Raw genomic sequence first — 56519 nt, 5'->3', positions numbered from 1 at the left:
CGTGAATCGATAATTCAGGAGAAAGTATTATGACCTTAACCAGCAAAAATTTAGCCGCCGCTGTTCTGGCAATCACTGTAGCAATGTCCCTGAGCGCGTGCTCTAACTGGTCTAAACGTGACCGTAACACCGCTATTGGTGCCGGTGCCGGTGCTCTCGGTGGTGCAGTATTAACGGATGGTAGTACGCTGGGTACATTAGGTGGCGCTGCTGTCGGTGGTATTATCGGTCACCAGGTTGGCAAATAATTATTATCTAAGCCTTCCCCGATATTGCGATATTTGAACGCATTTCAGGTCTGACATACGCACGTATATAACACGAGCCACGGCATTTGCCGTGGCTCATTTATTTTAACCGCCCGCCAGTTTGACTTTCATACCTTTGGCTTCCAGCAGAGATTTTATTAAATCGCGCTTATCTCCCTGGATTTCAATAATACCGTCTTTCACGGCGCCGCCGCAGCCACATTTCTTTTTCAACTCGGCCGCCAGCTTTGCCAGTTCAGCATCATCCAGGTCAATGCCGGAGATAAGGCAAACCCCTTTCCCTTTTCGTCCACTGGTCTGGCGCTGGATCCGAACGATGCCGTCCCCCTTTGGACGTTCAACTTTCGCTTTCGGCTCGTCTATACGCCCGCTATCAGTTGAATAGACCAGACGGCTGTTGGAATCGGTCATTACGCCCCCTTTTTCAGCGATGCGTTGATAGCCTTAAGCGTCTCAGCCGGGTTGGCAGACTGCGTTACCGGACGCCCGATGACCATGTAGTCAACGCCAGCAGCCAGCGCCTGCTCAGGCGTCATAATGCGGCGCTGATCGCCCACGTCGCTACCTGCAGGGCGAATCCCCGGAGTGACCAGTTTAAAATCCTGGCCCAGCGCTGATTTGAAACGTACCGCTTCCTGCGCGGAGCAGACGACGCCATCCAGGCCGCAATGCTGCGTCAGACGCGCGAGACGTTCGGCATGCTCGGCGGGTGACAACGTCACGCCCAGGTCTCGAAGATCGTTTTCGTCCATACTGGTCAGAACGGTGACCGCAATCAGCAACGGTGCATCTTGACCGAACGGCAGAAGCGCCTCACGGGCGGCCGTCATCATTCTTGCCCCACCCGATGCGTGGACGTTGACCATCCATACGCCCAGCTCTGCGGCTGCGGCAACCGCGTGCGCCGTGGTATTCGGGATATCGTGGAATTTCAGGTCGAGGAAAACGTCAAAGCCGCGCTGCTGCAGATCGCGAACGATTTGCGGTCCAAACAGCGTGAACATCTCTTTGCCAACTTTCAGACGGCAGTTGCGAGGGTCGATGCCGTCGACAAACGCCAGTGCAGCGTCACGCTTATTGTAATCAAGCGCAACAACAACAGGAGAATCCGTAATTACGCGGGAAGTGGAGGATGTAACAGACGTCATGACCAGCCCTTTTCGTCTATGGGCGCGCAGCGGCGCGGAACAGATAAACGGCCAGCATTCTACCTGCCGACGTCGCAAATTGACAGGATCCATTTACGCGCCTGCCAGGCCGACAAACCGCACGGAGTTCAGGATATGGGAAAAAAGATCAGTATGTTGTAACTAAAGTGGAGTGTTTTAAAAAAATTACTGCCCGTCCAGACCACGGATTGGCTTGATGGTGGACCAGGCGCGGCAGGAAGGACAGTGCCAGTAGAGCGTATACGCGGTAAAACCACACTTCTGGCAACGATAGCGCGGCTTGCTGCGCACCTGTTCGCCAACCATGTCGCGCAGCACCATCAGGCTCTCTTTGGCGCGCCCTTCTTCAGCGTCGTTCAGGTGGTAATCCATCAGCTTATGGAACACCCGCATGGTCGGATGGCGCTGCAGCTGACGCGTAATATAAACCTGCGCGGTGTCGCTTCCCTCATACTGCTCAACGACGTCTGAGAGCATCAGTTCAGCGGTGGCACCGGTATTTTCTTCCACGCAGCGACGCAGGAAAGCTACCCACTCTTCCTGCTTGTCCAGCTGTTGATAGCAGGTTTGCAGCATTTCCAGCGTTTCACTGACCAGCTCTTTGTCCTGGTCGATAACCCGCAGCAGGCTTTCAACGGCTTTGGCGTAGTCGCCACTCGCCATAAAGACGCGCCCCATCATGATGGAGATTCGCGCGCTGTTGCGGTCCGCGGCGGCGCCTTTCTTCAGCAGCGCCATGGCTTTATCCATGTCGTCGTTGCCCATCTGCTGAAGAGCAAGCTCACAGTAGAAATGGGCGATCTCAACGCGCTGCTTATCTTTACCCATCTTCACCAGACGTTCCGCGGTATCAATGGCTTTCTGCCAGTCGCTGGTGGCCTGATAAATCTGCAGGAGCTGCTGCAGCGCGCCGATGCGGAAATCTGTTTCGTCCACCAGCTGCGCGAACATATCTTCTGCGCGATCGTACAACCCTGCGGCCATGTAATCCCGCCCCAGCTGTTGCACCGCAAGGAGACGTTGATCGTAGGTCAGCGAGGCGCTTTCCATCAGGGTCTGGTGAATACGAATGGCGCGATCGACCTCACCGCGCGAGCGGAACAGGTTGCCCAGGGTGAGATGCGCTTCAACCGTCCCCGTATCCTCTTTAAGCATATCGAGGAACAGGTCTACCGCTTTGTCCTGCTGATTGCTCAGAAGGAAGTTCACCCCCGCAACGTAGTCGCGGGAGAGCCGGTTGGCCTCATCCTGTTTTGTTTGTTGCGCACTTCTGCGGCCCATATACCAGCCATAGGCTGCGGCTACAGGCAAAAGCAGAAACAACAACTCCAGCATAGTCGATTATTCCTTCACGACCGGCACACCAGAGCTTTCCGGGATGTCAGACGCAGGGGCAATGTTATTTTCGAGTCGCTTAATTTTACGTTCAGCGCGCGCAAGAGAAACACGGACTTTCAGCCAGAACAGACCGCAAACCAGCCAGCCAATGGCAAATCCGGCAGCAAATAAGACCGCCAGCAGGCTCGAGACGCGATACTCACCCTGAGCCAGCAGATAGTTAAACGTCACCTGCTGATCGTTTTGTGCACCCAACGTGACTGAAATGACAAAAATCGCCAATACCAGTAAGAAAATGAGTAAATATTTCACATTACTTCCCGTTATGTGGTTCAAGCGAATAAAGTGTGTTCAATTCACCGCAATCAGCCTTATAAACTACCATTTTAGCGACGAGCGCGAAACGGAAAAAGTGACGCGCAGGTCATGGATCTATGGGCAAAATGCGGAATATCAACCGTCAGGCGTCTGTCTGGTCCCTTTCGGCAATTTCTTCTTTCTCTTCTGGCGGTGGCGTTAGCGGGCCACAGAATCGTTCAGTGAGCCAGGTCGCCAGCACGATCAGCAGCCATGAGATGAGCGTGGCGACGACCAGGTCGCGCGGCCAGTGCATCCCCAGCAGCAGGCGGCTGCCCATGACTCCCGTCGCCCAGACCAGTAAAATCACGATAGTGATCGTTCGGCGCCTTGGCCAAAGCAGCCCAACCCCCAGCAACGCCCAGCTGGCCGCAAACATGGTGTGACCGGAAGGAAACGCGAACCCGGTCTCTTTCTGCCAGTGTTTACGCAAGAATTTCGGGATATCCTGCTGTTCCGCAAGCTGTTCTTTCACCAGCGCGCCACGATCTTTACGCTTTAAATTGTAGAACTCATCCACCGGAATATGATGCGTTTTTTCCAGCCAGACGACAAAAGGACGCGGTTCCTGAACGCGATCTTTAACCCAGGACTTCACGCCCTGGCCGACAAGGATAGCGCCCCCAAGGATCGCAAAGAGCATCAGCGCCGCGCGCAAACGAAAGCGCAGGCACCACAGAAACCAGGCGCAGAGGAGTACGTGGGTAATAATCCCCCACGGCTGGGTGACCGTTTCCGTTATCCAGTATAACGTTTTCAGCCACGTGGCATTATGCCCGGGCTGCCACATCCAGCCTGAAAGCCATACGGCCAGAGGCATAATCAGTAAAATGGCCGCACCTGCTGCCGTACGTCTGGCGATTGAAAGCATGTCTTCTCCTTTTACGCTAAGCGTCACAATCATAACTGAAATTAATCATCCTGGTGGATATGTCGGATCGTGCGTTTAACGTTCATATAGCATGGTGCCCATTAGGCGAACCTGCTGAGCTTGTGGCAAAATGAACTGATACAGAAAGCAAAACAGGGCAAAGGCACGAAACGTGTCAGCCTACTCTGGAGAATCACATGCAGCTTAAACGTGTGGCAGAAGCCAAACTGCCAACCCCATGGGGCGATTTCCTGATGGTGGGTTTTGAAGAACTGGCAACCGGACAGGATCATGTCGCGCTGGTTTATGGTGACATTTCAGGGCAGACGCCGGTTCTGTCCCGCGTCCATTCAGAGTGTCTTACCGGCGATGCGCTGTTCAGCCTGCGCTGTGATTGTGGTTTCCAGCTGGAAGCCGCCCTGTCTCATATTGCAGAAGAAGGCCGCGGTGTGCTGCTTTATCACCGTCAGGAAGGTCGTAATATTGGTCTGCTGAATAAAATCCGCGCCTACGCGCTTCAGGACCAGGGCTACGATACGGTTGAAGCAAACCATCAGCTTGGCTTTGCCGCTGACGAACGCGACTTCACCTTGTGCGCCGATATGTTCAAGCTGCTGGGCGTGGACGAAGTTCGACTGCTGACCAATAACCCGAAAAAAGTGGAGATCCTGACCGAAGCGGGGATCAACATCGTCGAGCGCGTACCGCTGATTGTCGGCCGTAACCCGAAAAACGCCCACTACCTTGATACCAAAGCCGCCAAAATGGGCCATCTGCTGAAAGAGTGATGCTAAAAAGCCCGGCACGCGTGCCGGGCTCGTTTCATCAGTCCAGCATCTTACGAATCACATAATGTAAAATGCCGTCGTTCTCGTAATAGGTCAGCTCGGTTGCCGTATCAATACGGCACCGGCAATCCAGCACCTCGGTTTTCCCGTCTGCCCGCGTTAACTTCACCGGCACCGTTTTCCCCGGCTGCAGGTTTTGCAGACCGCTAATCTCAATCTGCTCTTCCCCGGTCAGTCCCAGCGTTTTACGGGTCACGCCCTGCGGGAACTCAAGCGGCAGGATCCCCATGCCGATCAGGTTCGAGCGGTGAATACGTTCGAACGATTCGGCGATGACCACGCGAACGCCAAGCAGACGCGGACCTTTCGCCGCCCAGTCGCGGCTGGAGCCGGAACCGTACTCTTTCCCGGCGATCACCGCCAGCGGCGTACCTTCCTGTTGATATTTGACCGCCGCATCATAAATCGAAACCACTTCCGTCCCCGGCAGATGGCGCGTCATGCCCCCTTCCACGCCCGGTACCATTTCGTTACGAATGCGTATGTTGGCAAAGGTCCCGCGCATCATGACTTCATGATTACCGCGACGCGAGCCGTAGGAGTTAAAATCGCGGCGTTCGACGCCCCGGCTCTGCAGATAACGGCCTGCCGGGCTATCGGCTTTGATACTCCCCGCCGGAGAGATATGGTCGGTCGTGACGGAGTCGCCCAGCATCGCCAGTATGCGCGCGCCGTGGATATCCTTAAGCGGTGCCGGCTCGGCCAGCATCTCATCAAAGAACGGCGACAGACGAATATAGGTCGAGTCATCCTGCCAGTCGTAGGTATCTGAGCCCACGACGTTGATGGTTTTCCACTCCGGCGTGCCTTCAAAGACCTCCGCATACTCTTTGCGGAACATCTCGGTTGAGACCTTTTCAACGGCCAGCGCGATTTCACGTGAAGATGGCCAGATATCTTTCAGGTAGACAGGATCGTTCTTGCGATCGTGACCAATCGGATCGGTCGCCAGATTGATATTCATGTTCCCTGCAAGGGCATACGCCACAACCAGCGGCGGCGAGGCAAGCCAGTTGGTTTTCACCAGCGGGTGAATACGCCCTTCAAAGTTACGGTTGCCGGACAGGACCGCGCCTACCGTCAGGTCACCCTGCTTAATCGCCGTTTCAATCGGTTCAGGCAGCGGGCCGGAGTTACCAATACAGGTTGTACAGCCGTAGCCCACGAGGTTAAAGCCCAGTTCGTCAAGGTACGGCGTCAGTTTGGCCTGCGCCAGGTAATCCGATACCACTTTGGAACCCGGTGCCAGCGAGGCCTTGACCCATGGCTGAGGTTTTAGCCCAAGCTCTACCGCCTTTTTAGCCAGCAGACCGGCCGCCATTAATACGCTGGGGTTCGAGGTGTTGGTGCAGGAGGTAATGGCCGCAATAACAACCGCGCCATCCGGGAGCTGATACTGATGTCCGTTCAGAACATAGTCAACTGGACGATGGTCTTTCTGCGCCACGTTCACTTCAAGGGCATTGCTGGCGGCAAAGGCTTTTGGCACATCACTCAGCGCAACCCGATCTTGCGGACGTTTCGGTCCGGCGAGGCTCGCCTCGACGCTTCCCATATCGAGTTCAAGGGTGCTGGTGAAGACCGGTTCATCGCCCGGGTTTCGCCACATGCCCTGCGCTTTGGTATAGGCCTCCACCAGCGCGACCTGCTCTTCGCTGCGCCCGCTAAGGCGCATGTATTCCAGCGTGACGTCATCGATGGGGAAAAAGCCGCAGGTTGCACCGTATTCCGGCGCCATATTGGCAATGGTGGCACGGTCGGCCAGCGGCAGCGAATCCAGTCCGTCACCGTAGAATTCTACAAACTTGCCCACCACACCATGCTTACGCAGCATCTGGGTGACGGTGAGCACCAGATCGGTGGCGGTAATGCCTTCAGACAGCTTGCCGGTGAGCTTGAAGCCCACCACGTCAGGGATAAGCATCGACACCGGCTGGCCGAGCATGGCCGCTTCCGCTTCGATACCCCCGACGCCCCAGCCCAGCACGCCCAGACCGTTGATCATGGTGGTATGGGAGTCCGTGCCCACCAGCGTGTCCGGATAGGCGACCCACTCTTTATCCTGCAATTCACTCCAGACGGCTTTACCCAGATATTCAAGGTTGACCTGGTGACAAATACCGGTACCCGGCGGGACCACGCTAAACCGGCTGAACGCCTGCTGCCCCCACTTCAGGAACACGTAGCGCTCGTGGTTGCGTTCCATCTCCAGACGCACGTTCTCGCCAAAGGCGTCGTCATCACCAAAGCGGTCAACGGTTACGGAGTGGTCAATGACGAGGTCAACGGGGGAAAGCGGATTCACTTTTGCCGTATCTCCGCCGAGACGCTTAACGGCCTCGCGCATCGCGGCTAAATCAACGACGGCAGGAACACCGGTAAAGTCCTGCATCAGCACCCTGGCCGGGCGGTAGGCGATTTCTCTGTCGGCATGGGCATTTTCGAGCCACCCTGCCAGCGCCTGGATATCATCGAGGGTGACAGAGTCACCGTCCTGCCAGCGCAATAGGTTTTCCAGTAATACTTTCAATGACTTGGGTAAACGCGAAATGTCCCCAAGCGTTCTGGCAGCCAGCGGCAGACTGTAGTAATGCCAGGTTTTGTTTTCTGCCTGTAATGTGTCCTTACTGGCTTCGCGTAGGGTTAACGACATAAGCTCCTCCTTAATCACAGAGATGCCCCGACAATCATCAGGGCCGTAATTAAAGATAACACAAAGATGTCGTAACGTTTTGATAACAACCCAAATTGATAAATTTAGGATTGGTCCAGAAAGGAGAAACAAAAAACCCCGCCGTAGCGAGGTTTTACAATTTAGTGGAGGGCCAACCAGATGAGCTGACTCCAGAACAGAATCGACACGGTAAAAACGCCGATCCATGACCAGTATTTTTGAGACGTCATGTTATTCATCATAGGGACACCAGGCATTATTTATTAAAAGTTCCGAGGTAAGTCCTCAGTGCTATATTGCTGATGTGTATTTATTAAAGAGTACAAAAGTGCAGAGTCGATATTCAGACTATTTGCATCATTACGCAATTAACTAAATTATTGTTTTTTGGGTTCGTCTTCTGCGAACACATCAATAAACGCTTGCTGCTGCGGCGTCAGTTTCCAGGACGCGGGTACAACGGTCGCAGGTGCTTTACGCCCTCTGTGGCCATTGTCACGATGCTGACACATCTGTTTTACCGAAGCTGTACGTACCGTCACTGCCATATTTAACCCCAATATTTCCAGGCCAGGAGAGCAACCACCACCCAAAACAGGGTAGAGACGAGAAAGACCGCCAGCCAGGCTTTACGCTTGAGCGCAGGATCCCTTTGCGGTTCTTCACTTCCTGAAGGCATTGCTAACCTCATACAATCGACATCGCTTATCATTTAGGACCAAACAATTGGTACAATTAATCATCTGTTGAGATAAATCCTAAAGAAACTTTAGTCGAAAAGCCAGTGAATTTACGCACCGGAAGGTATGAAATATTCAATCTTTTGACCAGAAATAAATAATTGAAAAGAAAAATTTGCGAAGGCGTAAATTAGTTTCTACTTTTGTCGCCAATTCACGACATTATAACCTTACAGGTTAAATGGATAATGACATTATATGACAGGGAACGCGTAGATGATGATAATTCTAATTTAGCTTTGAGGCGTTATTTCGGTATCTTTCCGTAAGGGAAAGATACCGGGTGTGATTATTTTTCGGGGAGTTTGATGTCTTTAAACATCTCTTCAATATCTTCATTTGAGCGTAATGCCACGGCGGTATCCACCACGTCACGCGTTAAATGTGGGGCAAAGCGCTGAATAAAATCATACATATAGCTGCGCAGGAAGGTGCTACGACGGAAGCCAATCTTTGTGGTGCTATGACTGAAAACATCATGCGCATCAAGACGCACCAGGTCAGGGTCTGACACCGGATCCACCGCCATGCTGGCAATAACGCCCACTCCCAGACCAAGCCGCACATAGGTCTTAATCACGTCGGCATCCGTCGCGGTAAAGACAATGCGCGGCGTTAACCCTGCCCGGTTAAAGGCCGTATCAAGCTCTGACCGTCCGGTAAAGCCAAACGTATACGTTACCAGCGGATATTGCGCCAGCTCTTCGATAGTGACCGACCCTTTACCCGCCAGGGGGTGATCGGGGGTCACCACAATAGAGCGGTTCCAGTGATAGCATGGAAGCATCACCAGATCGTCATACAGATGAAGCGCTTCGGTGGCGATGGCAAAATCTGCATTCCCCTTGGAAACGGCTTCAGCAATTTGCGTTGGCGAGCCCTGGTGCATATGCAAAGAGACGCGAGGATAACGCTCGATAAAGCCTTTGATCACACCGGGTAGCGCATAGCGCGCCTGGGTATGCGTCGTGGCAATATACAGCGAACCTTTATCCGGCCAGGTGTGTTCCCCTGCCACCGACTTAATCGCATCGACTTTAGAGAGGACTTCCCGCGCAATGCGGATGATTTCCTGCCCTGCGGGCGTCACCTGAGTGAGATGCTTACCGCTGCGGGCAAATATCTGGATACCTAACTCGTCCTCCAGCATACGAACTTGTTTGCTGATGCCCGGTTGCGAGGTATATAACCCCTCGGCGGTAGAAGAGACGTTAAGGTTATGATTCACCACCTCAACGATATAACGAAGCTGCTGTAATTTCATGCCAGACCATCCGATTTAGCGCATGCGGTCAATCGCTTAAGACGATTTAATAATAAGAAACAGGTTAACTATAACCACTATATCATTTATAGCCTGACTGTATAGTACGGAACAAAAAATAATAACAAGGTAATAAAAAAGGGCCGGAAATCCGGCCCTTTTACAGGTAAGTTACGGTAAGGGAAGATTATTTCTTGCCTTCAACCCATTTGCCATCGACAAAGAAGGCTGACCATCCGGTCGCTTTACCCTCTTTCTCGGCCGCAACATACTGCTGCTTAGTTTTACGGCTAAACCGTACCACGGTTTTGTTGCCTTCCGGATCCTGCTGTGGCGCATCGGCCAGATAACGCAATTTCTCAGGCAGACGATCGCGGAAGCGATGCAGCTCTTCCACCAGCGGCGCGCGCGTTTCACGCGATTTCGGGAAGGTGTTGGCGGCCAGGAAGACACCTGCGGCACCATCACGCAGCACGAAGTACGCGTCGGATTTCTCGCACGGCAGTTCTGGCAGCGGAACCGGATCTTCCTTAGGAGGAGCCACTTCGCCGTTACGCAGAATTTTGCGCGTGTTTTTACACTCGTCGTTGGTACAGGCCATGTACTTACCGAAACGCCCCATTTTCAGGTGCATTTCAGAGCCACACTTCTCGCACTCCACAATCGGGCCGTCATAGCCTTTAATGCGGAACTCACCCTCTTCGATCTCATACCCGTCACACGTTGGATTATTACCACAGACGTGCAGCTTACGTTTTGGATCGATCAGATAGCTGTCCATTGCCGTGCCGCATTTTTTGCAGCGGCGTTTGGCACGCAGAGCGTTTGTTTCCGCATCATCACCTTCCAGCACGTTGAGCACTTCGTTCTCAGGCACCAGGTTGATAGTGGTTTTGCAGCGCTCTTTTGGTGACAGCGCATAGCCGGAGCAGCCAAGGAACACGCCCGTGGTTGCGGTGCGGATCCCCATCTTGCGGCCGCAGGTTGGACAGTCGATGCTGGTCAGAACCATCTGGTTAGGCAGCATACCGCCCTCTTCAGGGTCTTTTTCCGCTTTTTCAAGCTGGTCGGTAAAGTCACTGAAGAAGCTGTCGAGGACCTTTTTCCATTCCGCCTGATGGCTGGCAACCTGGTCGAGGCTGTCTTCCATTTGCGCGGTGAAATCGTAGTTCATCAACTCGCGGAAGTTTGCTTCCAGACGGTCAGTGACGATCTCACCCATTTTTTCCGCATAGAAACGGCGGTTTTCAACGCGCACGTAGCCACGGTCCTGAATGGTCGAGATGATGGACGCGTAGGTCGATGGACGACCAATACCGCGTTTTTCCAGCTCTTTCACCAGGGACGCTTCGCTAAAGCGCGCAGGCGGCTTGGTGAAGTGCTGTGCCGGAACCAGATCGACAAGCGACAACTCGTCACCTTTGTTCACCGCCGGCAGCGTCCGGTCTTCATCACCTTTACGCAGCGCAGGCATCACCTTCGTCCAGCCGTCGAAACGCAGGATACGACCGCGCGCTTTGAGACGGAACTCGCCCGCGCCAACGGTCAGCGTGGTGGAGTCGTACTGCGCTGGCGTCATCTGGCACGCCACGAACTGGCGCCAGATCAGCTGATACAGTTTCTGCGCGTCGGCTTCCATGTCTTTCAGCGATTCCGCTAACACCGAGACGTCAGAAGGACGAATCGCTTCGTGCGCTTCCTGAGAGTTCTCTTTGCTGGCGAACTGGTTAGCGCTTTCCGGCAGGTATTTCTTACCGAAGTTGTCGCTGATGTAGCCGCGGACCATGTTGACCGCGTCCTGGCTCAGGTTGGTTGAGTCGGTACGCATGTAGGTGATGTAGCCCGCTTCATACAGGCGCTGAGCCATCATCATCGTTTTCTTCACGCCATAACCCAGACGCGTGCTTGCAGCCTGTTGCAGCGTGGAGGTAATAAACGGCGCACCCGGCTTGCTGCTGGTCGGTTTGTCTTCACGTTCCAGCACCTGATAGCGTGCTTTTTCCAGCAGCGCTACGGCGGCCATGGTCTGGTCGCGGTTTTCTGGACGGAAAGGCTTGTCGTTGTGATGGCTCACCTGCAGCGGCAGAGCGTCACCGCCCGGCGTGGTCACATTGGCATCGACTTCCCAGAACTCTTCCGGCACGAAGGCTTTAATTTCGCGCTCACGCTCAACGACCAGACGTACGGCGACGGATTGCACACGCCCTGCGGACAGGCCACGGGCAATCTTCTTCCACAGCAGTGGAGAGACCATGTAGCCCACAACTCGGTCCATAAAGCGACGTGCCTGCTGTGCGTTTACGCGGTCAATATTCAGTTCGCCCGGCTTCTCAAACGCCTGACGAATCGCATTCTTCGTAATTTCGTTAAACACTACACGGCTGTAGCGTTTGTCATCACCACCGATCACTTCCCGCAGGTGCCACGCAATGGCTTCCCCTTCGCGGTCAAGGTCGGTTGCGAGATAGATGTGGTCTGCTTTTTCAGCAAGCTGCTTCAGCTCGTTAACGACTTTTTCTTTCCCGGGCAGCACTTCATATTGTGCATCCCAGTTATGCCATGGGTTTACACCCATGCGGTTGACAAGCGCGCTACGTTCATCCTTTTTAGGCTTTTTAGCCCCTTTGGTGGAGGTAGAGTCTGCGCTCTTTTTGCTGGCTGAGCCACTGGTCGGCAAATCGCGGATATGACCCACGCTGGACTTAACCACGTAGTCATTACCCAGATACTTATTGATCGTTTTGGCTTTTGCCGGGGACTCAACGATGACGAGAGCTTTACCCATATTCACCTTTACCTAATTTAATTCTTCCAGGAATACGCCGCACGTTGATTTCCCTTCCGCTGACGACGAGCCAATGATATTGCGACTGCGTCAGGAGATATCAACCCCTTTGTCTTACCGGACGTTAATGAGAAGACGCCCAGGTGATTGAGTTTTCGGGTATTTTTCTCACATTTCGTGTAATTCGTGACGAATTCCCGGTTGAATGTCAAGCAATTCTGTTGCCAGAATGACGAAAGCGCACACTCTACCTGATAAAATTCGTTACGCAACTTTATTAGCATGCAAAAGCAGATCCTGCCAGCCAGGGCCCTGCACCTTATCCCCTCACATTACAGGGAAAATTTGCCCCCAAAGCGCCCTCGGCGTAGACTATTGTCACTGTTTAAGGAGTGGATTATGCAGAATACGACCCAACCTATTGACCGAGCCTCTCTGCTTATCGAAGCAAATAAGCTTATCCGTGACCATGAAGATACGCTGGCAGGCATTGAAGCCACCGGCGTAGAGCAGCGTAATGGCGTGCTGATTTTCAGCGGCGAATACTTCCTTGACGAACAGGGTTTACCGACCCCGAAAAGCACCGCCGTGTTTAACATGTTCAAATACCTGGCGCATACGCTTTCAGAGAAATATCACCTGGTCGATTAACGCAAAACGCGAGGCATATGCCTCGCGTTTTTGTTTACAGCAGCGGTTTTTGCCCGCGCTGTAGCCAGCGCAGCAGCAGACGATCCGCGCTTTCTGCGGCACTGTTGGTAAAGCGATCAAGGAGTCGCTTACGCTGGGTAAAACGCACGCCCACCAGTTCCCGGCCTTCCATCAGATTGAGCAGCAGATCGTCGCTGGTTCCGACTTCATCCACCAGCCCTTTCTCCTGCGCCTGGACGCCGTACCAGTGCTCGCCCGTCGCGACCTGTTCAATGTCGAGCGTTGGGCGCATACGGTGTACAAAATCTTTAAAGAGATGATGCGTTTCGTTGAGATCTTCGCGGAATTTTTGACGCCCTTCTTCCGTGTTTTCCCCCAGCAGCGTCAGGGTACGTTTGTACTGACCCGCCGTGTGAAGTTCGATATCAATCTCTTTATTTTTCAGGAAGCGGTTAAAGTTCGGAATTTGCGCGACCACGCCGATCGAGCCAATAATGGAGAACGGCGCGGCAACAATTTTGTCCGCCACGCAGGCCATCATGTAGCCACCGCTCGCCGCCACTTTATCCACGGCCACGGTCAGCGGGATCTCTTTTTCACGCAGGCGCTGCAGCTGTGAGGCGGCCAGTCCGTAACCGTGAACCACCCCGCCCGGGCTTTCAAGGCGCACGACAACCTGATCCTGCGGTGTCGCCACGGCCAGAACGGCGGTCACTTCTTCCCGCAGAGAAGACACTTCATGCGCATCCATACTGCCTTTAAAATCGAGCACATAGACGCGTGGCGTGGCCTTATCCTGCGGCGCATTGAGCTTTGCTTTTGCCTTTGCCGCTTTGCCTTCCTGTTTATGCTTTTTCTTCTGCGCTTTCTGCCAGAGTTTCTGTTGATGACTATCAAGCAGCGCCAGAGACATCTCTTCCTGCATCTCTTTATACTGCTCGCTCAGGCGGGTGATGCGTAACTCCCCACGCTGACGCTTGCGCTGCGTCAGGTTGACAATCAGAACGGCTACCACCGCAATGGCAACCACCACCGTCGCGATTTTGGCCAAAAATAACCCATATTGAGAAAGTAATTCCACGCGTTCCACCTTGATTTAACCACGAATCTTTCACGGCAGTGTACAACAGCCCTGCCCATGCGTCTCGCTCGTGACATTACCTCTGCGAGCCGCCTTCAGGAATCCCCGGGCTGGAGTTTAAATATTTGCAAATTGTTAATTTTACAGTAATGCGTCCTGTAGACTGATTGAATTATCAGGCGAATTCGGGCATAAAGCCGAAAAGTCATTTTAAAGGCGCCATTGCGTCACCGGTCGCCTGAGGAGTCACCGTGCATTATCAACCGCAAAAAAATCTGCTGCAAAACCGGATTATTCTTGTCACCGGTGCCAGCGACGGGATTGGCCGCGAGGCGGCCCTGACATACGCCGAATATGGCGCCAACGTCATTCTGATCGGGCGCAACGAAGAAAAACTGAAAAACGTCGCTCAGGAGATTGAGGCCGTATGCGGCACGCCGGCCCCGTGGTATACGCTCGATTTACTGACCTGCACCCCTGCGGTGTGCCAGGAATTAGCCCAGCGCATCAGCGCTCACTATCCGAGACTCGACGGCGTGCTGCATAACGCCGGTTTGTTAGGTGAAGTGCGTCCGATGGATGAACAGGATCCGGATATCTGGCAGCAGGTGATGCAGGTTAACGTCAACGGCACGTTTTTCCTCACGCAGGCATTGCTTCCTTTATTACTCAAATCCGAGTCTGGCTCACTGGTCTTTACCTCCTCCAGCGTAGGTCGCGAGGGGCGCGCAAACTGGGGTGCTTATGCCGTATCAAAATTCGCCACCGAAGGCATGATGCAGGTGCTGGCGGAGGAGTATCAGAGCCGTCATCTTCGCGTGAACTGCATCAACCCGGGCGGTACGCGCACCAAAATGCGCGCCAGCGCGTTCCCGAGCGAAGATCCGCAGAAGCTGAAAACCCCGGCAGACATTATGCCGCTCTATCTCTGGCTGATGGGCGACGACAGCCGCCGCAAGACCGGGATGACCTTTGATGCCCAGCCGGGCCGTAAACCGGGAATTTCGCAATGAGTGAAGAACGTCATCAGCAGCGCCAGCAGCGTCTGAAAGAACAGGTCGATGCGCGGGTCGCGGCGGCACAGGACGAACGTGGGATCGTCATCGTTTTTACCGGCAATGGAAAAGGGAAAACCACCGCCGCATTCGGCACGGCGACACGCGCCGTCGGTCACGGGCAAAAAGTGGGCGTGATCCAGTTTATCAAAGGCGAATGGCCCAACGGTGAGCGAAATTTGCTTGAGCCTCACGGCGTTGAGTTTCAGGTGATGGCGACCGGGTTTACGTGGGATACCCAGAACCGGGAAACGGACACCGCCGCCTGTCTCGCCGTCTGGGAGCATGCAAAGAGAATGCTGGCCGATCCCTCGCTGAATATAGTTCTGCTGGATGAGATCACCTATATGGTCGCCTACGACTACCTGCCGCTGGAAGCAGTGCTGGATGCTCTGAAGAATCGTCCTGTACACCAGACGGTTATCGTCACGGGGCGCGGGTGTCATCGGGATATTCTGGAGATGGCCGATACCGTCAGCGAGCTGCGTCCGGTCAAACACGCGTTTGATGCAGGCATCAAAGCGCAAATTGGAATTGATTACTAAAGAAAAAAGCCCGGCGCGTTGACCGGGCTTTTATATTAACCGTTGTTGTTACGGCTGCCGGAGCGGCGGCTGCTGCTCACCTGGCTGTGTCGCTTCACCGCGCGACGGATCTGATTCGCCTTCATGCGACGACGATCTTTTTCCACCGCCACTTTTGAGGTGGTTTCCGGCGTCAGGCCGACCAGCTCGCGCAGGTAGTTGGTTTGGGTCAGATCCAGTTCGGTATAACCCCCGCGCGGCAGACCTTTTGGCAGCAGAATGTCGCCGTAACGGACGCGGATCAGGCGGCTCACCTGCACGCCTACCGCTTCCCAGAGACGACGCACCTCGCGGTTACGGCCTTCGGTCAGGGTCACGTTGTACCACTGGTTAATGCCTTCCCCACCGGTAAACTTGATGGTTTTGAACGCCGCAGGACCGTCTTCCAGCTGAACGCCACGCGACAGATCGCGCAGTTTATTTTCGTCAACCTGGCCAAATACGCGCACCGCGTATTCACGTTCCACTTCACGGCTTGGGTGCATCAGACGGTTTGCCAGTTCACCATCGGTGGTAAACAGCAGCAGACCGCAGGTGTTCACGTCCAGACGACCAACGGCAATCCAGCGAGCGCCACGCAGTTTAGGCAGACGGTCAAACACCGTCGGGCGACCTTCCGGGTCGTTGCGGGTGCACAGCTCGCCTTCTGGCTTGTAGTAAGCCAGCACGCGGCAGATCTGTTCAGCGGACTCTTTCACGGAGATAAGATGACCGTCGATGCGGATCTTCAGCCCCGGTACGATTTCTACGCGGTCACCCAGCGTGGCGATTTTACCGTCCACACTCACGCGGCCCGCTTCAATAATGGCTTCGATTTCACGGCGTGAACCGTGGCCGGCACGCGCCAGCACTTTCTGTAACTTCTCGCTCATTGAGCTTCCTCAGGTGTCGCCTTCACAGGCGTCGAATCAGGTCAAAAGAGGGCTGAGCCCTGCTTTGATGGCCGCGTAGTATATCTGCTTATACCCTTACAAGAAAGGCTTTACGTCACCCACGCCTTCACGAATGACTTCCGGTGCATCTTCGGTTAAGTCGACCACGGTGGTCGGCTGCTGGCCGAGATAGCCGCCGTGAATAATCAGCTCGACCACCTTCTCCAGACGATCTTTGATCTCTTCCGGGTCGGACTCGGTAAACTCGCTGCCAGGCAGCATCAGTGAGGTAGAAAGCATCGGTTCGCCGAGGGTTTCCAGCAGCGCCTGCGCAATCGGGTTAGACGGCACGCGCATGCCGATGGTTTTACGTTTTTCCTGCAGCAGTCGACGCGGTACTTCCTTCGTGCCCTTCAGGATGAAGGTGTAGTTGCCCGGCGTGTTGTTCTTAATCAGACGAAACGCCACGTTATCGACATAAGCATAGGTCGACAGCTCAGAGAGATCGCGGCACATCAGGGTAAAGTTATGGCCGTCCGGCAGCTGGCGAATACGGCAAATGCGCTCCATTGCCCCTTTATCTTCTATTTTGCAGCCCAGCGCGTAGCCTGAATCGGTCGGGTAGACAATCACGCCGCCTTTGCGGACGATCTCCACGGCCTGGTTAATCAGGCGTGGCTGCGGGTTATCCGGATGGATATAGAAAAACTGACTCATACTTCCCTCTCTTCAATTTGCTGCGGCTGTTCCCAGAGCTGCCAGACCGGCTCAACGCCAGCGGGCAGCCAGAGCTTGCGCCCCAGTTCGATCCACGCACAGGGCTGATGGAAATCAGAGCCCTGAGACCCAACCAGGCCGAACTGGCGTGCATAGGTCGCGAGCTGCGCGCGCTCGTTGGGCGCCTGCTGACACTGGGCGACTTCCATCGCCTCGCCACCGCATTCGGCAAAGTGTGCCAGCAGCCTTTTCAGCCATTTAGCAGAAAGATTATACCGCCCCGGATGGGCCAGCACGGCCTTACCGCCAGAATGATGAATCACATCAATAGCTTGTTTTATTGTACACCACTGTGGTGGAACGTATCCGGTTTTCCCGCGCGCCAGATACTTTTTAAAGACATCCGCCATGTTCGTCGCTTTGCCGGCTTCAACCAGAAAACGGGCGAAATGACCGCGGGTGACCGCCCCGCCGTTCGCCATCTTTTGCGCGCCTTCCAGCGCGCCCGGAATATGCGCCTTTTCCAGACGCTCGCCGATCATCTCTGCGCGCTGATTGCGGCGCGTTTTTTGTTCTTGCAAAAAAGCCGTAAGTGCCGGATGGTCTATATCGATATTCAGGCCAACAATATGAATCTCATGATTTTCCCAGACGGTCGAGATCTCGACGCCGGACACCAGATTCAGCGCCAGCCCGCTGCGGGCAATCTCGGCGCGCGCCGCCGGAATGGCATCAGTGGTATCGTGATCGGTTATCGCCAGCGTGCCGACGCGCATTTCAACGGCGCGATGAACCAGGGCTTCGGGTGTCAGCAGGCCATCAGAGGCCTGAGTATGGCTATGTAAATCATAAATAATGGCGTAGGTGGTATCGCTCAAAGCACTTCCCGTAACAGGTTGGAGACATCCGAAAACACCATGATACCGACTTAACGCGAAATTCTGAAATCAAGGGTTGACAACTGGCCATCGAACTAGTTAACTAGTACGCAAGTTCACACGAGAAAGGTATCTGAAAATGACAGCACATTTCACTCTGCACGGCTGGTGGCGCACTTCCTGATCTTCGGGCAGTGTCACGCGTCTGCAAAATGCAAACAGATACCCGCCCGCTACCCAGCGGGCTTTTTTTTGAACAAAATATGAGAACAACAATATGCAAACAGCCAAACCTCATCTCGAACTGTTGACCTGCGAGGCGGCCTATCGCCACAACCCGACCGCGCTGTTTCATCAGGTGTGCGGGGCTCGTCCGGCAACGCTGCTGCTTGAGTCTGCGGATATCGACAGCAAGGACGATCTCAAAAGCCTGCTGCTGGTCGACAGCGCGCTGCGCATTACCGCTTTAGGTGACACTGTCACCATCAAGGCATTGTCAGACAATGGCGCATCGCTGCTGCCGCTGCTGGATGCCGCCCTGCCGTCGGGCATTGAAAATGAACGTCATCCAGAAATGCGCATTCTGCATTTCCCGCCGGTGAGCCAGCTGCTGGACGAAGACGCGCGCCTCTGCTCCCTGTCCGTTTTCGATGCCTTCCGCCTGCTGCAGAACCTTGTCACCGTACCGGAAGACGAGCGAGAGGCGATGTTCTTTGGGGGGCTGTTTGCTTATGACCTGGTCGCCGGATTTGAAGATTTGCCGGAAACCGAGCAGGGTAATCGCTGCCCAGACTATTGCTTTTATCTGGCCGAAACCCTGCTGGTGATCGACCATCAGAAACAATACACCCGCATTCAGGCCAGCCTGTTTACGCCTTCGACCGCTGAGAAAAACCGTCTTGAGCATCGCATCGCTCAACTGCAGCAGCAGATGACGGAAGCGCCGCCTGCGCTGCCGGTGCAGCGTGTAGAGAAAATGACCTGCGACGTTAACCAGACTGACGATCAGTATGGCGCCGTGGTTCGCCAGATGCAAAAAGCGATTCGCGCCGGGGAAATTTTCCAGGTCGTGCCGTCCCGTCGCTTCTCACTGCCCTGCCCGTCTCCGCTGGCGGCCTACGACGTGCTGAAGAAAAGCAATCCAAGCCCGTACATGTTCTTCATGCAGGACAACGAATTCACGCTGTTCGGCGCCTCGCCGGAAAGCTCGCTGAAATACGACGCCACCACCCGTCAGATTGAGATCTACCCGATCGCCGGTACCCGTCCTCGCGGACGTCGCGCCGATGGCTCGCTGGACCGGGATCTGGACAGCCGCATCGAGCTGGAGATGCGTACCGACCACAAAGAACTCTCCGAGCACCTGATGCTGGTTGACCTGGCGCGTAACGATCTGGCACGCATTTGCACCCCAGGCAGCCGCTACGTGGCGGACCTGACCAAAGTCGACCGCTATTCATTCGTGATGCACCTGGTCTCACGCGTGGTCGGCGAGCTGCGTCACGATCTCGACGTGCTGCACGCCTACCGCGCCTGTATGAACATGGGCACCCTCAGCGGCGCGCCGAAAGTACGCGCCATGCAGCTGATTGCCGCCGCCGAAGGACGCCGTCGCGGCAGCTACGGCGGCGCGGTAGGTTACTTCACCGCCCACGGCGACCTTGATACCTGCATAGTGATCCGCTCCGCCTATGTCGAAGACGGGATTGCCACCGTCCAGGCGGGTGCCGGGATTGTTCTTGATTCCGTTCCGCAGTCTGAAGCTGACGAAACGCGCAGTAAAGCCCGAGCGGTCCTTCGCGCCATTGCTACCGCACACCATGCACAGGAGATTTTCTGATGGCTGACATTCTGCTGCTCGATAATATCGACTCCTTTACCTACAACCTGGCAGATCAGCTGCGTGCGAATGGCCATAACGTCGTTATCTACCGCAACCACGTTCCGGCCCAGACCCTGATTGACCGCCTGGCCACCATGCAAAACCCGGTGCTGATGCTCTCCCCGGGGCCAGGCGCACCGAGCGAAGCGGGCTGTATGCCGGAGCTGCTGACCCGTATGCGCGGCAAGCTGCCGATAATCGGCATCTGCCTCGGCCATCAGGCGATTGTTGAAGCCTACGGCGGCTACGTTGGCCAGGCGGGTGAGATCCTGCACGGTAAAGCGTCCAGCATTGAACATGACGGCCAGGCGATGTTTGCCGGGCTGCCGAACCCGCTCCCGGTCGCGCGCTACCACTCGCTGGTCGGCAGCAACATTCCCGCCGGGCTGACGATCAACGCCTCGTTTGAAGGGATGGTAATGGCGGTACGTCACGACGCGGATCGCGTTTGCGGGATGCAGTTCCATCCGGAATCGATCCTGACCTCCCATGGCGCCCGTCTGCTCGAGCAGACGCTGGACTGGGCGTTGCAGAAGCTGGAGCAGACCAACACCCTGCAGCCGATTCTGGAAAAGCTCTACCAGGCGCAGACCCTGAGCCAGCAGGAGAGCCACCAGCTCTTCTCCGCTGTGGTTCGCGGTGAGCTGAAGCCTGAGCAGCTTGCAGCCGCGCTGGTGAGCATGAAGGTGCGCGGCGAAAGCCCGCAGGAGATTGCCGGTGCCGCCACGGCACTGCTGGAAAATGCCGCCCCGTTCCCGCGCCCGGACTATCAGTTTGCGGATATCGTCGGTACCGGCGGTGACGGCAGTAACAGCATCAATATCTCCACCGCCAGCGCCTTCGTGGCGGCGGCGTGTGGGTTGAAGGTCGCGAAGCACGGCAACCGCAGCGTGTCCAGCCGTTCAGGCTCGTCCGATTTGCTCGCGGCATTCGGCATTAATCTCGATATGAACGCCGAGCGTTCCCGTGAAGCGCTGGATGACCTGGGCGTCTGCTTCCTGTTTGCGCCGAAGTATCACACCGGTTTCCGCCATGCGATGCCGGTTCGTCAGCAGCTTAAAACCCGCACGCTGTTTAACGTGCTTGGCCCGCTGATTAACCCGGCGCACCCGCCGCTGGCGCTGATTGGCGTTTACAGCCCTGAGCTGGTGCTGCCGATTGCCGAGACGCTGCGCGTGCTGGGTTACCAACGTGCCGCCGTGGTGCACAGCGGCGGTATGGATGAAGTGTCACTGCATGCGCCGACGCTGGTTGCCGAACTGCGCGACGGTGAAATCCTCAGTTACCAGCTTGAAGCCGCTGACTTTGGTTTAACCCCGTATCACCAGGAAGCGCTGGCTGGCGGTACGCCGGAAGAAAACCGTGACATTCTCACGCGCTTATTACAAGGTAAAGGTGAGGTCGCCCATGAGGCCGCCGTTGCTGCCAACGTCGCCATGCTGATGCGTTTGCACGGTGAGGAAGACCTGAAGGCCAACGTTCAAAAAGTTCTGGATGTACTGCGCTCCGGTGCAGCTTACGATCGCGTTACCGCACTTGCGGCAAGAGGGTAAAGAATGCAGACCGTTTTAGCGAAAATCGTTGCCGATAAGGCCATCTGGGTGGAAGCCCGCAAGCAACAGCAGCCGCTTGCCAGTTTCCAGAATGACGTCGTCCCGAGCAGCCGTCGTTTCTATGACGCCCTGCGGGGTACACGCACCGCGTTTATTCTTGAGTGCAAAAAAGCGTCCCCGTCCAAAGGCGTTATTCGTGACGATTTCGACCCGGCGCGTATTGCCGGCATTTATAAGCATCACGCGTCAGCCATCTCCGTGCTGACGGATGAGAAATATTTTCAGGGCAGCTTCGATTTTCTGCCGATCGTCAGCGGCATCGCGCCGCAGCCGATCCTGTGCAAAGACTTTATTATCGACCCGTATCAGATTTGGCTGGCGCGCTTTTACCAGGCCGACGCCTGCCTGCTTATGCTCTCGGTGCTCGACGACGAGCAGTATCGCCAGCTTTCCGCCGTGGCGCACAGCCTGAACATGGGCGTGCTGACCGAAGTGAGCAACGAAGAGGAGCTGGAGCGCGCGATTGCGCTGGAAGCCAAAGTGGTCGGCATTAACAACCGCGATCTGCGCGACCTGTCCATTGACCTTAACCGTACGCGTCAGCTGGCGCCGCGTCTGGGGTCTGGCGTTACGGTGATCAGCGAATCCGGCATTAACAGCTACGCCCAGGTGCGCGAGCTGAGCCACTTCGCCAACGGGTTCCTGATTGGCTCCGCCATGATGGAACATGACGATCTCAATGCGGCAGTACGTCGCGTGCTGCTGGGTGAAAACAAAGTCTGCGGCTTAACCCGCGAACAGGATGCTCAGGCCGCGTATGAAGCCGGGGCGATTTACGGCGGGCTGATCTTTGTGGACTCCTCTCCTCGCGCGGTCAGCGAAGAGCAGGCGCGTAAGGTCATCGCCGCGGCTCCGCTCAGCTACGTGGGTGTTTTCCGCAATGCAGATATTGCAGACGTTGCGGCCAAAGCCGACGCGTTATCCCTGAGCGCGGTGCAGCTCCACGGCGATGAAGACCAGAGCTATATCGATGCCCTGCGCGCCGCGCTGGCACCGCAGGTACAGATCTGGAAAGCGCAACGCGTTGACGATACGTTGCCCCCGCGTAACCTGAATCACGTGGATAAATACGTCCTCGATAACGGCCAGGGCGGAACCGGCCAGCGTTTTGACTGGTCTCTGCTGAACGGCGAAAAGCTGGACAACGTTCTGCTGGCGGGCGGATTAAGCCCGGACAACTGCGTAGAAGCCGCCAAAACCGGCTGCGCAGGCCTCGATTTCAATTCAGGCGTAGAGTCCCAACCGGGTATCAAAGATGCCAGCAAGCTGGCCTCGGTTTTTAAAACTCTGCGTGCATATTAAGGAAGAGAAGATGACGACATTACTTAACCCGTATTTTGGTGAGTTCGGCGGGATGTACGTCCCGCAAATCCTGATGCCCGCACTGCGCCAGCTGGAAGAAGCGTTTGTCAGCGCGCAGAAGGATCCGGCGTTTCAGGCGGAATTTACCGACCTGCTGAAAAATTACGCCGGTCGTCCAACCGCGCTGACCAAATGCCGCAACCTGACGGAAGGCACCAAAACCACGCTTTATCTGAAGCGTGAAGACCTGCTGCACGGCGGCGCGCATAAAACTAACCAGGTGCTGGGCCAGGCGCTGCTCGCGAAACGTATGGGCAAAACCGAAATCATCGCCGAAACCGGTGCGGGCCAGCACGGCGTGGCCTCTGCGCTTGCCAGCGCCCTGCTCGGCCTGAAATGCCGCATCTATATGGGGGCGAAAGACGTTGAGCGTCAGTCTCCGAACGTCTTCCGCATGCGTCTGATGGGTGCGGAAGTGATCCCGGTGCACAGCGGCTCCGCGACGCTGAAGGATGCCTGTAACGAAGCGCTGCGCGACTGGTCTGGCAGCTACGAAACCGCGCACTATATGCTCGGTACCGCGGCGGGCCCGCACCCGTTCCCGACCATCGTGCGTGAATTCCAGCGCATGATCGGTGAAGAGACCAAAGCGCAGATCCTCGAAAAAGAAGGTCGTCTGCCGGATGCGGTAATCGCCTGCGTCGGCGGCGGATCTAACGCCATCGGTATGTTCGCAGACTTTATCGACGACACCAGCGTGGGTCTGATTGGCGTCGAGCCAGCCGGTCACGGCATTGAATCGGGTGAACACGGCGCGCCGCTGAAGCATGGCCGCGTGGGGATCTACTTCGGGATGAAATCCCCGATGATGCAAACCGATGAGGGCCAGATTGAAGAGTCTTACTCTATCTCTGCCGGCCTCGACTTCCCGTCCGTCGGGCCGCAGCATGCGTATCTGAACAGCACCGGCCGCGCGGACTATGTCTCCATTACCGATGATGAAGCGCTGGAAGCCTTCAAAACGCTGTGCCGCAGCGAAGGGATCATCCCGGCGCTGGAGTCTTCGCACGCGCTGGCGCACGCGCTGAAAATGATGAAAGAAAACCCGGAAAAAGAGCAGCTGCTGGTGGTGAACCTTTCCGGACGCGGTGACAAAGATATCTTCACCGTTCACGATATTCTGAAAGCACGAGGGGAAATCTGATGGAACGCTATGATAACGTATTTGCAGAGCTGAAATCCCGCCAGGAAGGCGCGTTCGTTCCCTTCGTCACCCTGGGCGATCCGGGCCCGGAACAGTCGCTGAAGATTATCGACACCCTGATTGAAGCTGGCGCCGACGCGCTGGAGCTGGGTATTCCGTTCTCCGATCCGCTGGCGGATGGCCCGACCATCCAGAATGCGACGCTGCGCGCATTCGCCTCCGGTGTGACGCCAACCCAGTGCTTCGAGATGCTGGCGGCGATTCGCCAGAAGCACCCGACCATTCCGATCGGCCTGCTGATGTACGCCAACCTGGTCTTTAACCGCGGTATTGATGAGTTCTATGCCGAGTGCGCGCGCGTGGGCGTCGACTCCGTTCTGGTGGCAGACGTGCCGGTTGAGGAGTCCGCACCGTTCCGTCAGGCTGCGATGCGCCATCACGTCGCCCCGATTTTCATCTGCCCGCCGAACGCCGATGACGAACTGCTGCGCCAGATTGCCTCTTACGGGCGCGGCTATACCTACCTGCTCTCCCGCGCGGGCGTGACCGGTGCCGAGAATAAAGCCGCCCTGCCGCTGCATCATCTGGTAGAGAAGCTGGCCGAGTATCATGCCGCGCCTCCGCTGCAGGGCTTCGGGATCTCTTCTCCGGATCAGGTCACCGCGGCAATTGACGCGAAGGCTGCGGGTGCCATCTCCGGCTCCGCGATTGTGAAGATCATCGAGAAGAGCGTGGACAAGCCAGAGCAGATGCTGGCCGAGCTGAAAGCGTTCGTAACGTCAATGAAAGCGGCGACGCGTAAAGCCTGACCCCTCTACCGTCTGGCATCCCTGCCAGACGGTTCCCCTTCCTTCCCCACCTTCTACAACGGATTAACTCAAAATTGATCCCGTCGATATTTTCGGCGTTAATGGCTTTCCATTCTGGCGTGCAAGCGTATGATCTGGACTCTTTTTTATCTCTAATCCTTCTGAGTTCAGAGGCTTATTCATGTCATGGCAATACTTCAAACAGACTTACCTGGTTAAGTTCTGGTCACCTGTCCCGGCCGTTATCGCGGCAGGCACTCTCTCTACCTACTATTTCGGCATTACCGGCACCTTCTGGGCCGTGACCGGCGAGTTCACCCGCTGGGGTGGTCAATTGCTACAGCTCGCAGGCGTACATGCCGAGGAGTGGGGTTACTTTAAACTCATCCATCTGGACGGCACACCGCTCACCCGTATCGACGGGATGATGATTATCGGCATGTTTGGCGGCTGCTTCGCGGCGGCGCTGTGGGCAAACAATGTTAAGTTGCGGATGCCCAAAAGCCGTATTCGCATAATGCAGGCGGTAGTCGGCGGTATCATTGCCGGGTTTGGCGCCCGTCTGGCGATGGGCTGTAACCTGGCCGCTTTCTTTACGGGGATTCCTCAGTTTTCGCTTCACGCCTGGTTCTTTGCTGTCGCCACGGCCATTGGCTCTTACTTTGGTGCCAAATTTACCCTGCTGCCGCTGTTCCGCATTCCGGTGAAAATGACAAAAGTCAGCGCAGCGTCTCCGTTAACCCAGAAACCAGACCAGGCGCGTCGTCGTTTCCGCCTCGGTATGCTGGTCTTTTTAGCTATGGTCGCCTGGGCGCTTTGCACTGCGATGAATCAGCCCAAACTCGGCCTGGCGATGCTGTTCGGCGTGGGTTTTGGTCTGCTCATTGAACGCGCGCAGATCTGCTTTACCTCCGCGTTTCGCGATATGTGGATCACCGGCCGCACGATGATGGCAAAGGCGATTATCGCCGGGATGGCGGTCAGCGCCATCGGCATCTTCAGCTATGTTCAACTGGGCGTCGAACCGAAAATCATGTGGGCCGGTCCTAACGCGGTCATTGGCGGCCTGCTGTTCGGCTTCGGGATCGTGCTGGCTGGCGGGTGTGAAACCGGCTGGATGTACCGCGCCGTTGAAGGTCAGGTGCATTACTGGTGGGTGGGCCTGGGAAATGTTATCGGCTCGACGATCCTGGCTTACTTCTGGGACGATCTGTCTCCGGCGCTTGCCACGAGTTGGGACAAGGTAAACCTGTTGAACACCTTCGGGCCTCTCGGCGGCCTGCTGGTCACCTACGCCCTGCTGCTGGTCGCTTTTTTACTGGTTGTCGCGCAGGAGAAACGCTTCTTCCGTCGCGCGAGTGTTAAAACAGAAACCCAGGAGAATGCTGCATGAAAGAGATCGTGCCCGATTACCGTCTGGATATGGTCGGTGAACCCTGCCCTTATCCGGCTGTTGCCACGCTTGAAGCCCTACCGCAGCTCAAAAGAGGGGAAATTCTGGAAGTGGTCAGCGACTGTCCGCAGTCCATCAACAACATTCCGCTGGATGCGAAAAACCACGGCTACACGGTGCTGGATATCCAGCAGGATGGCCCGACCATTCGCTATTTGATTCAAAAATGATCGCTAAGGGCCTCGCGAGGGGCCTTTATCGTATTGAATTATAAGACATCTTGATCCACGGCAAAAACGCGTTTTTTGACTTAAGTAAAATCTCACTTCCCTTTTGAAGGAGGTTTTCGCGGTTTGATGTATTTACGAGCTTTACTGGTTTTCGCCTTATTGATTCCCTTCCATGCGCTGTCCCTGAATTTCTCTTCTACCTTCCTGCGCCTTAATTGTCCGCAAAGAGGACTGGTCGAGGTCATTCTGCACGTTTATGACCATACCCAGGAACGATGGCACGGCCATTTTGAAACCGGCGCGGGACATAAACGTGCAGGTGATACCGAAATCATCCCGTTTGCCAACGGCGATATTCTCTTTCATTCCCTGTCCAGCGACGCTTTCAGCTATTTATATGATGGAGAAAATATCCTGAGACACTGCGTAAAGCTTGATGAGCGGCCGGTTTATCCGTCGTTTTGAAGTGAGCAAAGCAAACTGGCCACCCTGTGGCCAGTTTGACGGGGGATCAGAAACGATAACCCGCAGAGAACATAAACACCCACGGATCCAGGCGAGTATTGATACTTTGCTGCTGACCGCCCGCCTTGAAGCGTACGTCAGTATCAATATCCATGTACCAGACCGAGGCGTTGATCAGCCAGTCGCGGTTAATCAGATAATCCAGACCGACCTGCCCCGCCATACCCCACGAATCTTTCAGGCTGAGATCGGTCAGACCGGCTTCTTTACCGGTATCGTTAAACTTCTCGTCAAAGAAGGTGGTGTAGTTTACACCGGCGCCAATATAAGGACGCACCTTGCTGCTGGCATCGCCAAAGTACCATTGCGCCATCAGCGTTGGCGGTAAATGGTGAACCGTGGCGATATCACCCGTTGCGCCCAGACCTACGCGATGACGGAACGGCGTTGCAGCCAGAAGCTCAACACCAACGTTTTCCGTCGCCATATAGGTGAACGTTAACCCTAACTGGGTGTTATTACTGACGTTAAAACCGCCCATTCCCAGCACGTTATCCGATCCTTCAGTCGGGCGAACCGTAGCCGAACCGGCACGAATAAAGAATTCGCCTGCTTCATGCGCATACGCGCCGCCAGAGAGACTGCTTAATACAAGGGCTGCCACCGCTAATTTTTTCATATCCGCTCCATCGTTGTGGTTTTAATCGCGGATGAGAATATACTCACAAATGAGTAATAAGTGATCTGCCACAGATCACATTAAAACCAGTAACTTAACATTCATTGATCTGGGTTAATTTTTTGTGGCGTACCGAAAAGCAATAAGTTGTTTCCATGTCAATTTTTGGCATTTCACGGTTACAAAATTTTCCCTTTTCCCCCTCTTGCTCTTCCTCCGACGGCTGGATAATTTATCGCTCTCACAAGTTGATTTGATGCGTTCTTCTTTAGCAGGTGTGCCATGAGTGATATTAACCCGTGCATGACGTGCGGAGCCTGTTGTGCGTATTTTCGAGTCTCTTTCTACTGGGCCGAAGCCAGCGATGGCGGCGGTACCGTTCCGGTTCATCTTACTGAGCCGTTAACGCCCTTTCTGCGCTGCATGAGCGGCACAAACCAAAAGCAGGCCCGCTGCGTGGCGCTACAGGGTGAGCCTGGGGTCTCTACCCGGTGTTCTATCTATGATGACCGGCCCAGCCCGTGCCGGGAATTTGCCATGTCGGGGGAAGATGGCCAGGTCAACGAAGCCTGCAATCGGGCCCGGGCGCGCGTTGGATTACCACCGCTTTACAAAGATATGCTTTTCCATACAAGCCTTGATGCTGCCACAGCAGGTGCATCCGGTGTACAATTGCCGGCTAATTAACACCTGTAATACTCAAGGAGAGTGCATGTCTATCACGGCGAAGTCTGTCTACCGTGACACGGGAAACTTTTTCCGCAATCAGTTCATTACCTTTTTACTGATCGCGTTGCTTTGCGCCTTTATCACGGTGGTGCTGGGCCATGCCTTCTCACCGAGTGAAGAACAGATTGCCAGCCTGAGCCAGGGCGACCATCTTGCGGGTAGCGTGGGGTTGTTTGAGCTGGTGCAAAACATGACGCCGGAACAGCAGCAAATCCTGCTGCGCGCTTCTGCCGCGTCCACGTTCTCAGGCCTGATTGGTAATGCGGTTCTGGCGGGCGGCGTTTTGCTGATGATTCAGCTGGTATCGGCGGGTCACCGGGTCAGCGCCTTACGAGCGATTGGTGCCAGCGCGCCGGTCTTACCTAAGCTGTTTATTCTGATCTTTTTAACCACCCTGCTGGTGCAGATGGGGATTATGCTGGTCGTGGTGCCGGGCGTATTACTGGCTATCGTGCTCTCATTTGCCCCGGTGATGGTTGTGCAGGATAAGATGGGTATTTTTACCGCAATGCGCAGCAGCATCAGGCTGGCATGGGCGAATATGCGTCTGGTGGCACCCGCCGTGATCGGCTGGCTGCTCGCCAAAACGCTCCTGCTGTTGTTTGCACCGAATTTTGCGGTATTAACGCCAAACGTTGGCGCCGTGGTGGCGAATACGCTGAGCAACCTGATTTCAGCGATACTGCTGGTCTATCTGTTCCGCCTGTATATGTTAATTCGTCAGTAATCCTGAGGCGGGGGCATCGCAGCCTCCCGCCCCGCTCAGAAGATGGAATCACAGAATGAAGCAGTTTCTTGATTTTTTACCGCTCGTGGTCTTTTTTGCTTTTTATAAGCTGTACGATATTTATGCCGCGACCACTGCGCTGATCGTTGCAACGGCTGTGGTGCTGATCTACAGCTGGGTTCGCTATCGTAAAGTCGAAAAAATGGCGCTGATCACCTTCGTCCTGGTCGCCGTATTCGGTGGGCTTACTCTTTTCTTCCACAATGATGAATTTATCAAGTGGAAAGTGACCGTCATTTACGCGCTGTTCGCGGGCGCATTGTTAATCAGCCAGTGGGTCATGAAAAAGCCGCTGATCCAGCGCATGCTCGGCAAAGAGCTGACGCTGCCTCAGGAAGTTTGGTCCCGTCTGAATATCGCCTGGGCGGTCTTCTTTATTCTCTGTGGTCTTGCCAATATCTATATTGCCTTCTGGCTGCCGCAGAATATCTGGGTCAACTTTAAGGTCTTCGGCCTGACCGCGCTGACGCTTATCTTCACGCTGTTAAGCGGCGTATACATCTATCGCCACATGCCGCAGGACGACAAGCACTGATTAATGACTGACCAGAACGTCTACGACAGGCGTTCTGGTCTATTCTCTCCGCTGTAAAATCATAGTAGCATCCCGCCTGAAGTCTTCCGTTACGAGTTAAAACAATGACAACAACTAACGCCCCGCAGGGCGAACTGGTTTTACGCACACTGGCAATGCCCGCTGACACCAATGCCAATGGCGATATTTTTGGCGGCTGGCTGATGTCGCAGATGGATATGGGCGGCGCAATTCTGGCAAAAGAGATTGCCCACGGGCGCGTGGTGACTGTGCGAGTGGACGGCATGACCTTCCTGCGCCCGGTTGCGGTGGGAGATGTGGTTTGCTGCTACGCGCGCTGCGTCAAACGCGGCAACACCTCTATTTCAATCAACATTGAAGTATGGGTTAAGAAAGTCTCTTCGGAACCCATTGGGCAGCGTTATAAGGCCACCGAAGCGCTGTTTATTTATGTTGCAGTGGACAGTGAGGGCAAACCTCGTCAACTTCCGCAGGCCTGATTGACAGGCAAAAAAAAGCCTCCATCAGGAGGCTTTTTTTATTCCATCTGCGCCCCGCCATTCAGGCGGAAAACAATATTCACAATCAGTCCGTTGCCCGGTTTCCCGGCCTCATAGCGCCATCTGCGCATCGCCGATTTCACTTCGCGCTCAAACATATTAGAAGGCTGAGCGGACAATATTTCCACGTTATCCACGCGGCCATCGGCAGTAACGTCAAATTTAACCCGTACGCGGCCTTCAATACGTAAGGCCTGCGCTCGCGCCGGATACTGAGGCTGGTTGCGACTCAGCGCTCGCGGACCCGCAGGGGCACTGACTGTCGGCTTAGGCGCGGCTGCGGTGTTATTCATCACCGGACGCGAAGGCGCCGCATTCTCGACCGTCTGGGTCGCGCGCGGTTCAACCGGACGTTCCTCGCGTTTCGGACGCTCCTCGACCTTCTTCACTGGCTTTGGCTTCGGCTTAGGTTTTGGCTTCGGTTCAGGCTTGTGGATCACCACCGGGGCTTCCTTCGGTGGCGGCGGAACAGGCTCGGGCTCAGGCTCAGGTTCAGCCACCGGCTGCGGTGGCGGAGGTGCAACCTGCGGCGGTTCGAGATCCGCTGGCGATACCATCGTCACCGAAATCGGCTGCGCGGGCGCGGGCATTTCAATAACCTGATGAACCGAGGTATACAGCAAACCCGCCACAACAGCACCGTGAATCACGACAGAAAGCAGCGTCGGCCAGGGAAAGCGGCGAGGTAAATCAAGGGTCATCGAAGTCATAATCATCAACGTTAAAAAACCGAACACTGATTTTAAATGCAAATAGCAATCATATTCAATAAGACACTTTGTTCTGACGCAACTTTAGCGCATGAGAGGCCAAAAAAGGCGCATTCAGATCAGGGTATTAACATTGTTTTTATTTTACATTGCAGTCGTTTGCCCTTTCACATAACGTAACTGACACTTTTACCGGTTAAGGAGCTTCGCCGTGTTTTACGTGATTTACTCTGAAGATGTTGCTGATTCGCTCGAAAAACGCCAGTCTGTGCGCCCTGCGCATCTGGCACGTTTGCAGCTGCTCCAGGATGAAGGCCGTTTACTGACCGCCGGCCCCATGCCCGCAGTAGACAGCAACGATCCGGGCGCCGCCGGTTTTGCCGGCTCCACTGTGATTGCTGAGTTTGAATCCCAGGAAGCCGCTCAGGCATGGGCTGACGCAGATCCGTATGTTGCAGCGGGTGTGTATGCGAAAGTAACGGTCAGACCGTATAAGAAAGTGTTTTAAATCAATCGGGTAAATGTAGGGTAACAAACTAACGTTGCATTGCCCTACTACCTTTTTGAATGAAAAAAGATATAATCCATTCATCTCTTTTACTTAGAAAGTTTTGTTATGGATTATATCTTATTAGTATTATTATTGGCCGTTTGTTTTGCTAATGCTGCGTTTATCAGAATCAAATCGATTGTGGTGGTAATTGCATTACTTATATTTTCTTTCTGGTATATATCAAATATGTTTACCGGAAATGGTGTAAATGATGCAGTTTATTATCATCTGAGAAGTGATGTTCACGGGACGTCTATTGATGATATATTGCCTAAAGTTTTTGCAGCCAGCATATTTATTTTGATTTCTATAGCGATATTATTTGCATCGATCAAATTTCGAAAAAAATTACCACGACACAATGCCACATTCTTTAATTTTTTATTTATTACATCCCTTTCATTTTTCGTTTTTCAATCTAATGCAACCCAAAATATATACAATTCGCTTCAGAACTTGTCCTATGGGAATGGGGTGAAAGTGGCCAGGCAGTATAACAGCATTGATTACAAGATGAATAAAAAGTACAACTATGTTTTTATTTATGCTGAGAGCCTTGAACGCTCACTGAGAAACATTGATGGCATCAATTATATTCCACAAATAAGTAAACTAGCAGATCAATATCTTGAATTCACTGACATACGTCAAATTCCGGGTATGGGGTGGACAATGGCAGGAATGGTCAATACCCAATGTGCTATCCCACTAGTCCTCCCTCAGGGTAATTCAGCGAATAATATGTCTCATTTCTTGGGTGGGGCTGATTGCATTGCAACGCATTTGAAAAAAAATGGATACACTACGGAATTTATACGTGGGAGTGATAAAGAATTTGCTGGAGGGGATAAGTTCTTTTCTCAGCATGGCTGGATTTATCAACACGATAAACAATATTTGCTTAATCATCTCGTAGTAAATCAAAATGATATTAGTGGATGGGGTGTTCATGATGATTCGCTCATTGACCATGTATATAATGAATTTGAAAAGTTATCGACCTCAAAAAATAATTTTCTCCTCTCATTCTTAACCGTCAATACTCATCCGCCAGCAGGTACCTATTGATCTGCTTGCGATGGATATATTAATGCTGCCATCAGTAACCCTATGTTTAAATCAGCAAGTTGTTCTGATTATCTTGTTGGTACATTTATTAAAAAAATCATCAACTCAGACCATTTTGACAATACAATCATTGTTCTTGTTTCAGATCATTTGATGATGGCTAACGCTGCTAGTAAAGAGCTTGACAGCATTCAGGACAAGCGCAGGAACAATTTTATTATTATAAAAAAAGGAATTAAACCCACTAAAATCGCCAAACCAGGAACATTACTGGATGTCTGGCCGACTATACTTGACATCTCTTCGGCTGATAAACCTGATTTTGGATTTGGTCACAGTTTACTTCGCAATGAGAAAAGCCAGATATTACAATCATGGGAAAATTCTAAAAACATTAGTGATTATCTAGGGTTTTCGTCTTCACTATGGAATTACCCTTCCCTAAATGACAAATTCTCATTTAAAGATGGCAAATTGACAATTGGCCAACAAGAATATAAATGGCCTCTATTCGGTTCCGCTGACAAGAATAAAAACATCAAGAGCATTTATTTTGAGGCCTTTGCCTTAAACGCGCAAAGAATTACTGCCGAAGATAATATTCTTTTTTATATAAATGATTGTTCAGTAACATCGAAAAGTAAACAAGGCTTATGTGGTTATGAACTAACACATAATAGTACGACACAGTATCAAATAAATGAAAGCGGCATTTTCAATAGAAGAGAACTTAACGTTGCATCTCCTTTGTTTTCTGAGGAACTTATCGGTATTTCGTCTGGGCCACTTAATGTCCAGACAGGCATTAATGATAATATTCAAGAGCAAACCATGCCATATGGGGTTAATTTTTACAAACTGGAAGGAGAAAATAATAAACTTAAACTCCTCGCCAATTTTAACACATGCAATAATGTTCCAGTTGATGTGAATGCAGTAAAAAACTTGATTGGTAAAGACAGTTCGACTCTCATCATTGCTTCAAATGAGTCTGTTTTTTGTATACCTTATGAAACCAGACCATCAGTTAATGAATTATTGCGCTCGAATGCGGCTACTCACCTGGCCCCCAGACAGCAAATTATAGGAACTTATACTATAAATGATACTAAATTCATTTTAGGGAGCCCTGATATCCCATTAGATGTGTTTATAAACAAAACAAATTATAAGCTGAACGAATTATGTACCATTTTCAAAGACTGTAGCTAATTTTTATAATCTGTTGAAAGGCTCCCTCAGGAGCCTTTCAAACCATCAATGCAGCGATGCCAACCTCGCCGCAAACCCGACAAACAGCAGCCCTATCAGCCCGTTCCCCAGCTTTGCCAGTTTCTTTTTCGTTTTCAGATAACGCGTGACAAAGGCGCCTGAGAAAATCAGGAAACTCATATACATGAAGCTTATCAACTCCAGCGTCGTCGCGAGGATCAGGAAAGAGGTGCCGGTGCTCTGCGCATTCACGTCAATGAACTGAACGAAGAACGATACGTAGAACAGAATCGCTTTGGGATTGGTCAGGCTTAATACCAGCGAACGTTTCATGATCATACTGGCCGGTTCGGGGCCGCTCTCATGTGCGTTTTTCTGGCGGTTCACCACCGACCAGAGCATTTTGCCGCCCAGCCAGAGAAGATAAAAGGCTCCGAGATAGCGCACGATATTAAACAGTACCGGTGTGGTCTGGATTAATGCCGCGACGCCCGCCCAGGCCAGAAACATCAGCACCGCATCGCCGATAAATACGCCCGTAGCGGCAAGATACCCTTTTTTAACACCGTGACCGATCCCGGTTTTTAGCACAAACAGGGTATTCGGCCCTGGCACCAGCACGATAAAAAACGCGCCGACAACATACGTCCAGAAATTCAGTACGCCAAACTCCGCAAACACTTCTCCCTCCTTTTGCTAAACGCAACAGGAATATCGCTGCAAATACGCTATTCCCAAAAAATCAGACGCTATAAAATCAGCGGGCACCGGTTACGGTGCCCTCATGGATTCAGATATCCTGGACTGCGAACAGCAACGCATTACGATGCCGGGTCAATCCACATTTTCTGATGGCGTGAATACGCATATTGCGGCGGGATTGTGCTTCCAGCCAACGAGCCTTGCGACGACTCACCTGTCGCAACATGCGCCAGCGCCCTACTTCTGTTCTACTGCGCTTCATGTCTACAACTCTTTCTCTAACACTTTTTCTCTAAAAGAAAGGCCATTATAAACCCAACCCGGCAGCAAACCAGCGCTTTTACCTGGCGTTTTTATTTGCCAGATGAATCCTGATGCGTACACTCATAACAATACGCTTTCAAAAGGATTTTTTTACCTATGACAACCTTCTACACCGTGGTGAGTTGGCTGGTCATTCTGGGATACTGGCTGTTAATCGCGGGTGTGACATTACGCATCCTGATGAAGCGCAGAGCCGTACCCTCTGCCATGGCCTGGCTTCTGATCATTTATATCCTCCCGCTGGTGGGAATTATTGCCTATCTCTCTTTCGGTGAGCTTCATCTCGGCAAACGCCGCGCCGAGCGCGCCCGTGCCATGTGGCCCTCCACCGCGAAGTGGCTGAGCGACCTCAAAGCCTGCAAACATATATTTGCCGAGGAGAACAGCAGCGTCGCCTCCTCACTGTTTAAGCTGTGCGAGCGCCGCCAGGGGATTGGAGGCGTAAAGGGCAATCAACTGCAGCTGCTGACCTCGTCCGACGACGTCATGCAGGCGTTAATCCGCGATATTCAGCTGGCGCGTCATAATATCGAGATGGTTTTTTATATCTGGCAGCCCGGCGGGATGGCTGACCAGGTCGCTGAGTCGCTGATGGCCGCCGCGCGACGCGGCATTCATTGCCGCCTGATGCTTGACTCCGCGGGTAGCGTGGCATTTTTCCGTAGCCCCTGGGCGGGCATGATGCGTAATGCCGGGATCGAAGTGGTTGAGGCGTTGAAAGTGAATCTCCTGCGCGTATTTCTGCGCCGGATGGATCTCCGCCAGCATCGCAAAATGATCATGATCGATAACTATATTGCCTACACCGGCAGCATGAACATGGTCGACCCGCGCTTCTTCAAGCAGGACTCGGGCGTAGGTCAATGGGTGGATTTGATGGCGCGAATGGAAGGTCCGATTGCCACCTCGATGGGCATCGTTTATTCCTGCGACTGGGAGATTGAAACCGGCAAGCGTATCCTGCCGCCACCGCCGGACGGCAATATTATGCCGTTTGAAGAGGCCAGCGGTCACACCATTCATACCATTGCTTCAGGGCCGGGCTTCCCGGAGGACTTAATTCATCAGGCGCTGCTGACGGCAACCTACTCGGCGCGTGAATATCTGATCATGACGACGCCCTACTTTGTCCCCAGCGACGACCTCCTGCACGCGATTTGTACCGCCGCGCAGCGCGGTGTCGATGTGAGCATCATTTTGCCACGCAAAAATGATTCCCTACTGGTGGGCTGGGCCAGCCGGGCATTCTTTAGCGAACTGCTGGCCGCAGGGGTAAAAATTTACCAGTTTGAAGGCGGATTGCTCCACACCAAGAGCGTTCTCGTCGACGGTGAGCTGAGCCTGGTGGGCACGGTCAACCTGGATATGCGCAGCCTGTGGCTTAACTTTGAAATCACGCTGGTCATTGATGATGCCGGCTTTGGCGGCGACCTCGCAGCGGTGCAGGATGATTATATCTCCCGCTCGCGGCTGCTGGATGCCAGACTGTGGGTAAAACGTCCGCTGTGGCAGAGAATTGCCGAACGACTGTTTTACTTCTTTAGTCCGTTGCTGTAAAACGTGCCCAACGATGTTAAACAGGTAGTCATCATGGAAATGGATCTGAACAATCGCCTGACCGAAGACGAAACGCTCGAGCAGGCCTATGACATTTTTCTCGAACTGGCGGTTGATAACCTCGATCCCGCAGACGTGATCCTCTTCAATCTGCAGTTCGAAGAGCGCGGCGGTGCCGAACTGTTCGACCCTTCAGAAGACTGGGCTGAGCATGTGGATTTCGACCTGAATCCGGACTTCTTTGCCGAAGTGGTGATTGGGCTGGCCGATGAAGACGGCGGCGAGATTAACGATATTTTCGCCCGCGTTCTGCTCTGTCGAGAGAAAGACCACAAGCTGTGCCATATTCTCTGGCGCGAATAATAAAAAAGGCTGCGATTGCAGCCTTTTTTATTTACTCCGGTAATTTACTGCCGCAGCGGTGACAAAACCGCGCGTCGTGCTCATGTTCGCCCTGCTGGCAATGAGGACACTTGCGCTGCTGCTTGCGGCTCTGAAAGGCGCTGCTCATGTGTGTGGTAATAAGTCCCGTCGGGATCGCAATCACCGAATAGCCAATCAAAATCAGCACGGACGCCACGATGCGTCCCAGTGGCGTATGGGGCGTGATATCACCGTAACCCACGGTGGTGACGGTCACAATGGCCCAGTAGACGGACGCATTAAGCGTCGTAAAGCCATATTTAGGCCCTTCTATTAAATACATCAGTGCGCCAAAAACAATCATGACGATGGCAATAAACGAGTAGAACAAAATAAGCTGATGCCGGGCGCTGACGATTGCGCTCCAGAAAACGCGCAATGACGGCATAAAGCGCAGTAATTTTAGAATACGTAAGACGCGAATCACGCGCATCGCTCGCCAGGCAAAGACATAGCTCAGGCTGATTTCCGGCCACAGCCACATGACGTAGAGCGGCAGAATGGTGGCTAAATCAATAAATCCCCAGAAGCTGAAAACATATCGGGCCGGGTTGGGCCAGGCTATTACCCGGAGGAGATATTCAGCGGTAAAAACCAGGGTAATCGCCAGCTCAAGCCAGACAAAGATATGCCATTCGTCAAAGGTCAGGTGGTATTGCGTCCCGGCACCCGATTCAATAAAGATGACAACCACGCTGAGGAGCGCAAATAAACCGCACAGACCTTCAAAGCGTCGCCCGGAAACCGTTTCAGGATCGAATAAAAAATGATATAGCCGCCGACGGGCTAACGTGAATAAACGCGACACAGTTACCTCGCAAAAATAAGGGCTGACATCATGTCAGCCCTTGCGATTATAACGGGTCTACTTTCAGGCAGGAAACCGCATGTCGGAAGCTGCCTTCGAGAACCGGTCGCGTTTGAGCACATTCCGGCCCGGCCATCGGGCAGCGCGTGCGGAAGACGCAGCCTGACGGCGGGTTAATCGGCGAAGGTAATTCCCCTTCCAGAAGCTGGATGGTTTTATTCTTTTCCAGATCCGGATCGGGGATCGGCACCGCGGACATCAGCGCTCTGGTGTATGGGTGCAATGGATTATGGTACACCTCGTCATAGGTGCCCAGCTCCACGGCATGCCCCAGATACATCACCAGCACGCGGTCAGAGATGTGTTTCACCACGGCCAGGTCATGCGCGATGAAGATCAGCGACAGCCCCATTTCGCGCTGCAGCTTCTGCAGCAGGTTAACCACCTGCGCCTGAATGGAAACGTCCAGTGCGGAAACCGGCTCATCGCAGATAATCAGCTTCGGTTCGAGGATCAGCGCACGGGCAATACCAATACGCTGGCACTGACCGCCGGAGAACTCATGCGGATAGCGGTTGATGAGGTTCGGCAACAGACCGACTTTCATCATCATCGCCTTCACGCGGTCGCGCACTTCCTGACGAGACATCTTTGGATGATAGGTCCGCAGCGGCTCGGCAATAATCTCGCCGATGGTCATACGCGGGTTTAATGATGCCAGCGGATCCTGGAAAATCATCTGGATATCGCTGCGCACCTCGCGCCACTCGTCGGGCTTCATGCCCAGCAGATCTTTACCCAGCCAGGCCACTTTACCGTCGGTGGCTTTGACCAAACCGATAATGGCTCGCGCAAAGGTCGATTTCCCGCAGCCGGATTCACCCACCACGCCAAGGGTTTCCCCTTCGTACAGGCGCAGCGTGACGCCATCCACCGCTTTCAGGGTCTTCGGCGGCTGCCAGAACCACTGTTTGCCGTCTTTAATATCGAAATGTACCTTAAGGTCAGCAATTTCGAGCAGCACGTTGCGTTTTTCATCTAATGCGTTCATACCAGCTCCTCCTGCGGCTTAAAGCAGGCGCGCAGACGGCCTGGTGCAAACTCTTCCAGCGGCGGAGCGCTGTTGCAGATTTCCATCGCGTGCGGGCAGCGCGGCTGGAACGGACAGCCTTTCGGCAGACGCAGCAGGTTTGGCGGGTTGCCCGGAATGGTGAGCAGGGATTCCCCTTCCGCATCCAAACGCGGCACCGCGTTCAACAGACCAATCGAGTACGGGTGCGCAGGCTGATAGAAGACATCGCGCGCTTTGCCGTATTCCATGGTACGACCGGCGTACATCACCAGCACTTTGTCGCAGATGCCCGCCACCACGCCCAGGTCGTGGGTGATCATGATAATCGCCGTGTTGAACTCGCGCTTCAGCTCGTTCAACAGGGTCATGATTTGCGCCTGAACGGTAACGTCCAGCGCGGTGGTAGGTTCATCGGCAATCAGCAGCTTTGGCCTGCACAGCAGCGCCATCGCAATCATCACGCGCTGACGCATACCGCCAGAGAACTCGTGCGGGAACATGCGCATGCGCTTACGCGCTTCCGGCATTTTCACCGCATCGAGCATTTTGACCGACTCTTCAAAAGCTTCGGCTTTGCCCAGGCCTTTGTGCAGCATCAGGACTTCCATCAGCTGCTCGCCGACGCGCATATACGGGTTCAGCGAGGTCATGGGATCCTGGAAAATCATCGAGACCTGCTCAGCGCGCAGCTTGTTCAGCTCATGTTCCGGCAGGTTAAGGATTTCACGACCGTTGAATTTCGCGGAACCGCCAATCACGCCGTTTGCGGCCAGCAGTCCCATCAGCGCAAAGGCGGTCTGGGATTTTCCTGAACCGGATTCCCCTACGATCCCCAGCGTTTCACCCGCGCGCAGGTTGAAGTTGAGATCGTTGACGGCGGTAACATCCCCGTCCGGCGTTTTAAAGGTCACGCGGAGGTCTTTCACATCCAGCAGAAGATTATTCTGCTGTTGCGCCTGTGGCGCAGTGGCCGTTTCAATAATTGTCATGACGGCGCTCCTTAACGGTCTTTCGGGTCGAGGGCATCACGCAGGCCATCGCCGATAAAGTTAAAACAAAACAGGGTGACGACCAGGAAACCCGCCGGATAAAGTAGCAGCCACGGTGAAACTTCCATCGAGTTTGCACCATCGCTCAGCAGCGCGCCCCAGCTGCTCAGAGGCTCTTGTGTACCGAGACCCAGGAAGCTCAGGAAAGATTCAAACAGGATCATGCTTGGTACCAGCAGTGAGGCATAGACCACCACCACGCCCAGCACGTTAGGAACGATGTGGCGAACCACGATATTCCCGGTGGACACACCGCCAACCTGTGCAGCTTCGATAAACTCTTTGCGTTTGAGGCTCAGCGTCTGGCCGCGAACAATACGCGCCATATCCAGCCAGGAAACCATCCCGATAGCCACGAAGATCAGCAGGATATTCTGGCCGAAGAAGGTCACCAGCAGGATGACGAAGAACATAAACGGGAAGGAGTTCAGGATTTCCAGCAGACGCATCATTACCGAGTCTATTTTGCCGCCGAGGTAGCCGGAAAGTGAGCCATAGAGCGTACCCACGATCACCGCGACCAGCGCGGCGGCAATACCGACCATCAGCGAGATACGGCCACCGATAGCGACACGTACCAGCAGATCGCGTCCCGAGGAGTCCGTGCCAAAATAGTGGCCTGATTCCATATCCGGCGCGCTGGACATCATGCCCCAGTCGGTGTCGAAATAGGTAAATTGCGACAGCATCGGCGCCAGGGTCACAAACAGCGCGATGATCACCAGAACAACCAGACTGGCAACCGCTGCACGGTTGTGCATAAAGCGACGGCGCGCGTCCTGCCAGAGGCTACGACCTTCTACTTCCAGTTTTTCACTGAAGTTTTCCAGCGCCTCGCTGTTTTTCTTACTCAACATCATGGCGTGCTCCAGCGTTAGTAACGAATTTTCGGGTCGATGACGGCGTACAGCACATCGACGATAGCGTTAAAGAGAATGGTCAGCGCACCGACGAGAATGGTCAGGCTCAGCACCAGCGAATAGTCGCGGTTGAGCGCGCCGTTAACGAACAGCTGACCAATGCCAGGCAGGCCGTAGATTGTTTCGATAACCATAGAGCCGGTGATGATCCCAACGAATGCCGGTCCCATATAGGAGAGCACGGGCAACAGCGCCGGTTTGAGCGCGTGGCGGAAGATAATCCGACGCATCGGCAGCCCTTTAGCGCGCGCGGTACGAATGAAGTTCGAGTGCAGCACTTCGATCATTGAACCACGGGTGATACGCGCGATACTGGCGATGTACGCCAGAGATAATGCCACCATCGGCAAAATCATGAACTTCAATGCCCCGCCGTTCCAGCCGCCGCCAGGCAGCCACTTCAGCGTGATGGCAAATATCATCACCAGTAATGGCGCGACAACGAAGCTGGGTATTACTACCCCGGTCATTGCCACACCCATTACGGCATAATCCCATTTGGTATTTTGTCTGAGCGCGGCGATAACGCCTGCGGTGACCCCGAAAACGATGGCCAGAATGAATGCCGCAGCACCCAACTTAGCCGAAACCGGGAAGCTGGACGCGACCAGGTCGTTAACGGAATAGTCTTTATATTTAAATGACGGTCCAAAATCGCCGTGGGCCAGCTGCTTCAGGTAATTGAAGTACTGGGTGGAGATAGGATCGTTCAAGTGGTATTTCGCTTCGATATTCGCCATGACTTCAGGCGGCAGCGTACGCTCACCGGTAAATGGACTTCCCGGCGCAAGGCGCATCATGAAGAAGGAAATCGTGATGAGAATAAATAGCGTTGGAATCGCTTCAAGACAGCGACGTAGGATAAATTTCAACATTGCCCGTACCTTCTGGCGTGTGCCTATATTATGTGACGTTGGTTAGACACCGTGGGGCGAGCACGCCCGCCCCACTCATTGCCATTAATGCTTGATAATATACAAGTTTTTAACGTAGATATTATCCATCGGGTCTTTACCGGTATACCCACCTACCCACGGTTTCACCAGACGGGCGTTAACGTAATAGTAAACCGGAACGATCGCGGAATCTTTATCCAGCTGCTGCTCGGCTTGAGAGTACAGTTCTTTACGCTGTGCTTCGTCAGTGGTTTTCAGCGTGTCGGCGATCAGCTTGTCGAACGCAGGGCTCTTATAGTGAGCGGTGTTGTTCGAGCTGTCGCTCAGCATGGTGTTCAGGAAGGAGGTCGGTTCGTTATAGTCCGCACACCAGCCGGCACGAGCCACATCAAAGGTGCCCTGATGACGGCTGTCGAGGAAGGTTTTCCACTCCTGGTTCTCCAGCTTCACGTTCGCGCCCAGGTTCTTTTTCCAGATTGAGGCAACGGCGATAGCCAGTTTTTTGTGCAGATCGGAAGTGTTGTAGAGCAGGCTGAAGGTCAGCGGCTTATCTGCGGTGTAGCCCGCTTCGGCCAGCAGTTTCTTCGCTTCCGCGTTACGCTGTTCCTGAGTCTGTTTGAACCACTCTGGCTCGGTCAGTTTTGCGCCATCGGTGTATGGAGGGGTATAGCTGTACGCTGGCAGATCGCCCTGGTTTTTCACTTTGTTCACGATGATATCGCGATCCAGTGCCAGCTTCAGCGCGGTACGGACACGTACGTCGGTGAACGGTGCTTTCTGGTTGTTGATTTCATAGTAATAGGTGCACAGGTACGGATCGACGTGAACTTCTTTAGGGATCTCTTTTTTCAGTTTCTGGAACAGTTCAATCGGCATGTTGTTATAGGTCATGTCGATTTCACCGCTGCGGTAGCGGTTAACGTCAGTCACTTCGGACGAAATTGGCAGATAGGTAACCTGATTAATAACGGTTTTAGCGTTGTCCCAGTATTGCGGGTTACGCTCAAGCACCATACGCTCGTTGACCACCCAGTCTTTCAGCTTGTAGGCACCGTTAGTCACGATATTGGCAGGCTGGGTCCATTTTTCACCAAATTTTTCCACGGCGGATTTTGGTACCGGAGAGACGGACGGGTGAACCAGCAGCTTATAGAAGTACGGAACAGGTTCGCTCAACGTCACTTCAAAGGTATTGGCATCGATCGCTTTTACGCCCAGGTCGGTAACAGGTTTTTTGCCCGCGATGATGTCATCAATATTGGCAATGTGGCCATATTGCAGGTAGCTCGCATACGGAGAGGCGGTGGTTGGATTCGCCAGACGCTGCCAGCTATAAACGAAATCTTCGGCTGTGACCGGTGTACCGTCGGACCATTTCGCATCTTTACGCAGATGGAAGGTCCAGACTTTGAAATCTTTGTTTTCCCATTTTTCTGCAACACCCGGCGCCGGGTGGCCGTCTACGTCTGTCACCAGCAGGCCTTCGAACAGGTCGCGGTTAACGTTAGACTCAGGAACACCTTCAATTTTGTGCGGGTCGAGAGACTGAACTTCCGCACCGTTGTTACGCACCAGCGTCTGTTTCTCCGCCAGTTGAACACCTGCAGGAACGTCCGCAGCCATTGCAGCGTTGCCCGCGATTAGCGCAGTTAAAATCCCCGCCGCTACCAGATTTTTTTTTGTGATGATGGACATTGTGTTGGTACTCCACTCATTATAATGACTGGCCTTCGCCAGCTGTGTAATCCCCTGTTGGGGCCTGTACAGCGCAGGAGTTTTTTTTGCTGCTGTCAGGTTCTTCTTTTACTGCTTGCTATCACCGACTTTTTTATTACTGACCGCTCGTATGGCCGTCTTGCGTCGATTCTTAACAGGCCTCCCCTGTTTGAGACCTGCGATGGATATCTGAGAAGAGAACCATATGAAAATAATTCTCATCTGCTTGTTTTATGCTGCAAAATATTAGGCCGGAAAGTATCAAATGGCGTAAACGCGCGCCAATACATTTTGCAAATTTGTTAAGCAATTCTCTTTTACGGTGAGTACCGCATCGTTGAGGGCAGCCCTGCCAGACATCGAACATCACTAAAAAAGCATGACATTCAACAAGATAGAGAAAATTTTCTCTACACGCGCGTCGCTGCGCTATCATCGAGTGATTTTGTACAAAAATTTAACAACTGGTTATTATTTAGCACATTCATCTAGGTGAATGTTGAATTTACTAATATCATTTCGGTTATCTCTCATCAAGCCCCAGAGTATCATGTGAGTAAAATAACAGATCGATCGAAGGTTTTCTGCGCAGGCGGGTTCGGCGGGAATTAATAACTCATTGAAATACAAGCAATGAACATTATTAGTAGAATTTATTATGATATGTGAGCATTTCAACTTTATTTATAGGATTTACTGATAATGACGTAAAAAAAACGGAGCCGTGGCTCCGTTCTTTCATACGAAATATCAGTGCAGCAAACCGGGGAAAATGCTTTTAATTCCCGTAACGATGAATTCAATCCCTAACGCCATCAACAGCAGGCCCATAATACGCGTTATGACGTTAATGCCCGTCTGCCCCAACAGGCGCACCAGCCAGGGCGCCATGCGGAATACCCCCCAACAGCAGAGCGCGAAAATGGCAATGGCGACGGAAAAACCAATCAGGTGCATCAGGCTATGGTAACGCGTGCCCCAGACAATGGTTGAACTGATGGCGCCTGGGCCAGCCATGAGCGGTAAGGCCAGCGGCACCACGCCAATACTTTCGCGGATGGCGGTTTCTGACTTCTCCTGCTTGTTCTGTTTATCCTCGCCCAGCTTACCGCTGATCATGGACATGGCGATGGTCACGACCAGGATCCCACCCGCTATGCGGAAAGAGTCAATCGAAATCCCGAAGAGCTGGAGAATGGCGTCACCCAGAAAAAGGGAGGTGAGCAAGATGATAGCTACCGACAGGTTAGCGGTCAGGTTGGTCTTATTCCTGGCCGCCGCCGTCTGGTAACTCGTCATACTAATGAAGACAGGAATGATCCCCACCGGGTTGACCAGGGCAAACAAACCAATAAAAAATTTAAAATACGTTGGAAAATCAAAGAGCGTTTGGATCACGTTTTGCTCCGCTTATACACATGCCCGGGACTGACAATTTGTCATGAGAAATCGCGCTGAAGATACCCTTTTTATCAGCATACTTCACTCGAAATCTGTGGCAAAACGTTATCATTTCAGGATGTTAAACATATGTATAATCAATGAAGGCGCTGCTTCCATTACTTACGTAATTATTTAACACTTGAAAAATCTCAACGAAATAACCCTGCTGAAAGGTATCAGCTTGGGGGAAAATTGACGCAGATCATGATTTCCGTACTCAGAAGTGAGTAATCTTGGTTACATCCCCAGGGAGGTCACCTGACAAAAAGGGATGATGCTAAGGTAAGGCTCTTTTAGTAAATTAGTGTGCTGAAGCAGAAAGTAACTCTTTGTTTTACTTTGTGTTACGCAAGTCGTATCGGCTCTGTCTATACTGTGTGACGTATCGAGCGCTGGTTTACTAAAAGAGTTTAAACATTATCAGGAGAGCATTATGGCTGTTACTAATACCGCTGAACTGAACGCCCTCGTCGAGCGCGTTAAAAAAGCCCAGCGTGAATATGCCAATTTCACCCAAGAACAGGTTGATAAAATCTTCCGCGCGGCCGCACTGGCTGCTGCAGATGCTCGAATCCCTCTCGCTAAAATGGCCGTTGCCGAATCCGGTATGGGTATCGTAGAAGATAAAGTGATCAAAAACCACTTTGCTTCTGAGTATATCTACAACGCCTATAAAGATGAGAAAACCTGTGGCGTGCTGTCTGAAGACGACACCTTCGGTACCATCACCATCGCTGAACCTATCGGCATCATCTGCGGTATTGTTCCGACCACTAACCCAACGTCTACTGCTATCTTCAAATCACTGATTAGCCTGAAGACCCGTAACGCAATCATCTTCTCTCCACACCCACGTGCGAAAGACGCGACCAACAAAGCGGCAGATATTGTCCTGCAGGCGGCGATCGCTGCTGGCGCACCAAAAGATCTGATTGGCTGGATCGACCAACCTTCCGTTGAGCTCTCCAATGCGCTGATGCATCACCCGGACATTAACCTGATCCTGGCGACCGGTGGTCCAGGCATGGTTAAAGCCGCATACAGCTCCGGTAAACCTGCGATCGGTGTGGGCGCCGGTAACACCCCTGTTGTTATCGACGAAACCGCTGACATTAAACGTGCCGTTGCGTCTGTACTGATGTCTAAAACCTTCGATAACGGCGTGATCTGTGCATCTGAACAGTCTGTTGTTGTTGTCGATTCCGTGTACGACGCTGTTCGTGAACGTTTCGCCAGCCACGGCGGCTACCTGCTGCAGGGCAAAGAGCTGAAAGCCGTTCAGGACATTATCCTGAAAAATGGCGCGCTGAATGCCGCTATCGTGGGTCAGCCAGCGTACAAAATTGCTGAACTCGCAGGCTTTACCGTTCCGGCAACCACCAAAATCCTGATCGGTGAAGTGAAAGTTGTCGACGAAAGCGAGCCGTTTGCACATGAAAAACTGTCTCCAACGCTTGCCATGTACCGTGCGAAAGATTTCGAAGACGCGGTAGAGAAAGCCGAGAAACTGGTTGCCATGGGCGGTATCGGTCACACGTCTTGTCTGTACACCGACCAGGACAACCAGCCAGAACGCGTTGCTCACTTCGGTCAGATGATGAAAACTGCACGTATCCTGATTAACACCCCTGCTTCTCAGGGTGGTATCGGTGACCTGTACAACTTCAAACTCGCACCTTCCCTGACTCTGGGTTGTGGTTCCTGGGGTGGTAACTCCATCTCTGAAAACGTTGGTCCAAAACACCTGATCAACAAGAAAACCGTTGCTAAGCGAGCTGAAAACATGTTGTGGCACAAACTTCCGAAATCTATCTACTTCCGCCGTGGCTCACTGCCAATCGCGCTGGATGAAGTGATTACTGATGGCCACAAACGTGCGCTCATCGTGACTGACCGTTTCCTGTTCAACAACGGCTACGCTGACCAGATCACCTCTGTGCTGAAAGCGGCCGGCGTTGAAACTGAAGTGTTCTTTGAAGTTGAAGCTGACCCTACCCTGAGCGTTGTGCGTAAAGGTGCTGAGCTGGCTAACTCCTTCAAACCAGATGTGATTATTGCACTGGGTGGTGGTTCCCCAATGGACGCCGCGAAAATCATGTGGGTCATGTACGAGCATCCTGAAACCCACTTCGAAGAACTGGCGCTGCGCTTTATGGACATCCGTAAACGTATCTACAAGTTCCCGAAAATGGGCGTAAAAGCGAAAATGATCGCGGTAACCACCACTTCCGGTACCGGTTCAGAAGTTACGCCATTCGCAGTAGTAACGGACGATGCAACAGGTCAGAAATACCCACTGGCTGACTATGCACTGACCCCAGACATGGCTATCGTTGATGCGAACCTGGTCATGGAGATGCCGAAATCACTGTGTGCGTTCGGTGGTCTGGATGCGGTAACTCACGCCCTGGAAGCTTACGTTTCTGTGCTGGCATCTGAGTTCTCTGACGGTCAGGCTCTGCAGGCGTTGAAACTGCTGAAGGAAAACCTGCCAGCGTCCTACAACGAAGGGTCTAAAAACCCGGTAGCACGTGAACGCGTTCACAGTGCAGCAACCATCGCCGGTATCGCGTTTGCGAACGCCTTCCTTGGTGTTTGCCACTCTATGGCGCACAAACTGGGTTCTCAGTTCCACATTCCTCACGGTCTGGCGAACGCCCTGTTGATCAGCAACGTTATCCGTTATAACGCTAACGACAACCCAACCAAGCAGACTGCTTTCAGCCAGTACGACCGTCCGCAAGCGCGTCGTCGTTACGCTGAAATCGCAGACCACCTTGGTCTGAGCGCACCGGGCGACCGTACTGCTGCGAAGATTGAGAAACTGCTGGCATGGCTGGAAAGCCTGAAAGCTGAGCTGGGTATTCCTAAATCTATCCGTGAAGCAGGTGTTCAGGAAGCTGACTTCCTCGCTCATGTAGATAAGCTGTCTGAAGATGCATTCGATGACCAGTGTACTGGTGCTAACCCGCGCTACCCACTGATCTCCGAGCTGAAACAGATTCTGCTGGATACCTACTACGGTCGTGAATTCAAAGAAGGTGACGTTGCCGCTGTGAAAACAGAAGTTCCTGTCATCAAAGCTGACAAGAAAGCGAAGAAAAGCGCTTAATTGACCGCAGCAGATGAAAAACCCGCCTTATGGCGGGTTTTTTTATGCCTGAATAATGAGGCGGATGTTATTTTCGGTTGTCGTGCTGAATCGCCGTCAGCGAGCCTACAGCTAGCGCTTCTTTATAATGCTTACGACAGACCGAAACATAGCGTTCATTACCGCCTATCACCACCTGCTCACCATCTGCATAAGGTTTCCCGGCCTGGTCGAGGCGAAGCACCATGCTGGCTTTGCGACCGCAGAAGCAGATTGTTTTCAATTCGACAAGCTTATCCGACCAGGCGAGCAAATACTGGCTACCGGCAAAGAGCTCACCGCGGAAATCAGTACGCAGGCCATAACACAGCACGGGAATATCGAGCTCATCGACCACCTCTGAAAGGGCATGAACCTGTTCACGCGTCAGGAACTGGCACTCATCTACCAGAACACAGTGAATGGGCTTAACAGCGTGTTCTTTGCGAATGTCCTCAAACAGATCGGTTTTCGGGTTAAACAGTCTGGCAGGCGACGAGAGCCCTATTCTGGAGCTCACCTTCCCTGCGCCAAAGCGATCGTCAATTTCAGCCGTATAAACAACGCTACGCATCCCCCGCTCCTGGTAATTGTACGAGGATTGCAGCAACGCGGTGGATTTCCCGGCATTCATTGCCGAATAGTAGAAATAAAGTTGTGCCATTGGCCGTAAAACCCCAATCAATGTGTAATATTCCCGATGATTCATTGTACCATAATTTGTCTGGTCATCAGCGATGTAGCACGCAGGGGAAGCGTTTCAGCGCGGAGTTCACAACCTTCTTTTTGTGAAAATAGCCCGTTAAAACATGAAGTAAACCCCTTCAATCCGGCCAATATGTTATATGTTCCCCCAAAACATAACACTGCTTTTTATAGTGGAATCCCCGTTCTTTAAAATTCACTATTTATTAACTATTGCAGTCTTAACATCACGGCGCGGAACTAATACAAAAGGCTGATATTCCTCCGCCGCAACTATAATTCGTGCGGTAAATGTCACAAAAAAAAGAGGCAATCGGCCGGGTTCAGCCGGGTTAGCTGATAACAAACGAGACTGTGGGGTGATGAAATTTAAGTTAGCGTAATTAATAATAGCGGCATTATTTAGTATTTTTTGAATTCCTTACATTCCTGGCTATTGCACAACTGAATTTATGGCTCTATTATTAGGTCAACAAACCACCCCCCATTATAAGTTTGAGATTACTACAATGAGCGAAGCACTTAAAATTCTGAACAACATCCGTACTCTTCGTGCGCAGGCAAGAGAATGCACCCTCGAAACGCTTGAAGAAATGCTGGAAAAATTAGAAGTTGTAGTTAATGAACGTCGTGAAGAAGAAAGCGCAGCAGCTGCTGAAATCGAAGAACGCACTCGTAAACTGCAGCAATATCGTGAAATGCTGATTGCTGATGGTATCGATCCAAATGAATTGCTGAACAGCATGGCTGCAGCTAAAACCGGTACTAAAGCCAAGCGTGCTGCACGTCCTGCTAAATATAGCTACGTTGACGAGAACGGCGAAACTAAAACCTGGACTGGCCAGGGCCGCACTCCTGCTGTTATCAAGAAAGCCATGGACGAACAAGGTAAACAGCTGGACGACTTCCTGATCAAGGATTAATCCAGCAGTATTCAGAGAAATCCCGCTTAATGCGGGATTTTTTTTAACCTAAATTTGGCGCAAACATCCCCTTACACTCTGTCATAAAGCATTATTTGGCAATTTTAATAACTGTACTTAGAGACAGGTTTCAGAAGTGTTTAGGGCATAAAAAAACCGGTGGGCAGCGCCTCACCGGTTTCGGACATATGTAACCGTGGCTTATTTCTTAATACCTACGTTCTCTTTCAGCCAGGTTTTAAATTCTTCACCAAGAGTATTGTGGCGAATACCATATTCAACAAACGCCTGCATATAACCAAGCTTATTACCGCAGTCATGGCTCTTACCTTTCATATGGTAGGCCTCAACGGTCTCTTTCTCGATCAGCATATCAATGGCATCCGTCAGCTGAATCTCATCACCCGCTCCTGGAGGCGTTTTCGCCAGCAGAGGCCAAATTTCAGCGCTCAGGACATAGCGACCTACAACGGCCAGGTTTGAAGGCGCCACATCGGCTTTAGGCTTCTCTACCACGCCAACCATTGGCACGCTTTCGCCCGGCTCAAGGTTAACGCCTTTGCAGTCAACCACACCGTATGCCGTCACGTCTTCAACAGGCTCAACCATAATCTGGCTGCTACCGGTTTCGTCGAAACGTTTGATCATCTCTGCCAGGTTATCCTGGGAAAGATCGGATTCGTATTCGTCCAGAATTACGTCAGGCAGAATTACCGCTACAGGCTCATCACCTACAACAGGATGTGCACACATAACAGCGTGGCCCAGACCTTTAGCCAGGCCCTGACGAACCTGCATAATGGTAACGTGTGGCGGGCAAATAGACTGAACTTCTTCTAACAGCTGACGCTTAACACGTTTTTCCAGCATGGCTTCAAGTTCAAAGCTTGTATCGAAATGGTTTTCGATAGAGTTTTTTGATGAATGCGTAACCAGCACAATTTCAGTGATGCCGGCTGCGATACATTCATTAACGACATACTGGATTAATGGCTTATCAACCAGAGGCAGCATCTCTTTAGGAATTGCCTTAGTTGCTGGTAACATCCTGGTCCCCAATCCCGCTACCGGGATGACGGCCTTTCTGACTTTCGAATTTAGGGCAGCCATTCAAATTCTCCTGAGCTGTTCAAGTTTTGAACTTTTATGCAATAAATAACGCGTTGAGTATATCAGCCTCGCCCCGCAGTCCGGGTCTGAAAAGAACGCGTTGCCGATCAATTAGGACAAATACGCATGAAACCGGGCAGCGATAGTAGCACTCCCCGTAAAACACAGGTAAAGCAATCTTAAAATTAAGATCCAATTGCTTATTCCGTGGACAACATTAAGCGTAGCCGTCCCCCGGCGCCCCAAATTTGGCACTGCCAGGAGGAACAGCGGTGGCTAATTTGATTAAGATAAGCCGTGCCCAATGTCCCAAGCGGCACACCGTTACTCACCTCAATATGATGTTCACCGGTATTCAGTGAAGCGTTGAGACCTGCTGAGACGAGGATCAGATTTTTTAAACCGCTGTGGTAATAGCCGACCAGCAGCGGGAACTGTCCAGGTAAATTGGCCTGACGAAAAAGCTGGTTTACCTGTTTGAGTAAACTGCCTAACTCCGGCAGCCGTTGTCCCTGATGCGATAACTGTTCCTGCAACAAACCATTAAATAGCGCGCGAAGAAGCAACGCGGCTAATACGCCATTATCCCCCGCACGGGTGACATCCAGAGAATAAAACGCAAGGTCTGAATCAGATAATGGTGCGATATCCAGCACGAGTCCCGGCTGGTCAGCCGCTACCAGCTGGCGATAATTTACGCGACAGTGTGAAATAGTTTGCTGTACGGGCGGCTGAAGTTCTTGCAACAGTTTCGCCGCAGCAGGAGGATCACTCACCAGGGCATCCCAGTCCTGGAAAAGACGCTCCTCTTCCTCTACCCGGGAATTAAACATATTCGGATAAAGGCACGCTAAGACCGTTTCTCGCAGCCGGTTCAGATCCTTGACCGGTTTAAGCAGAATATCCTGGACGCCAAGACGCAATGCTTTGGCGATATCCGCCATATTCTCTGTGGCAGAGATCACCAGAATCGGCGTCTGGTTACCTTCGTTACGCAGATGTTCAACCAGCTTCAGCCCATTCATGCGCGGCATCGCAATGTCGCAAATCATCAAATCGGGCGTAATGCTGATCATTTTTTCCAGGGCGTCGATACCATCTTCAGCCAGTGAAGTGATGGCTCCCAGCGATGATAACCACGAATCCAGTAGCGATCGGAAAACGGGCTCGTCTTCAACAATCAAAATGTGTTTTCCGGCCAATGGCTGCGTCATGGTTCCTCCCCTGGCTGACAGTAACTAAATAGTGGCATGCGATCGGCACTATCGCCTGTCAGATTTTGCTGAAGTAGTCAAAAAAAGGTGCTTAACGTGCGGTCTGCACAAAAGGCAACAATTCGTCCATTTTCTTTTCGACGGCTAACGAGCCCGCTGCGATGGCGGCCTCAGCCCGATGGAAATCAAGAGTAGAGATTTGCGGACAGTACGGCTGAATAAGAATATCCGGAGGGTCGCCTGCCATACGATTGCGCTTGAGGCGATTCTCCAGAACCTGGATTGACGTGGTCATGATTTCCATCGCCGTCGGCGCGGCAACCGAGCGTCGCGCGGCCATACGCCCGATTCTGCCGCGCAGGCGCTCATGCCAGGCCAGTTTCTCGCCCTCGGCATCTTCGCTCTGGAGATTGACCGGCATGAGGTCCTGTTGCATCAGGTGGGCGTCGTGCTGCAGGTCGACGGCAATCACGATATCCGCCCCCATTGCACGGGTCAGAGAGATGGGAACCGGGTTCACGACGCCCCCGTCGACAAGCCAGTAACCGTTGTGTGGAACAGGCGCCATGAGCCCCGGCATGCTGCAGGAGGCGCGCACGGCAAGATGGATATCCCCTTCGGTTAACCACAGTTCGCGTCCCGTGCTGAGGTTCGTCGCAACGGCGCCGAAGGGCATCTGACAATCAGTGAAGTCTTCGAGAGGCATAACCTGACGGAACTGGTTAAAGACGCGTTCGCCGCGCAACAGCCCGCCACGCTGCCACGAGAGGTCCATCAGACGCAGGACGTCCCAGTAGCTGAAGGAACGCACCCATGTCTCAAGTTCAGGAAGCTTCCCGCACGCGTAAGCGGAGCCGACAAGCGATCCTATTGAACACCCTGCGACAATATCTACGTCAATGCCCATCTTGTTTAAGGCATTAATCACGCCGATGTGTGACCATCCCCGGGCTGCACCTGAGCCCAGCGCCAGTCCAATTTTTACCTTTCTCATTAGCCCTGTTTTACTTCCCCTGGATTCCTGACATAGCGTCAACGCAACAGCTCAGTTAACATAGTGCTACCCGAAGCGTTTTACGCCTTTATTTTTTGTTCCAGGAAGAGAATCGTGTCTCAACTCTGCCCTTGTGGTAGCGCTCTGGAGTATAGCCTATGTTGCCAGCGATATCTGTCTGGCGATCAGGTTGCACCAGACCCGTCACACCTCATGCGTTCACGTTACACTGCTTTTGTGATCAAAGACGCAGACTACCTGATTAAAACCTGGCATCCCTCCTGCCACGCTGCCGAATTCAGACAGGACATCGAAGCCGGCTTCGCGAACACGCGGTGGCTCGGCCTCACCGTCTATGAATTCTCAACGGGCAGTCATGTTGATGAAGGTTACGTCAGCTTTGTTGCTCGTTTTACCGAGAATAATAAACCTGGTGCCATTATCGAGCGTTCCCGGTTCTTAAAGGAAAGCGGGCAGTGGTATTATATTGACGGAACGCGCCCACAGTTTGGTCGTAACGATCCCTGCCCGTGTGGTTCAGGTAAAAAATTTAAAAAGTGTTGCGGGCAGTAATGCCTGACAACCCAGACTTCGCAAATACAAACAGGATTTCCCGGCGATGCAATCATTACAACGTAAAGTTCTGCGCACCATCTGTCCCGATCAAAAAGGGCTGATCGCACGAATTACCAACATTTGCTACAAACATGAACTGAATATCGTGCAGAACAACGAGTTCGTTGACCACCGTACCGGCCGCTTCTTTATGCGTACCGAACTCGAAGGTATTTTCAACGACACCACCCTGCTTGCCGATCTCGACAGCGCGCTTCCGGAAGGTTCCGTACGCGAGCTGACCCCAGCCGGTCGACGCCGCATCGTGATCCTGGTGACCAAAGAAGCACACTGTCTGGGCGACCTGCTGATGAAAGCAAACTACGGCGGTCTGGACGTGGAAATAGCTGCCGTTATTGGCAACCATGAGACGCTGCGCACGTTGGTCGAGCGTTTTGATATTCCGTTTGAGCTGGTTAGCCACGAAGGTCATACCCGTGAAGAACACGACGATCTGATGGCCCAGGCCATTGAAGCGCATAACCCGGACTACGTGGTGCTGGCGAAATACATGCGCGTGTTAACGCCATCCTTCGTGGCGCGTTTCCCGAACAAGATCATCAACATTCACCACTCGTTCCTGCCAGCCTTTATTGGCGCGCGTCCCTACCACCAGGCGTACGAGCGCGGCGTGAAGATCATCGGTGCGACAGCTCACTACGTAAATGACAACCTGGACGAAGGTCCAATCATCATGCAGGACGTGATTCACGTGGACCATACCTACACGGCCGAGGACATGATGCGTGCAGGGCGTGACGTTGAGAAGAACGTGCTCAGTCGCGCTCTGTATCAGGTGCTGGCGCAGCGTGTCTTTGTCTACGGCAACAGAACCATCATTCTTTAATCTTTCGGAAAATGAATTGATTAGCTTTGCGCCTTTACGGATAAAAAGCAGGCAAACAGCTTCATTTACCTAAAGGAATGCTTTACAGGGGCGTCTCATTTGATATGATGCGCCCCGCTTCCAGCAGGAAGCAGGCCAGTAAAAGCATTACCCCGTGGTGGGGTTCCCGAGCGGCCAAAGGGAGCAGACTGTAAATCTGCCGTCATCGACTTCGAAGGTTCGAATCCTTCCCCCACCACCATCTCTCAGCACGACCTCAAAATTTGAATTACCCCTGGTGGGGTTCCCGAGCGGCCAAAGGGAGCAGACTGTAAATCTGCCGTCATCGACTTCGAAGGTTCGAATCCTTCCCCCACCACCATCACTTTCAAACGACTCCAAACCTTACGTGCGCACCATGCATCATGCATTTCCGTAACGGGGAAGGATGAGAAGCTTCGATTAAGGTTCGATTCGAGCGTAGCGAGAAAGCGTTGCCGCAGGCAACGACCCGAAGGGCGAGGCGCAACGCGCCGAGTAATCCTTCCCCCACCACCATCACTTTCAAACGACTCCAAACCTTACGTGCGCACCATGCATCATGCATTTCCGTAACGGGGAAGCCTTCGTAGGCCGGGTAAGGCGCAGCCGCCACCCGGCGACAGAAGCCAGAAGTCTACATCGGCGGCAAACGACGCTTCACCGGCGAACTTTTCACAATCGACGTATTGCACTGGGCATGCTCCGCCAGGCCGTCCAGCAGCACATCCAGTTGCTCTATCGAGCGCACCACCAGCCTAATCACAAAGCAATCTTCCCCGGTGACTTTGTCGCTCTCAATACATTCCGGCATCGCCTGAATGTATTTATCCACCTTATGCAACAGCCCCGGCAAAGGCCGCACGCGCACCAGCGCCTGCAGGGTATACCCCAGCGCTGCCAGATTCACCCGTGCGCCATACCCCTGAATCACGCCGCGCTCTTCCAGCCTCTTCAGGCGTTCTGCCGTGCTGGGGGACGTCAGACCGATGCGTCCGCTGAGGACCTTCAACGACATGCGCGCATCCTCGACCAGACAGGCTAAAATTTGCCGATCGATATCATCGATAAGGTATTCCATTCTTTTCACCTAATTTTTAAAAGTGATTTATCCCTTCAACCTTATATCACTCCTGTAAAACCCGACAGCGATTTTCGACAATATGCACATCAATCAGGAGGTGGATGATGCGTGATTTCCATAAAGGCGTCTGGCAAATGAGCCTGGCGATGTTAATTTCCGGCTCTATCGGCGCGTTTGTTTTACTCAGCGGTCTGCCGGTAACGGAAGTAGTGTTCTGGCGCTGTCTTATCGGGGCAATGGCGCTTTTTATTTTTATCCGGATGAGTCAAAAGCCCTTTAGCCCCCTCACCCGCACCACGCTGCTGCTGGCTATTCTCGGCGGCGTAGCGCTCGTGGTGAACTGGCTGCTGCTCTTCGCAGCCTATGAGCGGATCTCTATTGGTCTTTCGACCGTGGTCTATAACACCCAGCCGTTTATGCTGGTCTTAATGGGGATGTTTTTAGGCGAGCGCGTCAGCCTGGTGAAATGGGGCTGGCTGTTCCTCGCCTTTGGCGGCGTGGTGATCTTGCTCTCCAGCGAGCTGACCGGCGCGCACGGCGGTGAATGGCTCGCCGGAATCGGTCTGGCGATGGCCGCGGCTTTCTTCTACGCGGTCACGGCCATTATTGCCCGCAAACTCAGATCCGTTGCGCCGCAGCATATTGCCTTTATCCAGGTGCTGACGGGCGTCGTGATGCTTTTGCCGTTTGCCAGCATGCCGTCACTTTCCGGTGATTTTCCCTGGCCTACCCTGCTGACGCTGGGCATCGTCCATACCGGCATTATGTACCAGCTGCTCTACAGCGCGATCCAGAAGCTGCCTACGCCCATTACCGGCTCCCTGTCGTTTATCTATCCGGTGGTAGCGATCGTTGTCGATAATCTGGTGTTCGGACACTCGCTGAACCTGACCCAGCTGGCGGGCGGCGCGCTGATCCTTTTTGCTGCCGCGGGCAATAACCTGGGCTGGGGTGAAAAAAAACCCCGCGAGTGCGGGGTTGGTATCAAAACGGCGAATTAGCGGCGGGCACGTACAATCTGGTATTTGCGCGTCAGGTACTCCACCGGCGCGCTCCAGATATGCACCAGACGAGAGAACGGGAAC

The 56519-nt window shown here is 53.1% G+C and carries 57 protein-coding genes, 2 tRNA genes, 1 other RNA gene, 1 pseudogene and 1 other annotated feature (1 of these 62 only partly in view); of the genes and pseudogenes, 30 read left to right on the top strand and 31 right to left on the bottom strand.

The annotated features are described in order from the left end of the window. Positions 1 to 29 precede the first annotated feature (29 nt). Complete coding sequence (gene osmB, locus ACOTZB_RS00565; protein ID WP_232931063.1) at positions 30 to 248, top strand: osmotically-inducible lipoprotein OsmB; 219 nt, start codon at positions 30 to 32, stop codon at positions 246 to 248. A 105-nt stretch (positions 249 to 353) separates the two neighbouring features. Here the strand turns inward: osmB and yciH are convergent, their stop codons facing one another. The 5 genes from yciH to pgpB all read right to left on the bottom strand — a co-directional run bounded on the left by yciH (position 354) and on the right by pgpB (position 4004). Continuing rightward, entirely contained in the window at positions 354 to 680 is a 327-nt protein-coding gene (yciH, locus tag ACOTZB_RS00560) for a stress response translation initiation inhibitor YciH (protein ID WP_023312064.1), read from the bottom strand. Then, a complete protein-coding gene (pyrF, locus tag ACOTZB_RS00555) occupies positions 680 to 1417 on the bottom strand; it encodes an orotidine-5'-phosphate decarboxylase (RefSeq protein ID WP_421626211.1) in 738 nt (245 codons plus the stop codon). Before pyrF ends, yciH begins: the two co-directional genes overlap by 1 nt. Before the next feature lie 186 nt (positions 1418 to 1603). After that, positions 1604 to 2773, bottom strand: a complete 1170-nt coding sequence (gene lapB, locus ACOTZB_RS00550; protein WP_421626210.1) for a lipopolysaccharide assembly protein LapB — start codon at positions 2771 to 2773, stop codon at positions 1604 to 1606. Between the two features lie 6 nt (positions 2774 to 2779). Next, complete coding sequence (locus ACOTZB_RS00545) at positions 2780 to 3088, bottom strand: LapA family protein (RefSeq protein WP_023312067.1); 309 nt, start codon at positions 3086 to 3088, stop codon at positions 2780 to 2782. A gap of 148 nt (positions 3089 to 3236) precedes the next feature. Beyond that, positions 3237 to 4004: a phosphatidylglycerophosphatase B gene (gene pgpB, locus ACOTZB_RS00540; RefSeq protein ID WP_313148623.1), complete on the bottom strand. Its 768-nt coding sequence runs from the start codon at positions 4002 to 4004 to the stop codon at positions 3237 to 3239. A gap of 197 nt (positions 4005 to 4201) precedes the next feature. Here pgpB and ribA point away from each other — a divergent pair, with 197 nt between their 5' ends. Further along, on the top strand, positions 4202 to 4792 hold the full coding sequence (gene ribA, locus ACOTZB_RS00535) for a GTP cyclohydrolase II (RefSeq protein ID WP_008501210.1): 591 nt from the start codon (positions 4202 to 4204) through the stop codon (positions 4790 to 4792). A 37-nt stretch (positions 4793 to 4829) separates the two neighbouring features. Here ribA and acnA read toward each other — a convergent pair whose 3' ends face one another. The 5 genes from acnA to topA all read right to left on the bottom strand — a co-directional run bounded on the left by acnA (position 4830) and on the right by topA (position 12315). Further along, positions 4830 to 7505, bottom strand: coding sequence for an aconitate hydratase AcnA (gene acnA, locus ACOTZB_RS00530; RefSeq protein ID WP_421626209.1), 2676 nt, complete (start codon positions 7503 to 7505; stop codon positions 4830 to 4832). A gap of 161 nt (positions 7506 to 7666) precedes the next feature. Further along, positions 7667 to 7765 (bottom strand): small membrane protein YmiC, encoded by a 99-nt coding sequence (gene ymiC / locus ACOTZB_RS00525; RefSeq protein ID WP_421626601.1) that lies wholly within the window; start codon positions 7763 to 7765, stop codon positions 7667 to 7669. Positions 7766 to 8076: 311 nt separating this feature from the next. Beyond that, positions 8077 to 8217 carry a YmiA family putative membrane protein gene (locus ACOTZB_RS00520; RefSeq protein WP_213327741.1) on the bottom strand — a complete coding sequence of 47 codons (141 nt, stop codon included), beginning with the start codon at positions 8215 to 8217 and terminating at the stop codon, positions 8077 to 8079. A gap of 338 nt (positions 8218 to 8555) precedes the next feature. Then, positions 8556 to 9530, bottom strand: a complete 975-nt coding sequence (cysB, locus tag ACOTZB_RS00515) for an HTH-type transcriptional regulator CysB (RefSeq protein ID WP_008502814.1) — start codon at positions 9528 to 9530, stop codon at positions 8556 to 8558. A 187-nt stretch (positions 9531 to 9717) separates the two neighbouring features. After that, entirely contained in the window at positions 9718 to 12315 is a 2598-nt protein-coding gene (gene topA, locus ACOTZB_RS00510; protein ID WP_047651111.1) for a type I DNA topoisomerase, read from the bottom strand. A 399-nt stretch (positions 12316 to 12714) separates the two neighbouring features. Here topA and ACOTZB_RS00505 point away from each other — a divergent pair, with 399 nt between their 5' ends. Then, positions 12715 to 12966, top strand: a complete 252-nt coding sequence (locus ACOTZB_RS00505) for a YciN family protein (protein WP_023312072.1) — start codon at positions 12715 to 12717, stop codon at positions 12964 to 12966. Positions 12967 to 13000: 34 nt separating this feature from the next. On the opposite strand, the gene sohB is transcribed toward ACOTZB_RS00505, so the two are convergent. Beyond that, on the bottom strand, positions 13001 to 14047 hold the full coding sequence (sohB, locus tag ACOTZB_RS00500) for a protease SohB (RefSeq protein WP_337279931.1): 1047 nt from the start codon (positions 14045 to 14047) through the stop codon (positions 13001 to 13003). 251 nt (positions 14048 to 14298) lie between these two features. Here sohB and ACOTZB_RS00495 point away from each other — a divergent pair, with 251 nt between their 5' ends. Continuing rightward, a complete protein-coding gene (locus tag ACOTZB_RS00495) occupies positions 14299 to 15060 on the top strand; it encodes a YciK family oxidoreductase (RefSeq protein ID WP_039263558.1) in 762 nt (253 codons plus the stop codon). Continuing rightward, complete coding sequence (gene cobO / locus ACOTZB_RS00490; RefSeq protein ID WP_193806717.1) at positions 15057 to 15647, top strand: cob(I)yrinic acid a,c-diamide adenosyltransferase; 591 nt, start codon at positions 15057 to 15059, stop codon at positions 15645 to 15647. The genes ACOTZB_RS00495 and cobO overlap by 4 nt, the downstream gene beginning before the upstream one ends. A gap of 35 nt (positions 15648 to 15682) precedes the next feature. On the opposite strand, the gene rluB is transcribed toward cobO, so the two are convergent. The 3 genes from rluB to rnm all read right to left on the bottom strand — a co-directional run bounded on the left by rluB (position 15683) and on the right by rnm (position 18153). Beyond that, positions 15683 to 16558, bottom strand: coding sequence for a 23S rRNA pseudouridine(2605) synthase RluB (rluB, locus tag ACOTZB_RS00485; RefSeq protein ID WP_023312076.1), 876 nt, complete (start codon positions 16556 to 16558; stop codon positions 15683 to 15685). A 96-nt stretch (positions 16559 to 16654) separates the two neighbouring features. Next, positions 16655 to 17275 (bottom strand): L-threonylcarbamoyladenylate synthase, encoded by a 621-nt coding sequence (locus ACOTZB_RS00480; RefSeq protein ID WP_003856793.1) that lies wholly within the window; start codon positions 17273 to 17275, stop codon positions 16655 to 16657. After that, on the bottom strand, positions 17272 to 18153 hold the full coding sequence (gene rnm / locus ACOTZB_RS00475) for an RNase RNM (protein WP_047651115.1): 882 nt from the start codon (positions 18151 to 18153) through the stop codon (positions 17272 to 17274). The genes ACOTZB_RS00480 and rnm overlap by 4 nt, the downstream gene beginning before the upstream one ends. A 139-nt stretch (positions 18154 to 18292) precedes the next feature. Between rnm and trpL the strand changes: the two genes are divergently transcribed. The 9 genes from trpL (at position 18293) to ACOTZB_RS00430 (ending at position 27051) form a co-directional block, all read left to right on the top strand. Beyond that, complete coding sequence (trpL, locus tag ACOTZB_RS00470; RefSeq protein WP_106993556.1) at positions 18293 to 18337, top strand: trp operon leader peptide; 45 nt, start codon at positions 18293 to 18295, stop codon at positions 18335 to 18337. Next, positions 18314 to 18407: a sequence feature (Trp leader region), on the top strand. Its footprint overlaps the gene before it by 24 nt. A 23-nt stretch (positions 18408 to 18430) precedes the next feature. Continuing rightward, positions 18431 to 19993, top strand: a complete 1563-nt coding sequence (locus ACOTZB_RS00465; RefSeq protein WP_421626208.1) for an anthranilate synthase component 1 — start codon at positions 18431 to 18433, stop codon at positions 19991 to 19993. After that, positions 19993 to 21588 carry a bifunctional anthranilate synthase glutamate amidotransferase component TrpG/anthranilate phosphoribosyltransferase TrpD gene (gene trpD / locus ACOTZB_RS00460; protein ID WP_126328721.1) on the top strand — a complete coding sequence of 532 codons (1596 nt, stop codon included), beginning with the start codon at positions 19993 to 19995 and terminating at the stop codon, positions 21586 to 21588. Before ACOTZB_RS00465 ends, trpD begins: the two co-directional genes overlap by 1 nt. 3 nt (positions 21589 to 21591) lie before the next feature. Beyond that, positions 21592 to 22950, top strand: a complete 1359-nt coding sequence (trpCF, locus tag ACOTZB_RS00455; protein WP_047651118.1) for a bifunctional indole-3-glycerol-phosphate synthase TrpC/phosphoribosylanthranilate isomerase TrpF — start codon at positions 21592 to 21594, stop codon at positions 22948 to 22950. A gap of 10 nt (positions 22951 to 22960) precedes the next feature. Further along, positions 22961 to 24154, top strand: a complete 1194-nt coding sequence (gene trpB / locus ACOTZB_RS00450; RefSeq protein WP_023312081.1) for a tryptophan synthase subunit beta — start codon at positions 22961 to 22963, stop codon at positions 24152 to 24154. Then, complete coding sequence (trpA, locus tag ACOTZB_RS00445) at positions 24154 to 24963, top strand: tryptophan synthase subunit alpha (RefSeq protein ID WP_421626207.1); 810 nt, start codon at positions 24154 to 24156, stop codon at positions 24961 to 24963. The genes trpB and trpA overlap by 1 nt, the downstream gene beginning before the upstream one ends. Before the next feature lie 181 nt (positions 24964 to 25144). Beyond that, positions 25145 to 26356: a selenium metabolism membrane protein YedE/FdhT gene (gene yedE / locus ACOTZB_RS00440; RefSeq protein WP_421626206.1), complete on the top strand. Its 1212-nt coding sequence runs from the start codon at positions 25145 to 25147 to the stop codon at positions 26354 to 26356. Continuing rightward, positions 26353 to 26586: a sulfurtransferase-like selenium metabolism protein YedF gene (gene yedF / locus ACOTZB_RS00435; protein ID WP_045355898.1), complete on the top strand. Its 234-nt coding sequence runs from the start codon at positions 26353 to 26355 to the stop codon at positions 26584 to 26586. Before yedE ends, yedF begins: the two co-directional genes overlap by 4 nt. A 126-nt stretch (positions 26587 to 26712) precedes the next feature. Continuing rightward, positions 26713 to 27051 carry a hypothetical protein gene (locus tag ACOTZB_RS00430; protein ID WP_047174179.1) on the top strand — a complete coding sequence of 113 codons (339 nt, stop codon included), beginning with the start codon at positions 26713 to 26715 and terminating at the stop codon, positions 27049 to 27051. A gap of 46 nt (positions 27052 to 27097) precedes the next feature. Here ACOTZB_RS00430 and ompW read toward each other — a convergent pair whose 3' ends face one another. After that, complete coding sequence (ompW, locus tag ACOTZB_RS00425) at positions 27098 to 27730, bottom strand: outer membrane protein OmpW (RefSeq protein ID WP_023312086.1); 633 nt, start codon at positions 27728 to 27730, stop codon at positions 27098 to 27100. A gap of 282 nt (positions 27731 to 28012) precedes the next feature. Here ompW and ACOTZB_RS00420 point away from each other — a divergent pair, with 282 nt between their 5' ends. The 4 genes from ACOTZB_RS00420 (at position 28013) to yciA (ending at position 30281) form a co-directional block, all read left to right on the top strand. Beyond that, positions 28013 to 28417 carry a YkgJ family cysteine cluster protein gene (locus ACOTZB_RS00420; RefSeq protein ID WP_047651122.1) on the top strand — a complete coding sequence of 135 codons (405 nt, stop codon included), beginning with the start codon at positions 28013 to 28015 and terminating at the stop codon, positions 28415 to 28417. A gap of 25 nt (positions 28418 to 28442) precedes the next feature. Beyond that, entirely contained in the window at positions 28443 to 29186 is a 744-nt protein-coding gene (locus ACOTZB_RS00415) for a YciC family protein (RefSeq protein WP_047651123.1), read from the top strand. Positions 29187 to 29241: 55 nt separating this feature from the next. After that, the gene (locus tag ACOTZB_RS00410; protein WP_023312088.1) at positions 29242 to 29781 is read left to right on the top strand and encodes a septation protein A; all 540 of its coding nucleotides are present in this window, start codon (positions 29242 to 29244) and stop codon (positions 29779 to 29781) included. Between the two features lie 104 nt (positions 29782 to 29885). Next, a complete protein-coding gene (yciA, locus tag ACOTZB_RS00405; protein ID WP_008502796.1) occupies positions 29886 to 30281 on the top strand; it encodes an acyl-CoA thioester hydrolase YciA in 396 nt (131 codons plus the stop codon). Positions 30282 to 30319: 38 nt separating this feature from the next. Here the strand turns inward: yciA and tonB are convergent, their stop codons facing one another. Next, positions 30320 to 31042: a TonB system transport protein TonB gene (tonB, locus tag ACOTZB_RS00400; RefSeq protein ID WP_257830179.1), complete on the bottom strand. Its 723-nt coding sequence runs from the start codon at positions 31040 to 31042 to the stop codon at positions 30320 to 30322. A gap of 220 nt (positions 31043 to 31262) precedes the next feature. On the opposite strand from tonB, the gene ACOTZB_RS00395 reads away from it, so the two are divergent. Both ACOTZB_RS00395 and ACOTZB_RS00390 read left to right on the top strand, forming a co-directional pair. Next, positions 31263 to 31559 carry a YciI family protein gene (locus tag ACOTZB_RS00395; RefSeq protein ID WP_023327637.1) on the top strand — a complete coding sequence of 99 codons (297 nt, stop codon included), beginning with the start codon at positions 31263 to 31265 and terminating at the stop codon, positions 31557 to 31559. 108 nt (positions 31560 to 31667) lie between these two features. Then, positions 31668 to 33884 (top strand): annotated as a pseudogene (locus ACOTZB_RS00390) (phosphoglycerol transferase I). A gap of 45 nt (positions 33885 to 33929) precedes the next feature. Here ACOTZB_RS00390 and leuE read toward each other — a convergent pair. Then, positions 33930 to 34565 carry a leucine efflux protein LeuE gene (gene leuE / locus ACOTZB_RS00385; protein WP_023312092.1) on the bottom strand — a complete coding sequence of 212 codons (636 nt, stop codon included), beginning with the start codon at positions 34563 to 34565 and terminating at the stop codon, positions 33930 to 33932. A 109-nt stretch (positions 34566 to 34674) separates the two neighbouring features. Next, on the bottom strand, positions 34675 to 34848 hold the full coding sequence (locus tag ACOTZB_RS00380) for a YciY family protein (RefSeq protein WP_086379783.1): 174 nt from the start codon (positions 34846 to 34848) through the stop codon (positions 34675 to 34677). Between the two features lie 158 nt (positions 34849 to 35006). Between ACOTZB_RS00380 and cls the strand changes: the two genes are divergently transcribed. Both cls and ACOTZB_RS00370 read left to right on the top strand, forming a co-directional pair. Then, on the top strand, positions 35007 to 36467 hold the full coding sequence (cls, locus tag ACOTZB_RS00375) for a cardiolipin synthase (protein ID WP_421626205.1): 1461 nt from the start codon (positions 35007 to 35009) through the stop codon (positions 36465 to 36467). Between the two features lie 33 nt (positions 36468 to 36500). Continuing rightward, entirely contained in the window at positions 36501 to 36830 is a 330-nt protein-coding gene (locus ACOTZB_RS00370; protein ID WP_006810881.1) for an HI1450 family dsDNA-mimic protein, read from the top strand. Between the two features lie 31 nt (positions 36831 to 36861). Here ACOTZB_RS00370 and ACOTZB_RS00365 read toward each other — a convergent pair whose 3' ends face one another. From ACOTZB_RS00365 to ACOTZB_RS00335, 7 genes are all read right to left on the bottom strand, one after another. Next, positions 36862 to 37698 carry an ion transporter gene (locus ACOTZB_RS00365; protein ID WP_421626204.1) on the bottom strand — a complete coding sequence of 279 codons (837 nt, stop codon included), beginning with the start codon at positions 37696 to 37698 and terminating at the stop codon, positions 36862 to 36864. A gap of 46 nt (positions 37699 to 37744) precedes the next feature. After that, positions 37745 to 38749: a murein tripeptide/oligopeptide ABC transporter ATP-binding protein OppF gene (oppF, locus tag ACOTZB_RS00360; RefSeq protein WP_045355902.1), complete on the bottom strand. Its 1005-nt coding sequence runs from the start codon at positions 38747 to 38749 to the stop codon at positions 37745 to 37747. Then, positions 38746 to 39759: an ABC transporter ATP-binding protein gene (locus ACOTZB_RS00355; protein ID WP_421626203.1), complete on the bottom strand. Its 1014-nt coding sequence runs from the start codon at positions 39757 to 39759 to the stop codon at positions 38746 to 38748. Before ACOTZB_RS00355 ends, oppF begins: the two co-directional genes overlap by 4 nt. An 11-nt stretch (positions 39760 to 39770) precedes the next feature. Beyond that, on the bottom strand, positions 39771 to 40679 hold the full coding sequence (oppC, locus tag ACOTZB_RS00350; protein ID WP_023312096.1) for an oligopeptide ABC transporter permease OppC: 909 nt from the start codon (positions 40677 to 40679) through the stop codon (positions 39771 to 39773). A gap of 14 nt (positions 40680 to 40693) precedes the next feature. Further along, a complete protein-coding gene (gene oppB, locus ACOTZB_RS00345; protein WP_008502786.1) occupies positions 40694 to 41614 on the bottom strand; it encodes an oligopeptide ABC transporter permease OppB in 921 nt (306 codons plus the stop codon). An 84-nt stretch (positions 41615 to 41698) separates the two neighbouring features. Continuing rightward, entirely contained in the window at positions 41699 to 43330 is a 1632-nt protein-coding gene (oppA, locus tag ACOTZB_RS00340) for an oligopeptide ABC transporter substrate-binding protein OppA (RefSeq protein WP_126328756.1), read from the bottom strand. A 771-nt stretch (positions 43331 to 44101) separates the two neighbouring features. Further along, a complete protein-coding gene (locus ACOTZB_RS00335; protein WP_021240330.1) occupies positions 44102 to 44749 on the bottom strand; it encodes a YchE family NAAT transporter in 648 nt (215 codons plus the stop codon). Positions 44750 to 45227: 478 nt separating this feature from the next. Here ACOTZB_RS00335 and adhE point away from each other — a divergent pair, with 478 nt between their 5' ends. Continuing rightward, positions 45228 to 47906 carry a bifunctional acetaldehyde-CoA/alcohol dehydrogenase gene (adhE, locus tag ACOTZB_RS00330; RefSeq protein WP_421626202.1) on the top strand — a complete coding sequence of 893 codons (2679 nt, stop codon included), beginning with the start codon at positions 45228 to 45230 and terminating at the stop codon, positions 47904 to 47906. A gap of 67 nt (positions 47907 to 47973) precedes the next feature. On the opposite strand, the gene tdk is transcribed toward adhE, so the two are convergent. Next, the gene (gene tdk / locus ACOTZB_RS00325; RefSeq protein WP_421626201.1) at positions 47974 to 48588 is read right to left on the bottom strand and encodes a thymidine kinase; all 615 of its coding nucleotides are present in this window, start codon (positions 48586 to 48588) and stop codon (positions 47974 to 47976) included. Positions 48589 to 49138: 550 nt separating this feature from the next. Here tdk and hns point away from each other — a divergent pair. Beyond that, positions 49139 to 49552 carry a histone-like nucleoid-structuring protein H-NS gene (hns, locus tag ACOTZB_RS00320; protein ID WP_008502781.1) on the top strand — a complete coding sequence of 138 codons (414 nt, stop codon included), beginning with the start codon at positions 49139 to 49141 and terminating at the stop codon, positions 49550 to 49552. A gap of 201 nt (positions 49553 to 49753) precedes the next feature. Here the strand turns inward: hns and galU are convergent, their stop codons facing one another. The 3 genes from galU to rssA form a co-directional block, all read right to left on the bottom strand. Further along, complete coding sequence (gene galU, locus ACOTZB_RS00315) at positions 49754 to 50662, bottom strand: UTP--glucose-1-phosphate uridylyltransferase GalU (protein ID WP_047651160.1); 909 nt, start codon at positions 50660 to 50662, stop codon at positions 49754 to 49756. Positions 50663 to 50862: 200 nt separating this feature from the next. Then, positions 50863 to 51876, bottom strand: coding sequence for a two-component system response regulator RssB (rssB, locus tag ACOTZB_RS00310; RefSeq protein ID WP_126328757.1), 1014 nt, complete (start codon positions 51874 to 51876; stop codon positions 50863 to 50865). A 91-nt stretch (positions 51877 to 51967) separates the two neighbouring features. Beyond that, on the bottom strand, positions 51968 to 52870 hold the full coding sequence (gene rssA / locus ACOTZB_RS00305) for a patatin-like phospholipase RssA (protein WP_337281233.1): 903 nt from the start codon (positions 52868 to 52870) through the stop codon (positions 51968 to 51970). A gap of 114 nt (positions 52871 to 52984) precedes the next feature. On the opposite strand from rssA, the gene ACOTZB_RS00300 reads away from it, so the two are divergent. From ACOTZB_RS00300 to ACOTZB_RS00280, 5 genes are all read left to right on the top strand, one after another. Continuing rightward, complete coding sequence (locus tag ACOTZB_RS00300) at positions 52985 to 53443, top strand: YchJ family protein (protein ID WP_421626200.1); 459 nt, start codon at positions 52985 to 52987, stop codon at positions 53441 to 53443. A 46-nt stretch (positions 53444 to 53489) separates the two neighbouring features. Next, on the top strand, positions 53490 to 54332 hold the full coding sequence (gene purU, locus ACOTZB_RS00295; protein ID WP_023312104.1) for a formyltetrahydrofolate deformylase: 843 nt from the start codon (positions 53490 to 53492) through the stop codon (positions 54330 to 54332). Positions 54333 to 54488: 156 nt separating this feature from the next. Further along, a tRNA-Tyr gene (locus ACOTZB_RS00290) sits at positions 54489 to 54573 on the top strand. A gap of 35 nt (positions 54574 to 54608) precedes the next feature. Continuing rightward, positions 54609 to 54693: transfer RNA gene (locus ACOTZB_RS00285), tRNA-Tyr, on the top strand. A 45-nt stretch (positions 54694 to 54738) separates the two neighbouring features. Then, a non-coding RNA gene (locus tag ACOTZB_RS00280) (RtT sRNA) lies at positions 54739 to 54869 on the top strand. 118 nt (positions 54870 to 54987) lie between these two features. Here the strand turns inward: ACOTZB_RS00280 and ACOTZB_RS00275 are convergent. Further along, positions 54988 to 55431: an Lrp/AsnC family transcriptional regulator gene (locus ACOTZB_RS00275; protein ID WP_047651165.1), complete on the bottom strand. Its 444-nt coding sequence runs from the start codon at positions 55429 to 55431 to the stop codon at positions 54988 to 54990. A 107-nt stretch (positions 55432 to 55538) separates the two neighbouring features. Here ACOTZB_RS00275 and ACOTZB_RS00270 point away from each other — a divergent pair, with 107 nt between their 5' ends. After that, the gene (locus ACOTZB_RS00270) at positions 55539 to 56435 is read left to right on the top strand and encodes a DMT family transporter (protein WP_421626600.1); all 897 of its coding nucleotides are present in this window, start codon (positions 55539 to 55541) and stop codon (positions 56433 to 56435) included. Here the strand turns inward: ACOTZB_RS00270 and narI are convergent. Beyond that, a protein-coding gene (gene narI, locus ACOTZB_RS00265; RefSeq protein WP_047651167.1) for a respiratory nitrate reductase subunit gamma crosses the window boundary here: on the bottom strand, positions 56432 to 56519 show its final stretch. 590 nt of this gene lie beyond the right edge of the window; 88 of the gene's 678 nt are visible here — the last part of the coding sequence; the start codon falls outside the window, past its right edge; it ends in the stop codon at positions 56432 to 56434. The genes ACOTZB_RS00270 and narI overlap by 4 nt on opposite strands.

Origin of the sequence: Enterobacter cloacae complex sp. SHL020, assembly GCF_049236945.1 — a bacterium.
Classification (GTDB): Bacteria; Pseudomonadota; Gammaproteobacteria; order Enterobacterales; family Enterobacteriaceae; genus Enterobacter; species Enterobacter dykesii.
Note: the sequence above shows the minus strand (reverse complement) of the source record. Positions and strands in the feature narration are given on the sequence as shown.

Excerpts from the sequence above, each read along its gene's own strand:
- pgpB (WP_313148623.1), bottom strand. The coding sequence starts at position 4,004 with ATGCTTTCAATCGCCAGACGTACGGCAGCAGGTGCGGCCATTTTACTG.
- hns (WP_008502781.1), top strand. The coding sequence starts at position 49,139 with ATGAGCGAAGCACTTAAAATTCTGAACAACATCCGTACTCTTCGTGCG.
- rssB (WP_126328757.1), bottom strand. The coding sequence starts at position 51,876 with ATGACGCAGCCATTGGCCGGAAAACACATTTTGATTGTTGAAGACGAG.
- trpD (WP_126328721.1), top strand. The coding sequence starts at position 19,993 with ATGGCTGACATTCTGCTGCTCGATAATATCGACTCCTTTACCTACAAC.
- cysB (WP_008502814.1), bottom strand. The coding sequence starts at position 9,530 with ATGAAATTACAGCAGCTTCGTTATATCGTTGAGGTGGTGAATCATAAC.
- ompW (WP_023312086.1), bottom strand. The coding sequence starts at position 27,730 with ATGAAAAAATTAGCGGTGGCAGCCCTTGTATTAAGCAGTCTCTCTGGC.
- yciA (WP_008502796.1), top strand. The coding sequence starts at position 29,886 with ATGACAACAACTAACGCCCCGCAGGGCGAACTGGTTTTACGCACACTG.
- rluB (WP_023312076.1), bottom strand. The coding sequence starts at position 16,558 with ATGAGCGAGAAGTTACAGAAAGTGCTGGCGCGTGCCGGCCACGGTTCA.
- lapB (WP_421626210.1), bottom strand. The coding sequence starts at position 2,773 with ATGCTGGAGTTGTTGTTTCTGCTTTTGCCTGTAGCCGCAGCCTATGGC.
- cobO (WP_193806717.1), top strand. The coding sequence starts at position 15,057 with ATGAGTGAAGAACGTCATCAGCAGCGCCAGCAGCGTCTGAAAGAACAG.
- oppB (WP_008502786.1), bottom strand. The coding sequence starts at position 41,614 with ATGTTGAAATTTATCCTACGTCGCTGTCTTGAAGCGATTCCAACGCTA.
- ACOTZB_RS00410 (WP_023312088.1), top strand. The coding sequence starts at position 29,242 with ATGAAGCAGTTTCTTGATTTTTTACCGCTCGTGGTCTTTTTTGCTTTT.
- trpA (WP_421626207.1), top strand. The coding sequence starts at position 24,154 with ATGGAACGCTATGATAACGTATTTGCAGAGCTGAAATCCCGCCAGGAA.
- ACOTZB_RS00380 (WP_086379783.1), bottom strand. The coding sequence starts at position 34,848 with ATGAAGCGCAGTAGAACAGAAGTAGGGCGCTGGCGCATGTTGCGACAG.
- yedE (WP_421626206.1), top strand. The coding sequence starts at position 25,145 with ATGTCATGGCAATACTTCAAACAGACTTACCTGGTTAAGTTCTGGTCA.
- trpCF (WP_047651118.1), top strand. The coding sequence starts at position 21,592 with ATGCAGACCGTTTTAGCGAAAATCGTTGCCGATAAGGCCATCTGGGTG.
- ACOTZB_RS00270 (WP_421626600.1), top strand. The coding sequence starts at position 55,539 with ATGCGTGATTTCCATAAAGGCGTCTGGCAAATGAGCCTGGCGATGTTA.
- osmB (WP_232931063.1), top strand. The coding sequence starts at position 30 with ATGACCTTAACCAGCAAAAATTTAGCCGCCGCTGTTCTGGCAATCACT.
- tonB (WP_257830179.1), bottom strand. The coding sequence starts at position 31,042 with ATGACCCTTGATTTACCTCGCCGCTTTCCCTGGCCGACGCTGCTTTCT.
- oppA (WP_126328756.1), bottom strand. The coding sequence starts at position 43,330 with ATGTCCATCATCACAAAAAAAAATCTGGTAGCGGCGGGGATTTTAACT.
- adhE (WP_421626202.1), top strand. The coding sequence starts at position 45,228 with ATGGCTGTTACTAATACCGCTGAACTGAACGCCCTCGTCGAGCGCGTT.
- topA (WP_047651111.1), bottom strand. The coding sequence starts at position 12,315 with ATGGGTAAAGCTCTCGTCATCGTTGAGTCCCCGGCAAAAGCCAAAACG.
- acnA (WP_421626209.1), bottom strand. The coding sequence starts at position 7,505 with ATGTCGTTAACCCTACGCGAAGCCAGTAAGGACACATTACAGGCAGAA.
- ACOTZB_RS00275 (WP_047651165.1), bottom strand. The coding sequence starts at position 55,431 with ATGGAATACCTTATCGATGATATCGATCGGCAAATTTTAGCCTGTCTG.
- galU (WP_047651160.1), bottom strand. The coding sequence starts at position 50,662 with ATGGCTGCCCTAAATTCGAAAGTCAGAAAGGCCGTCATCCCGGTAGCG.
- ymiC (WP_421626601.1), bottom strand. The coding sequence starts at position 7,765 with ATGAATAACATGACGTCTCAAAAATACTGGTCATGGATCGGCGTTTTT.
- ACOTZB_RS00465 (WP_421626208.1), top strand. The coding sequence starts at position 18,431 with ATGCAAACAGCCAAACCTCATCTCGAACTGTTGACCTGCGAGGCGGCC.
- oppC (WP_023312096.1), bottom strand. The coding sequence starts at position 40,679 with ATGATGTTGAGTAAGAAAAACAGCGAGGCGCTGGAAAACTTCAGTGAA.
- ACOTZB_RS00415 (WP_047651123.1), top strand. The coding sequence starts at position 28,443 with ATGTCTATCACGGCGAAGTCTGTCTACCGTGACACGGGAAACTTTTTC.
- ACOTZB_RS00430 (WP_047174179.1), top strand. The coding sequence starts at position 26,713 with ATGTATTTACGAGCTTTACTGGTTTTCGCCTTATTGATTCCCTTCCAT.
- ACOTZB_RS00505 (WP_023312072.1), top strand. The coding sequence starts at position 12,715 with ATGCAGAATACGACCCAACCTATTGACCGAGCCTCTCTGCTTATCGAA.
- ACOTZB_RS00370 (WP_006810881.1), top strand. The coding sequence starts at position 36,501 with ATGGAAATGGATCTGAACAATCGCCTGACCGAAGACGAAACGCTCGAG.
- ACOTZB_RS00355 (WP_421626203.1), bottom strand. The coding sequence starts at position 39,759 with ATGACAATTATTGAAACGGCCACTGCGCCACAGGCGCAACAGCAGAAT.
- ACOTZB_RS00520 (WP_213327741.1), bottom strand. The coding sequence starts at position 8,217 with ATGAGGTTAGCAATGCCTTCAGGAAGTGAAGAACCGCAAAGGGATCCT.
- ACOTZB_RS00420 (WP_047651122.1), top strand. The coding sequence starts at position 28,013 with ATGAGTGATATTAACCCGTGCATGACGTGCGGAGCCTGTTGTGCGTAT.
- ribA (WP_008501210.1), top strand. The coding sequence starts at position 4,202 with ATGCAGCTTAAACGTGTGGCAGAAGCCAAACTGCCAACCCCATGGGGC.
- tdk (WP_421626201.1), bottom strand. The coding sequence starts at position 48,588 with ATGGCACAACTTTATTTCTACTATTCGGCAATGAATGCCGGGAAATCC.
- ACOTZB_RS00480 (WP_003856793.1), bottom strand. The coding sequence starts at position 17,275 with ATGAGTCAGTTTTTCTATATCCATCCGGATAACCCGCAGCCACGCCTG.
- yciH (WP_023312064.1), bottom strand. The coding sequence starts at position 680 with ATGACCGATTCCAACAGCCGTCTGGTCTATTCAACTGATAGCGGGCGT.
- trpB (WP_023312081.1), top strand. The coding sequence starts at position 22,961 with ATGACGACATTACTTAACCCGTATTTTGGTGAGTTCGGCGGGATGTAC.
- pyrF (WP_421626211.1), bottom strand. The coding sequence starts at position 1,417 with ATGACGTCTGTTACATCCTCCACTTCCCGCGTAATTACGGATTCTCCT.
- yedF (WP_045355898.1), top strand. The coding sequence starts at position 26,353 with ATGAAAGAGATCGTGCCCGATTACCGTCTGGATATGGTCGGTGAACCC.
- purU (WP_023312104.1), top strand. The coding sequence starts at position 53,490 with ATGCAATCATTACAACGTAAAGTTCTGCGCACCATCTGTCCCGATCAA.
- rssA (WP_337281233.1), bottom strand. The coding sequence starts at position 52,870 with ATGAGAAAGGTAAAAATTGGACTGGCGCTGGGCTCAGGTGCAGCCCGG.
- oppF (WP_045355902.1), bottom strand. The coding sequence starts at position 38,749 with ATGAACGCATTAGATGAAAAACGCAACGTGCTGCTCGAAATTGCTGAC.
- cls (WP_421626205.1), top strand. The coding sequence starts at position 35,007 with ATGACAACCTTCTACACCGTGGTGAGTTGGCTGGTCATTCTGGGATAC.